This is a genomic window from Ideonella oryzae (genome assembly GCF_024055665.1).
Classification (GTDB): domain Bacteria; phylum Pseudomonadota; class Gammaproteobacteria; order Burkholderiales; family Burkholderiaceae_C; genus Ideonella; species Ideonella oryzae.
Genome location: NZ_JAMXMC010000015.1, coordinates 1 through 54,660, shown reverse-complemented (window position 1 = coordinate 54,660; position 54,660 = coordinate 1). Strand labels below are relative to the sequence as shown.

Sequence of the window (54,660 nt, the reverse complement as noted above, 5' to 3'; positions counted from 1 at the left end):
GGGCGGTCTCCGGAGCAGTCCATCTGTTCCTTTCAGGAGACCGCCATGAACGCGCCCGAGAAGCCCCCCTTCGCCTCCCTGCTGGCCCAGGCCTGCGCGCCCTTTCCCGCCTCGCGCAAGGTGCATGTGCCCGGCACGCTGCACCCCGGCGTGGCCGTGCCCATGCGGGAGATCGCGCTGAGCAACGGCGAGCGCGTCACCGTCTACGACACCTCCGGCCCCTACACCGCACCGGGCTTCACGGCCGATGTGCGCACCGGCCTGCCGGCGCTGCGCGCGCCCTGGCTGGACGCCCGCGGCGACACCGAGCCCTATGCCGGCCGCGCCCCGCAGGCGGTGGACGACGGCGACCGCCGTGACACGCCGGATGCCGAACGCCTGCAGGCCCTGCGCCAGCAGGCTGCCGGCCTGCAGCGCACCCCGCGCCGCGCGCGCGCCGGCCAGTGCGTGACCCAGATGCACTACGCCCGCCGCGGCATCGTCACGCCGGAGATGGAGTTCGTCGCGCTGCGCGAGATGGGCCGGCACGAATGGATGCAGGCCTACGGCGGAGACGCCGAGCGCGAGGCCCGGCTGCGCGGCGACGCGCGCGGCGCCCGCATCCCGGAGCTGATCACCCCCGAGTGGGTGCGCGACGAGGTGGCGGCCGGTCGAGCCGTGATCCCGGCCAACATCAACCACCCCGAGCTGGAGCCCATGGCCATCGGCCGCAACTTCCGGGTCAAGGCCAACGCCAACATCGGCAACTCGGCCGTCAGCTCCGGCATCGACGAGGAAGTGGAGAAGCTGGTCTGGTCCACCCGCTGGGGCGCCGACACGGTGATGGACCTCTCCACCGGCCGCCACATCCACACCACCCGCGACTGGATCCTGCGCAATTCGCCGGTGCCCATCGGCACGGTGCCCATCTACCAGGCGCTGGAGAAGGTGGGCGGCGTGGCCGAGGACCTGAGCTGGCCGATCTTCCGCGACACCCTGATCGAGCAGGCCGAGCAGGGCGTGGACTACTTCACCATCCACGCCGGCCTGCGCCTGCCCTTCATCCCGCTGACCGCCAGGCGCCGCACCGGCATCGTCTCGCGCGGGGGCTCCATCCTGGCCAAGTGGTGCATCACCCACCACCGCGAGAACTTCCTCTACACCCACTTCGCCGAGATCTGCGAGATCCTGCGGGCCTATGACGTGAGCTTCTCGCTGGGCGACGGGCTGCGCCCGGGCTCGCTGAGCGACGCCAACGACGAGGCCCAGTTCGCCGAACTGCGCACCCTGGGCGAGCTCACGCAGATGGCCTGGCAGCATGACGTGCAGACCATGATCGAGGGCCCGGGCCATGTGCCGATGCACCTGATCCAGGCCAACATGGACGAGCAGTTGAAGCACTGCCACGGCGCGCCCTTCTACACCCTGGGCCCGCTGACCATCGACATCGCGCCCGGCTACGACCACATCGCCAGCGCGGTGGGCGCGGCCATGATCGGCTGGATGGGCACGGCCATGCTCTGCTACGTCACGCCCAAGGAGCACCTGGGCCTGCCCGACCGCGAGGACGTCAAGCAGGGCCTGATCGCCTACAAGATCGCGGCCCATGCGGCCGACGTGGCCAAGGGTCACCCCGGCGCCCGCGCCCATGACGACGCGATGAGCCAGGCCCGCTTCGAGTTTCGCTGGGAGGACCAGTTCAACCTGGGCCTGGACCCGGACACCGCGCGCAGCTTCCACGACGAGACCCTGCCCAAGGATGCGGCCAAGCAGGCCCACTTCTGCTCCATGTGCGGGCCCAAGTTCTGCTCGATGAAGATCAGCCAGGACGTGCGCCAGTTCAGCGCCGAACAGGAGGCCGCCGCCGAAGAGGGCATGGCTGCCAAGTCGGCCGAGTTCAAGGCCGCGGGCGGCGCGCTCTACATCCCCATCCGGCCGGAGGCCTGAGATGGCGCGCACCTCACGACCCCATGCCGGCATTGCCGGCGCGGGCGTGCTGGGCCGGCTGCTGGCCTGGCGCCTGGCCCATGCGGGCTGGCGCGTCAGCGTGGTGGACCCGGCGCCCGACGCCCTGGCCCCGGCCCGCGGCAGCCTGTTTCACGCGCCCCATGCGGCCGGCTTCACCGCCGCCGGCATGCTCAGCCCGCTGGCCGAGCTGGACCAGGCCGAGCCCGCCGTGGCGGCGCTGGGCTGGCGCTCGCTGGACCTGTGGCAAGCCATCGCCCGTCGGCTGCCGGCCCGCGCCGATGCGCCGCAGGGCCTGGTGCGCCGCCAGGACAGCCTGCTGCTGGCCCACCCCAGCGACCTGGGCGCGGCCCAGCGGGTGCTGGCCCGGCTGGAAGCCGCCCGCGCGCAGGACCCGGCCTGGCCTGCCGCCCAGCCGCTGGACGCCGAAGCCCTGCAGGCCCTGGAGCCCGCCCTGGCCCCGCGGCTGTGGGGCTGGCGCCTGCCCGGCGAAGGCCAGGTGCTGGGCCCGGCCCTGCTGGAGGCCCTGGCCGCCGACGCGCCCGGCGCGGCCTGGCACTGGGGCCGGCGGGTGACCGATGTGTCCCCGCACCGTCTGACGCTGGACGACGGCCAGGGGCTGAATGTGGACCTGGCCATCGACGCCCGCGGCCTGGGCGCGCGGCCGGAGGCCGAAGCCCAGGCTCAGACCCTGAGCCCATCCGACCCGCACGCCACCGACCCGCGTCCCACCCTGCGCGGTGTGCGCGGCGAGGTGGTCTGGCTGCACGCCCCCGGCGTGCCGCTGCAGCGCCCGCTGCGCCTGCTGCACCCGCGCCACCGCGTCTACCTGGTGCCCCGGCCGGGCGACCTGGTGCTGCTGGGCGCCAGCGAGCTCGACAGCGAGGACCGCTCTCCCGTCAGCCTGCGCAGCGCGGTGGAGCTGATGGCCGCCGCGCACAGCGTCATCCCCGAGCTGGCCGAGGCCCGCATCGTCCACCTGGAGGCCAATCTGCGCCCGGCCCTGCCGGACCACCGGCCCTGGGTGCAGAGCGCGCCGGGCTGGCTGGCGATCAACGGCCTGTTCCGCCACGGCTGGCTGCTGGCCCCGGCGCTGGTGGAGCAGGCCCTGACCGGGCTCGGTCTGCCAGCCTTCACGCCCAATCAGGAGGCCGCCCATGCCTGAGCCCACGCCCACCGTGTCCCTCAACGGCGAGCCGCGCCCCTGGCGGCCCGGCCTGAACCTGGCCGACCTGCTGGCCACCGAGGGCCTGGCGCCCGAGGCCGTGGCCAGCGCGGTCAATGCCGACTTCGTGCCCCGCGGCCAACGCGCCGACACCCGGCTGCAGCCGGGCGACGCCATCACGCTCTTTCAAGCCATCGTCGGAGGCTGAGGCCCATGTCCCCCGAAACACTCGACTCCCCCTGGACCGTTTACGGCGTGCCCCTGCGCAGCCGCCTGCTGCTGGGCACCGCCGGCTACCCCTCGCCCGAGGTGCTGGCCCGCGCCCTGGCCGCCAGCGGCGCCCAGGTGCTCACCGTGGGCCTCAAACGCACCCTGGCCGGCGGCGACAACGGCTTCGTCGCCGGCCTGCGCGCCCACCTGCGCGAGCACGGCGGCCACCTGCTGCCCAACACCGCGGGCTGCCGCAGCGCGCGCGAGGCCATCGCCCTGGCCCGCATGGCGCGCGAGCTCTACGACACCGCCTGGATCAAGCTGGAGGTGGTGGGCGACGAGCACACCCTGCAGCCCGACCCCTGGGAGCTGGTGCAGGCGGCCGAGCTGCTGGTGCGCGAAGGCTTCCAGGTCTTCCCCTACTGCACCGACGACCTGGTGGGCTGCCAGCGCCTCTTGGACGTGGGCTGCCAGGTACTGATGCCCTGGGCCGCGCCCATCGGCTCGGGCCAGGGCCTGCTCAACCCCTTCGCGCTGCGCACCCTGCGCGCCCGCCTGCCCGGCGTGCCGCTGATCGTGGACGCCGGCCTGGGCGCGCCCTCGCACGCGGTGCAGGCGCTGGAGCTGGGCCTGGACGGCGTGCTGCTCAACTCCGCCGTGGCCCATGCGGGCGACCCGGTGCGCATGGCCGCGGCCTTCGGCGCCGCGGTGCGGGCCGGCCGCGCGGGCTTCGAGGCCGGCCTGATGGCGCCGCAGCCCATGGCCGTGGCCAGCACCCCGGTGGGCGGGCGGCCCTTCCTGATCGGCTGAGCGCGGAATGACGACCGACTTTCCCATTCGCCCGCGCATCGCCAGCGTGGCCGGCACCGACAGCGGCGGCGGCGCCGGCCTGTCGGCCGACCAGCGTGCCGCCCAGGCCTTCGACACGCACCTGTGCCCGGTGGTGGCCGCCGTCACCGCCCAGCACAGCCGCGCGGTGCGCCATGTCGAGGCCCTGTCCCCCACCCTGCTGCAGGCCCAGCTGGACGCCCTGGCCGAGGACCTGCCGCCCGCGGCCCTCAAGACCGGCCTGCTGGGCAGCGCGGCCAACGCCCGCGTGCTGGCCCGCTGGGTGGACGCCCAGCGCCGCCACCAGCCCGACCTGGCCCTGGTGGTGGACCCGGTGCTGCGCGCCTCCACCGGCGCGCCCTTCGCCGACGCCGAGCTGTTGGCCGCCTACCGAGAGGAGCTGCTGCCGCGCGCCACCTTGGTGACCCCCAACCGGCGCGAGGCCGCGGCCCTGCTGGGCCAGCCGGATGAGGCCGGACCCGAGGCCCTGCCCGCCCAGGCCGCCGCGCTGCGCGCGCTGGGCGCCCAGGCCGTGCTGCTGACCGGCGGCGATGCGCAGGACGAGACCCAGGCCCTGGACTGGCTGGACAGCCCGCAGGCCCGCGGCGGCCTGGCCCATCCGCGCATCATCACCCCGCACAACCACGGCACCGGCTGCACCCTGGCCACAGCCGCCGCCGCCGCACTGGCGCGGGGCTTTCCGGTGGCCGATGCCGCGGTGCTGGCCAAGCTGCTGACCACCCATGCGCTGTGCCAGGCCGGCCCGCAGGGCGCGGGCGCCGGGCCGGTCTGGGCCACGCCCGGCTGGGGCCAGCCCGGCGTCACCCTGCCCACGCTGGGCTGGGACGCGCTGCCCCCGGCAGCGAGCGAGGCCCCGGCCCCCCCGGCCTTCGCCCCCGGCCTCTACGGCATCGTCGACAGCGCCGAGGCCGCCCTGGCCCTGCTGCGCCAGCCCGGCCTGCCGCTGCGCCACCTGCAGCTGCGCTGCAAGGCCCCGCCCACCGGCGCCGATGCCGCCTGGCACGCCGCACTGGCCGAGACCATCCGCCGCTGCCTGCCGGTGGCCGAGGCGGCCGGCGTCACGCTGTGGGTCAACGACCACTGGGAGACCGCGCTGGCCGCCGGCGCCCGCGCCCTGCACCTGGGCCAGGAGGACTGGGCCGGCCTGGGCCCCGCGCAGCGCCGCCGCCTGCAGCAGGCCCGCGCACGCGAGGGCGTGGCACTGGGCCTGAGCAGCCACAGCGTCTGGGAACTGGCGCGCGCGGCCGGCCTGCGGCCCAGCTACATCGCCTGCGGCCCCGTGTGGCCCACCACCACCAAGACCATGCCCTGGCGCCCGCAGGGCCTGGACAACCTGGCCTGGTGGGCTGCCCTGTCACCGGCGCCGGTGGTGGCCATCGGCGGCGTGCTGCAGCCGGACCAGGCGCGCATGGCGGCCGCGGCCGGCACCCACGCGGTGTGCCTGGTGCGGGGCCTGGCCGGCGCCACGCCGCAGGCACTGCAAGCCTGGCAGCAGGCCTGGCAGGACGGCCGACAGCCCCGCCCCAACGGTGCCCCCGGCGCGGCCCCGGACTGGCCGCATCCCAGCCTGGCCCCGACGCCCTGAGCCGGGACGCGCGCGGGGCACGGCCATGGGTGTCGGCCCCGGTGCGATAAGCTGGCTTCAGCGCCTCGCGTCCGGGGCGAAAGGCAGATGCCGTGCCCCAAGCGACCGAGATCCCCACGCCACACCCGGTGCCCCCCTCCCCGGAGGCCGCCCGCGCAGGCCGTGCCATCGGCGCGATGTTTTTCAGCGTGTTTGGCGGCTTGTGGATCGTTCTCGGGCTGGCCATCGCCTTTGCACACCCGCCCGTCTGGGTCTGGCTGCTGCCCGCGCTGCCGGCGCTGGCCCTGCTGGGGCGCGCCCTGTCGGTCCACCGGCGCCACCGCGACGCCCTGGCCGCACTGGAGGCGCAACCCGAAGCGAAACAGCGCGCCAAGCGGTTCCACTGGATCAACGGCGGGCAGTGGATCGCGATCTTCGTGCTCGGCAACGCCCTGAAGTGGCTGGGGCTGGGCGCCTGGTTCATCCCCATGGTGATCGCGGTGGTGGGCCTGCACTTCCTGCCGTTGGCCCGGCTGTTCCGCTACCCGCCCCACCAGCTGACCGGCTGGGCACTGATCGCGCTGGCCATCCTGGCCCCGCTGGCCACCGGCCGGCCCGACAACGCCTGGGGGCCGCTGGGCACCGGCCTGATCCTGTGGGCCAGCGCCGCCTGGGCGCTGTCTCCACGGGCCGTGCCGGCGCCGACGCGCGCCCACGCGGGCGCCTGAGCGAACCGGCACCATGGATTTCGGCCCCCTGCCCCTGCTCACCCCCCGCCTGCGGCTGCGCCCGGTGCAAGCGGGGGATGCGGCCGACCTGTACGCCATCTTCTCGGACCCGCAGACCCTGCGCTACTGGAGCAGCCCGCCCTGGACCACACTGGACCAGGCCCACGAAATGATCGCCGGGGACGAGGCGGCGCTGGCCGCCGGCGAAGCCCTGCGCCTGGGGCTGGAACGCCGAGAGGATGACCGGGTGATCGGGGTGTGCTCGCTGTTCAGCTTCTCGCGGCAGAACCGTCGCGCCGAGATCGGCTATGCCCTGGCCCGCGATGCCTGGGGCCAGGGCTGGATGGACGAGGCCCTGCGCGCCCTGGTGACCCACGCCTTCGGCCCGCTGGGCCTGCACCGGCTGGAGGCCGACATCGACCCGCGCAACAGCGCCTCGGCCCGCTCGCTGCAGCGGCTGGGCTTCCAGGAAGAGGGCCGCCTGCGCGAACGCTGGATCGTGGCCGGCGAGGTCTCCGACAGCGGCCTGTGGGGCCTGCTGGCCCGCGACTGGGCGGCGCGTTCGTGAGCCCTCGGCGTCCGGCCGGCGCTGTCCCCTGATCTGGTTACACTTCGGACGCGCCATGACCGAGCCGTCTCCGCCCCCCGCCAGCCGCTACCGCCTGCAGGACCTGCTGGGACAGGGCGGTGCCGGTCAGGTGCGGGCGGCCTGGGACACCTGGCTGGACCGGCCGGTGGCCATCAAGACCGTGCCCCGCCAGAGCGGGATGGACGGCTGGCGCGAAGCGCGCCTGACGGCCCGCCTGCGACACCCCGCCTTCGTGGCGGTGCACGAGGCCTGGGACGAAGGCGAGCAGGTGCACATCGTGATGGAGCGGGTGCACGGACAGACGCTCAAGCAATGGCTGGCGGACCATGGCGCCGCGCCGGTGGCCGACGCCTGCGACTGGATGCAGCAGCTGGCCCAGGCCTTGGCAGAAGCCCATGCGCAAGGGCTGGTGCATGGCGACCTCAAACCCTCCAACCTGATGCTGGAGGAGCCTGCCACCGACAGCCCCACCCCGCCCGACGCCAGCCGCACCTCGGCCCGCACCCGGCTGCGCGTGCTGGACCTGGGCATCGCCCGGCGCATCGACCCGCTGGCCACCCAGAGCCAGGCCGCACCCGGCCCCTATGCGGGCACGCTGGCCTACATGGCCCCCGAGCAGCTGCGTGGCGAGGCGCCGACGCCCGCCAGCGACCTCTACAGCCTGGGCCTGGTGCTGCTGCAGTGCCTGCTGGGCCACCTGGGCGAGGACGGCCCGCCCAGCCTGGCCCAGGCCTGGCGGCGGCTGCAGGGCGACTGGCCGGACTGGGCCCTGCGCGACGCGCAAGATCGGGACCGCGCGCAGCAATGGCCCGCCGGGCTGCCTCCGCTGCTGAGCGCACTGCTGGCCGCCGATCCGGCCCGCCGGCCGGCCGGCATGGCGGAAGTGGCCCAGACCCTGGCGCAGGTGATGAGCCAGCCCGCAGCGGACCCGCGGCCCGGGGTGGCGACAGCACCGCCCGCCCGCCCACCCGGTCCCGCTCCGACCCGGCGCTGGGTCTGGGCCGCCGCCCTGGGCGGCCTGCTGGTGCTGACGGCGGGCGGTGCCCTCTGGTGGCTGCGCGGCCAGGGGGCCGCCCCCACGGCCGCCCAGCAGCTGGCCGACCTGCAGCAGGCCGAGGCCTGGATCAACGAGTTCGACGATGCCGACGCGCTCGACCGCGCGGTGTCCGCGCTGGCGCGGCTGACCGCGCAGGCCCCGCAGAGCGCCCCGGCCGCGGCGCTGCGCAGCCTGGCCCTGAGCCTGCGGCACTGGCAACGCACCGGGACCGACCCGGCCGATGACCTGCGCCAGGCCGGCCAGTGGGCTGACAAGGCCCTGGCGCTGGACAACCAGCTGGCACGCGCCCACCTGGCCAAGGCCTTGCTGCTGAACCAGCAGAAGCGGGGCGACGAGGCCCTGGCCCAGTTCGACCAGGCCCGGCTGCTGGACCCGCAAGACGTGCTGGTGGTGGCCTGGACCGCCACCCAGCTCAACAGCATGGGCCGCTTCGACCAGGCCCAGGCCCTGCTGGAGCCCGCACTGGCCGCCCACCCGCTGGCCGCGCCGCTGCTGGACGAGTGGGGCACGCTGAAATTCCGCCGCGGCGACTACGCCGGGGCCGAGGCCGCCTACCGCCAGAGCCTGGCCGCGCGCCCCACCGACAGCGTGGCGGCCTTCAGCCTCAGCGGCATGCTGATGATGCAGCAGCGTCTGGACGACGCGCAGAGCGTGCTGCAGCAGGCCCTGCGGGTGCGGCCGCACTACAAGCTCTACCAGAACCTGGGCAGCGTGCTGGCCCTGCGCGAGCGCTGGCCCGAGTCGGCCGAGGCCACCCGACAGGCCCTGGCCCGCTGGCCGCGCAGCTATCCCAATGCCGATGCCCAGGCCAATCTGGCCGAGGCCCTGATGCACCTGCCTGGCCAGGAGGCTGAGGCGCGGACCGCCTGGTCGCTGGCCCTGGACAGCGCCCGCAAGCAGACGGCCGACCACCCGGACAACCCCGGCTGGGCCATGCGCCGGGGCATCTATGCCGCCCGCGCCGGCCAGGGGGCGGAGGCGCTGGAAGCGTCGATGCGGGCGGTCACGCTGGCCCCCGGGGACCCGGAGGCGCTGTACTACGCGGCGCTCAGCCAGTCCCTGGTGGGCACGCCCGCGGCCGCCCGGCAGCTGCTGGGCCAGGCGCTGGCCAAGGGTTTTCCGGCCGAGATGGCGGCCCAGGAACCCACCCTGAAGCCGCTGCTGCCGGCGCCCAAGCCCGCCCCCCAGGCAGCCGCCAGGCCAGCCCGATCCTGACCCCTGCGGCGCGCCCGCCGCAGTCCGTGCTCAAGATTTCCGGTGGACGCTCCGATGTCCCGGGTTCGGCCGCCCTGGCCGCATGCCCTGGAGCACTGACACATGAGCGACAACACCCTCCCCTGCAGCTACGTGCTGCGGGTCAGCTTTGACGCCGACCAGCTGGGCAACCAGCTCGTCTGGGCCATCACCGACGCCGAGCCCGACGAGCCCAACGCCTACCAGCGCACCGGCTGGGCGGCCGGCGGCCTGCAGTTCGCGCAGGGAGACACCCTGGGTTTCGAGGTGGTGGGCTATGGCGACCCGACCACCTTCGCCGGCTTCACCATCACCGACGCCACGCTGATCACCCTGCCGGCGCCCTACCTGCGCCCGCTGTTCTCGCCCTCGCCCTTCGACTGCGATCAAGCCACCTTCGACCTGGACGACTTCAACCCGACCAGCTGCGTCGTGGCCCAGAACCTGAAGATCTGCTCGGCGCGCTCGCCCGAAATCCTGCCGGTGGTTGAACCCACCGGCATCTGGAAGTTTTCCTTCGTGGTGACGGTCGAGATCAGTCGCATGGACGGCGGTGTGGAAACACGGGTCTTCAGCTTCGACCCGATGATCGCCGTGGGCAAGGACTGGCCCTGAGCGTGCCACCCCGGCGGCGCCCGCGTTCAGCCCAATGCCAGTTCGTAGCGGCCCGGCCACTCGCCGGCCCGCACGCTGATCACCGCCTGGCGGTCGGACAGCACCAGCGTGCCGGTGGTGTGCCCGCCGATGACCGCCACCACCGTGTAGGAGGCTTCCGGCTCACCGGGCGAGGCCCCGTCGGACCAGGGCAGGCGCAGCGTGCCATGGGGCGGCAGACGGGCCAGCACCTGCTCCCCCTGGGTGACCAGGATATGCACGAGATGCGCGGTGGTGTTGCACAGGGTGAGGGCACACATGCGGAGTGACATGGCTGGAAGGCGGTGGGCGGATGTGCCCTTCCTCTTCAAATGCCGTGCCAGCCCGCTACCATCGGTTTGCCCCTTTTCCAGCCCTGTGGGCGGGGAAAATCGGCCCCATTGACACGTGATCTCCCGCTGTGACGTGTCACAACCCGCCATTGACACGTCCACAGGCCGCCGTGACGTCCCTGCTTTCCCCCGAACTGACCCAGACCTTCACCGAAACCGGTACCGGCCCGCAGGCCGCGCCGGCCTGGGTGTTGACCGTGATCTGGCACCCGGACCTGCAGCGGATGGGCGAGCAGGCGGTGCTGAGCCCGGACACGCCGCTGGCCCTGAACCGCTACCAGCCCCTGTTCTCGCCCCTGCAGGCCGCCGCCGGCTGGGCCCAGCCCCTGCTGCACGCCAGCATCTCTCGCGCCAGCCTGACCTTGAAACTGGGGGGGGACAGCCTGACGCTGAGCCCCGAGGACGAACGGGTGCGGGCCGAGTGGCAGGGCCAGGCCCTGACCGGCCCCCGCACCGTGCCGCTGCCCGCGGAGGGCGACAGCGCGGTGATCCAGCTGGGCAAGCGGGTGCTGCTGTGCCTGCACCGCGCCCACCAGCTGCCGGTCACCGACAACCCGCTGCTGCTGGGCGTCAGCTCGGCCATGGAGGGCCTGCGCCGCCAGGTGGCGCGGGTGGCCGCGGCCGCGCTGCCGGTGCTGGTGCGCGGCGAGTCCGGCACCGGCAAGGAGCGGGTGGCGCAGTCCCTGCACCGGCTCAGCCCCTGGGCTGCCGGGCCCTGGGTCACCGTCAACATGGCCACCCTCAGCGAGGGCCTGGCCCCGGCCGAGCTGTTCGGGGCCGCACGCGGGGCCTACACGGGCGCCCAGGTCGCCCGCACCGGCCTGTGGGCGCAGGCCGATGGCGGCAGCCTCTTCCTCGACGAGATCGGCGACTGCCCCGCCGCCGTGCAACCCATGCTGCTGCGGGTGATCGAGAGCGGCGAGTTTCGCCCGCTGGGCGCCACCCAGCCGCTGCGCAGCCGGGCCCGCCTGATCGCCGCCACCGACCGCCCGCTGGAGACCAGCGGCTTCAACCTGCCGCTGCTGCGGCGCCTGCAGACCTTCACCCTCTCCACCCCCAGCCTGCGCAGCCGGCGCGAGGACCTGGGCGTGCTGGCCCGCCAGGCCTGGCTGGACACCGGCGCCACGCCGGACGACCTGGCCGAGATGCCGACCGAGCTGGCCCGCGCGCTGTGCCTGCACGACTGGCCGGGCAATGTGCGCCAGCTCGAACAGGCCATGCGCCGCCTGGCCCTGGACCACGCCGCCGGGCTCTGGCCCTCGGTGGAGGCGCTGCTGGGCGAGCCGCTGCGCCTGCCCCCAGACCCGGCGCCCCCCCACCCGACCGCGATGACCCCACCGCCCGCGGCCCCGGTCCTGGCCGCGGCCGACGACACCGAACCCGGCCTCCCCCCCGCGGAGCCCCTGGCCGCGCCGCGCGCCCGCCAGAGCACCGCCGGCATCGACCGGACGATGCTGCTGCAGGCGCTGGACGCCCACGGCTGGCAGCTCAAGGAGGCGGCCGAGGCCCTGGGCGTCTCCCGCCCATCCATCTACAACCTGATGGCCCGCTGGCTGGACACGCCGCCGGCCGAGAGCCTGGCGGCCGAGCAACTCACCCCCTTGCTGGCCCGTCCGGACGCCACCCTGGCCGCGATGGCGCGCCAGCTGCAGGTCCCGCGCGAGGCCCTGCGTCGCCGCCTGCGGGCCCTGGGCCTGCCGCGCCCGCCGGACGATACGGACACCGACACCGACACGATGGAATAAACCGCAGGCCCGCCGTGTTCATGCAGGACCCGACACTCTTTTACGAGGCCCTGCCATGAAGCGTTCCCCTGCGACAGTCCTGCCCGTCCTGACCAGCCTGTGCGCCCTGGGCGCCAGCCTGCTGCTGCCCGCCGCAGCCCTGGCCGCCCCACCGGCCGCCCCCGCCGTGGCCATGGACGGCGTGCTGGTCGATGCCAGCCACATGACGCTCTACACCTTCGACCAGGACAGCGCCGGCAGCGGCAAGAGCAACTGCAGCGGCCCCTGCGCCACCAACTGGCCGCCCCTGCTGGCCCCGGCCGGCGCCAGCGCCCAGGGCGACTGGACGCTGGTGATGCGCGACGACGGCGCGACCCAATGGGCCTACATGGGCCGCCCGCTCTACCACTGGGCCAAGGACCAGAAGCCCGGCGACCGGACGGGCGATGGCGTCAAGGGCGTCTGGCACCTGGCCAAGCCCTGAGCCGTCCGATGGACGACCTGCGCCCCGAGGCCATGGTGCCGCTGCTGCCGCGGCTGCGGCGGCACGCCCGGCTGCTGACGGGCCAGGCCGCCCGCGCCGATGACCTGGTGCAGGACACCGTGGAGCGCGCCTGCCGCAAGTGGGCGCTGTTCAGCCCCCGCGGCGAGATGCCGGCGGCCCTGCTGGCCTGGCTGCTCACCCTGATGCACCACCTCTACCTGAACGGCCTGCGCGATGGCCGCGAGCACCTGATGGAACCCTGGGACGAGGACCAGGGCCCGGCGCTGCTGCAGTCCGACCCCACCCCGGCGCTGGGCCATGCGCTGGACCTGCAGCGGGCGCTGGCCCGGCTCACGCCGGCCGCACGCGAGGTGCTGCTGCTGGTGACGGTGCAGGAGTACAGCTACCGCGAGACCGCCGAGATCCTGGACCTGCCCATCGGCACCGTGATGTCGCGCCTGGCCCGCGCCCGCGAGCAGCTGCGCCAGCGGCTGGACCCGACCGCGCCCCGGCAGGCGCCCCACACCCCACCGCTGCGGGTGGTGAAGTGACACCCATGGACACCGAGCACCCCGACGATCTGACGCTGCAGGCCTTTGCCGATGGTGAGCTGCGCCCCGAGCAGGCGGCCGCCGTGGCCGACTGGCTGCAGCAGCACCCCGCCGAGGCGGCCCGCGTGATGGGCTGGCAGGCCCAGCGCGCCCAGCTCCAGGCCTTGGGCCGCGAGTGGCTGGACGAGCCGCTGCCCGCGCCCCTGCAGGATCGCCTGCGCGCCGCGCTGCGGCCGGTGGACACGCCACGGCCCGCCGCGCCTGCGCGCGGCTTCGGCCGCTCGCCCTGGCCGATGGCCCTGGCAGCAGGCCTGCTGCTGGTGCTGGGCGCGGGCAGCGGCTGGTGGGCGCGCAGCCAATGGCCGGGGGGGGCCGCAGCGCCCCAGCTGGCCGTCCTGCCCGCTTACGTGCAGGACGCGGCCATCGCCCACGCCGTCTTCACCCCCGAGCAGCGCCACCCGGTGGAGGTGGGCGTCGGCGAGCAGGCTCACCTACTGCAATGGCTCTCGCGCCGGCTGGGCATGCCGCTGCACACGCCGGATTTCAGCGCCCAGGGCTTTGCGCTGGTGGGCGGGCGCCTGCTGCCGGCCGGGGCGGGCGAGGCCACGCCCCCGGCCCGCGCCCAGTTCATGTACCAGGACGCCCAGGGCGCGCGGCTGACACTGTATGTGTCCGTGCTGCCGCCGGGCCCCCAGGCGCCGGCCGGCTTTGGCCAGACGCAGGCCGGCGACACCCGCAGCTTCTACTGGCGCGAGGGCCGCCTGGGCTATGCCCTGAGCGGCCCGGTCAGCCAGCCCCGGCTGGACGCCCTGGCCGAGCTGGCCTACCGTCAGCTGGCCCCGGCGCCTGGGGGATCCCACCCCTGACGGGAGCCTCATGCTGCAGCGACAATGCGGCTCTTTGCTGCGCAGTTCCCGAGGCCGCCCATGCGTCACCTGTTCGCCCTGATCGCCCTGCTGCTGGCCACCGTGGCCGGCGCCGCCACCCCCGCCCTGCCCTATGACGAGCAGGCCGATGCCCATGCCGCCGTGCAGCAGGCCCTGGCCCAGGCCCAGGCCGCCCATGTGCCGGTGCTGCTGATCCTGGGGGCCAACTGGTGCGGCGACTGCCGCGCCCTGGACCAGGCCATGCACAGCCCGGCCAATGCCCAGCTGCTGGCGGCCAAGTTCAAGGTCGTCAAGGTGGACGTGGGCAACTTCGACCGCAACCTGGACATCGCGGCCGCCTACGGCAACCCGATCAAGAAGGGCATCCCGGCCGCCGTGCTGCTCTCGCCGGACAACAAAGTGCTTTACGCCACCCAGGGCGGCGAGCTGGCCAATGCCCGGCGCATGAGCGAGACCGGCATCACCGAGTTCTTCGAACGCGTCAGCGGCGCCCACTGAGCCCGCCGGCCCCACCGCGATGAGCTCCCGTTCCCACTCGCTGTTCCTGCCGCTGGCCCTGATCGCCGTCGGCGCCTATTTCCTGCTGGCCCGCCTGGGCTGGCTGCCGTCCCTGAGCCACTGGTTCAACCACTGGTGGCCGGTGGCCCTGATCGTCCTGGGCGTCGTGCTGCTGCTGCGCCGGCTGAGCTGACCCGACCGGAGCCTGCCCATGCTGATGCAACTGCTGCGCCACGTGCACTACAAATCCGTCGGGATGGCGATGATGGTCACCCTGCTGCTCGATGGTCTGAGCGGCATCCTGCTGACCCTCTTCATGGGCCGCAAGGCGCTGGCCCCCGGCGCCGACCACGCCGACCTGCAGCAGGCCTTCGAGGCCGTGGTGCAGGAACCCGCCTACCTGGGTGCCTCGCTGCTGCTGGGCTCGGCCACCACGGTGCTGGGCGGCTACCTGGCCGCGCGCATGGCCGGCCGGCTGCCCTACCTGAATGCCGCGGCCTATGGCGCATTGGGTCTGATCCTGATGTTGCTGATGGGCTCATCCGACAGCCCCTGGTGGTTCACCCTGGTCGGGTGGCTGAGCACCGTGCCGCTGGCCCTGGTGGGTGGCCATGCGGCCAAGCGGCAAGGCGGCGCGGACGCCGGGTCGGCGCCCCGCGCCTGAGGCCGCCCGGTCGGTGGACCGGGGCGACCACCGGGCTCAGCGCAGGCTGCGCACGCCGCGGTAAATGCGCAGCACGCCCTGCTGGCTGAGGCTGTCGCCGTAGAGCCCGGAGCCCGTGATCAGGTCCATCACGCCGTCGCCGGTCACGTCACCGACCTCCAGGCTGATGCCGACCTCGTCACGGGAGTTGCGCTGCCCGTACACCTTGTAGATGTTGGTGGTGTCCAGGCCGGTGGCGCTGCCATGGTAGATCCAGATGCCGCCCGGGAAGGGCTCGGTGGGATCGTTCGGCCGGGCATTGTCGGCCGTGCCCACCACCAAGTCGGGGCGCCCATCGCCGTCGAAGTCACGCCCGCCCAGCATGTTCATGCCGAAGTAGGACATATTGCCGCTGTTGGGTTGGATGATCTGGGTGCGACCCGAGGCCGCAATGCCATTGGCCGAGCCATAGAACACCGTGATCAGACCGAAGTTCTTGGTGTCCTGGAAATAGCTGGGGGCGGCCACCGCCACATCGGGGTAGCCATCGCCATCCACGTCCCCCAGCACGGCCACGCTGTTGCCGAAGCCATCGCTGTCGGCCAGCGCGATGGGCGCAAACAGGGTCTCGGCCTTGGTGTTGGCGTAGCCACTCGCGCTGCCACGGTAGATCCAGGCCATGCCGGGAATGCCGCCCACAGGGCTGCTGGCCCCGACCAGGATGTCCGGGATGCCGTCGCCGTTGGTGTCGCCCACCTCGAAGACGCGGCCGAAATAGGTCCAGGGCCCCGCGCCAGTCAGCGTGGACACGGGCGTGGTGGCCAAGCCGCTGGCCGAGCCCTTGTAGATGGAGATGGCCCCCAGGTTGTTGTTGGCGCCGATGGCCGAGACGGCGATGTCGGCATAGCCATCGTGGTTGAAGTCACCCAGCGCGCGGATCTTCCAGCCGAAGAAGGAGTTGCTCGAGGGCCCCTCCAGCACCTGCGAAGGCGTGGCCGGCAGGCCCTTGGCCGAGCCCAGGAAGACCAGCACCGCGCCGTTGTTGGCCACGGCCCCGGACTGGTTGTAGGCGCCGACCACCAGATCGGGCCAGCCGTCGCCGTTCACGTCGGCCACCACCGGCGATGAGCCGACCTGGGCCCAGTCCATGGTGCCCTCGTAACGCCAGCCCGCCGTCTTGGCCGGGCCCTTGCGGCTACCGTAGAAGACCTCGACAGCGCCGCGCTGCGTGCCCTGGGCCGTGGTGGCCGAGCTCACGATCAGGTCCTTGAAGCCGTCCTTGTTCAGGTCGCCCTGCGCGTTGATCATCCCGCCGAACTGCGCGTTCTCGATCGGCCCTTCCACCACCCAGTCCGGCTGATGCGTCAGGGTCGTCGCCCCGGCCCAACCGCCCATCCCTGCCATGGCGGCCAGCGCCAGCGCCGCGCGCCCGGCCTTGTTCACATTCAACTGCATGTCCTCACTCCTCGTGTTGCCGCGACGGCCGGCCCTGCGGGACCTGTGCTCACCGTTCGCTGTGCGTTGATTGGAGTGCAGAAGCGCCGCCGCGAGGCTGGCGGATTCATGACATGACAGAAGCACGACAGCCCCGGGACCGCCGCGGGCCACGGCGCGCACCAGGGCCGCTCAGTCCGGCGCCGAAAAGTGGCGTGCGGCCAGCCAGCCGCACTGGAAGCGGGACCGCGCGTTGAGCTGGGTGGACAGGGCGTGGATGCGGCGCAGCAGGGTGCGCTCGGACATGCCCAGGATGCCGGCAATCTGCTTGTCGTTGGTGCCGGCGGCCAGCAGGGTCACCAGAGCATGCAGGTCCTTGTCGACCGGGTCGGTCTCGCCGGCCGCGCCCTCGCCCGGCTCGGCGGCCAAGGCCGGTACGGCCTGGGCCCACAGCGTCTCGAAGAGCATCCACAGCGCCTGCAGCGCCGCGGTCGGCCCCAGCCGCAGGGCCGGGCCGGTCGGGTCCTCGTGACGCAGCGGGATCAAGCCGGCATGCCGGTCGGCCAGCACCATCTTGAAGGGCAGGGCCGCGTGCACCCGCACCTCGTCGCCCACGGCATGGGCCTGGCGAACAGCGTCGGTCCAGCCCGACCACTGCAGCAACTCGGGCACGACCAGGGTGCGGTAGCGCACGCCGCGCTGGCGGGCCTGCTCGCGGGCCGCCTCCATCGCATCCGGTGCGGAGACGATGAAGGGCGGACACAGCATGCTCACCACCTCCTCGCGGGCCATCTGGTGCATCTGCAGATAAGTAGGCAGCTGCGACTCGGCGTCGGCCGGGATGATCTGCAGCGCATCGGCGTCGGTGATCGCGCCGCCGCGCATCAGGTCGCGCTGCAGCTCGGGCAGGACCTGGCGGGCCTGGTTGAGTTCGACCTGGCGCTCCATCAGCAGCAACTCCACCGCCACCTCGGGGACGGTGGCAAACCAGGCGCGGCCCTCGGGCCCCTCGCTACGCACCAGGCCGCGGGCCTTCATCTGGCCCAGCAGGGCCTGCACATCGGGCAGCGGCTGATCGCACAGCGCCGCCAGCGCCTCGGGCGCCGCCGCCGGGCCGCGCAACAGGGCCCGGTAGAGGGCTTCGGCCGGTGCGGCCAGGCCCAGCGCGGCCATGCTCATCGTGGCGGGGGGACGGCTCATGGGGCAGGTGACTCCGGTGGAACGGAGGCGGCCGGCAGGATCAGCCGGAAGGTCGTGCCCCCACCCTGCCCCTGGGCATCGGCCAGCGTGCTCTGCACCTCGATGCGCCCGCCCATGGCCTGCACCAGCAGCTGCGACAGCGCCAGGCCCAGGCCCACACCGGCCACCGGCCCGCGCTCGCGCCCCAGGCGGTTGAAGGGCTGGAACAGCTCGGTCATGCGCTCGGGCGCGATGCCCAGGCCGCTGTCCGCCACGGCGATGGACCAGTCACCGCCGTCGCGGGACACGCCCACGGTGACCTGGCCTTGCGGCCGGTTGTACTTGATGGCGTTGCCCAGCAGGTTCAGCAGCACCTGGCGCAGGCGGCGCGCGTCGGCCTGCAGCTGCGCGCCCTCGGGCACCGCCGGCCAATGCATGCGGATGCCGGCAGCCTCGGCCTGGGGCTGCACCAGGGCCTGCAGCCCAGCCAGCAGGGGCGCCAGGGCCAGCACCTCGCTGCGCACCTGCAGCCGGCCGGCCTCGACCAGGGACAGGTCCAGCAGATCGTCGATCAGGGCCTGCAGATGCTGGCCGGCCTGCTGCACATGGGCCAGGCGGCGCTGCTGGGCCGCGGGCAGCGGCTGCTCGGTGTCGGTGGCCATCAGCTCGGTGAAGCTGAGCACCGCATGCAGGGGCGTGCGCAGCTCGTGGCTCACACGGGAGAGAAACTCGGTCTTGGCGGCATTGGCCGCCTGGGCCAGGGCCCGCTCCTGGCGGGCCTCCTCCAGCGCCAGCAGCAGCGTGGCGTCGGTCTGGGTACCCAGCATGCGCACCGGCCGGCCCTGGGCATCGCGCTCCACCACGCGGCCGCGCTCCTCGATCCAGCGCCAGCTGCCATCGGCCGCGCGGGCCCGGTAACGGCATTGGTACAGCGGCACCTCACCGCGGGCGTGGGCCTGGTAGGCCGCCTCGGCGGGCTCGGCGTCGTCGGGGTGGATGAGCCGGTCCCAGTCGGCCTGGGTGTGGCCCAGCGCATCCGGGGCGTAGCCCAGCATCAGCGCGCCTTCGTCGATATCGCCCAGCACGTCGGTGCGCAGGTCCCATTCCCAGACATAGGTGCCGGCCTCGCGGATGGCTGCCTGCACCAGGGCCAGCGAAGCGGAGGAGCGCTGGGCATGCTGCGCCAGCTCGGCGGCCAGCAGTTCGGCCGCGGTTTCGATCAGGGGATGGAGCACCCTCAGCAGGGCCTGGCGGTCCACCGGCGCCGGCAGCGGGGCCAGCCAGAGCTCGCCCACGGCCTGGCCGCCGCAGCTCAGGGGCTTGCACCAGCCACCGGCCCGCAGGGCCTCGCACTGGGCGCCAGCGCCGCCCAGCCAGCAGGCCGCGGGCTGGGCGCCCACCGTCACCAGGGCGACCGGACGCCCCGCGGCCTGGGCCAGTGAGCGCGCCACCCGCCGCAGCGCATGGGACGGATCCTGCCGGCGCAGGTGGTCCAGCAGGGCCGCCTGCGCTTCACGCCAGACGAATTCCAGATCCGCCGGCGCTGTCGTCACGTCAGTGACCGTGCGCGATCTTCTCGCCCGCCTTCAGGCGGTAGACGGTGCCGCAGTAAGGGCACTTGCCCTCGCCGTCGTGGCTCAGGTCCACATAGACCTTGGGGTGGTTGCTCCACAGGGTCATCTTGGGGTTGGGGCAAAAGACCACGCCGGGACCCTGCAGATCCTTGGCGGTGACTTCGACGACGGCGGAAGCCTGGGTGGCGGTGTTGGCGCTCATGGGGTCAAACCTCGGGATGTGAGACGGGTGGGAGAACCTGCAACGCTCAGACCAGGGTCAGCCAGTGGGCGTACTTCGGGTTGCGGCCGTTGACGATGTCAAAGAAGGCGGTCTGGACCTTCTCGGTGATCGGGCCGCGGGCGCCGCTGCCGATCTGCACGCGGTCGAGTTCGCGGATCGGGGTCACTTCGGCGGCGGTGCCGGTGAAGAAGGCCTCGTCGGCGATGTAGACCTCGTCGCGGGTGATGCGCTTTTCCACCAGCTTGATGCCCAGGTCCTGGCAGATGTGGAAGATGGTGTTGCGGGTGATGCCGTTCAGCGCCCCGGCCGACAGGTCGGGGGTGTAGATCACGCCGTCCTTGACGATGAAGACGTTCTCGCCCGAGCCTTCGGAGACGAAGCCGGCGGCGTCCAGCAGCAGGGCCTCGTCGTAGCCGTCGTCGGTGGCTTCGGTGTTGGCCAGGATGGAGTTGGTGTAGTTGGACACCGTCTTGGCCTGCGTCATCGTGATGTTGACGTGGTGGCGTGTGTAGCTGCTGGTCTTGACGCGGATGCCCTTGGCCATGCCGTCTTCGCCCAGGTAGGCGCCCCAGGCCCAGGCCGCCACCATCAGGTGCACGGTGTTGCCCTTGGGCGAGACGCCCAGCTTCTCGGAACCCAGCCAGGTCAGCGGACGCAGGTAGCAGCTCTCCAGCGCATTGGCCTGGACCACCGCCTTCTGGGCTTCCTCGGCCTGCTCGATGCTGAAGGGCAGCTTCATGCGCAGGATCTTGGCGCTGTTGAACAGGCGCTGGGTGTGCTCGCGCAGACGGAAGATCGCGGTGCCCTTGTCGGTCTTGTAGGCCCGCACGCCCTCGAAGGCGCCGCAGCCGTAGTGCAGCGTGTGGGTCAGCACGTGGACCTTGGCGTCACGCCAGTCCACCAGCTCGCCGTCCATCCAGATCTTGCCGTCGCGGTCATCGAGGCCCATGGGGGTGTTCCTTGTCGTTGGGAGATGCAGTGAGATCGTCGATTTTACGGGGCAGGGCTCAGCGTGGCTGCGGGTCACCGGGGGCGTCCTGCACCGCATCCCAGCCATAGGCGCGCTCCACCTTGGCCACCCGCAGCTCGTAGTGGCTGTACCAGCGGGCCCGGCCTGTGTCGCGGGCGGCGGCGTGCTCGGTCTCGCGCCGCCAGGCGGCAATGGCCTCCAGGCTCTGCCAGTACGACACCGTGATGCCCAGGCCGTCCTCGCCGCGGGCGCTCTCGGCCCCCAGGTAACCCGGCTGCTGCTGCGCCAGTTCGACCATGCGCTCGGCCATGGCACCGTAGCCTTCGTCCACCTCGGTGCGCTGGCTGGTGAAGATGACCGCGTAGTACGGCGGCGTCGGGCGGGGCGCAAAACTCATGGGGCACGTCCTTGTCGGTGGGTCAGTCCAGCGTGCGCAGCAGGGCGATGGCCTCGTCGATGCGCTCCACCGGGTGGAGGGTCAGGCCCTCGATGGGCTTTTTGGGGGCATTGGCCTTGGGCACCACCGCCACGCTGAAGCCCAGCTTGGCGGCTTCCTTCAGGCGCTCCTGGCCGCGTGGGGCGGGCCGCACCTCGCCGGCCAGGCCCACCTCGCCAAAGGCGATGAAGCCGCGCGGCAGCGGCTTGCCGCGCAGGCTGCTCTGGATGGCCATCAGCACGGCCAGGTCGGCCGCTGGCTCGGAGATGCGCACCCCGCCCACCGCGTTGACGAACACATCCTGGTCGGCACAGGCCACGCCGGCATGGCGGTGCAGCACCGCCAGCAGCATGGCCAGGCGGTCTCGCTCCAGGCCCACCGACAGGCGCCGCGGGCTGGGCCCGCCGGCGTCGACCAGGGCCTGGATCTCCACCAGCAGCGGGCGGGTACCCTCTAGCGTCACCAGCACGCAGGAGCCGGGCACCGGCTCGCTGTGGGTGGACAGGAAGATGGCGCTGGGGTTGGACACGCCGCGCAGGCCGCGCTCGGTCATGGCGAAGACGCCGATCTCGTTGACCGCGCCGAAGCGGTTCTTGAAGGCCCGCACCAGGCGGAAGCTGCTGTGGGTGTCGCCCTCGAAGTACAGCACCGTGTCGACGATGTGCTCCAGCACCCGCGGGCCGGCCAGCGCGCCTTCCTTGGTCACATGGCCCACCAGCACCATGGCGCAGCCGCCGCCCTTGGCGGTGCGGGTGAGCTGGGCCGCGCATTCGCGCACCTGGGCCACCGAGCCCGGCGCGCTGCTGAGCTGCTCGGAATAGACGGTCTGGATCGAGTCGATCACGCAGAAGGCCGGCTGCTCGGCGGCGATGGTGGCGAGGATCTTCTCCAGGTTGATCTCGGCCAGCACCCGCACCGCGGCACCGGAAAGATCCAGCCGCTGGGCGCGCAGCGCCACCTGGGCGGTCGATTCCTCGCCGGTCACGTACAGCACCTTGACCTGGCGCGACAGCGCGTCGACCGCCTGCAGCAGCAGCGTGGACTTGCCGATGCCCGGGTCACCACCGATCAGCACCACCCCGCCTTCGACGATGCCGCCGCCCAGCACCCGGTCAAGCTCCTCGATGCCGGTGGGGGTGCGGGCCACGTCGCCGGCCTCGATCTCCGAGAGCGTGGCCACCGGCTGCGACTGGGCCAGGGCCTGGAAGCGGTTCTTGCCGGTGGCCGGGGCCTCGGCCACCGTCTCCTCCAGCGTGTTCCAGGCCTTGCAGTGCGGGCACTGGCCCATCCAGCGGGGGCTGGTGCCCCCGCATTCGCTGCAGGTGTAGACGGTCTTGGGCTTGGACATGGGGCGGATTGTGGCCCGGCGTGACGGATCTGACAGCACGGCCAGGCACGGCGCGTTCATTGACCGAAGTCAACCGGCGCCCCACTGACAAATGCCGGCCCGACAAGCAGAATCGAGATGGGATCAGGGGACCACAGCCGGTCAACGGCGGGCAATGGCATGGAAAAGGGCGGCAACAGGCCGCAGCATGGGCGTGCGCAGCAACATCACGACGTCGGCCAGCCGGGCCGGGCCGGACTTGGCGGGCACGCCCGACACGTCCAGCCCATTGATGACCCGGCGCATGACCCTGGCACCGCTGCTGGCCGGCCACCTGCTGGCCGCCGGTCTGGTGCTGGGCATGGCCGGCTATGCCCTGCGGGTGAGCCACGACACCTATGCCCGCCAGGCCGAGGTCCAGGTCTTCAGCCGTGCCGGTGACCTGCGCCAGACGGTGACGGCCGACCTGCAGCGCATCGACCTGGCCATGCGCCATGTGGCCCTGGCCAATCTGCGCGAGGCGGTCGATCCCGACATCCGCCGCCGCCTGATCGACGAATCCCTGCGCGAGCACATGACCTTGGTGCCCGAGGTGGCCGACCTGCGCCAGACCGACGCCGAGGGGGTGGTGCGCTACCAGGGGGCGGACCCGAGCGCGCTGGGCCAGAGCCTGGCTCACGAGGCGATCTTCCTGCAAGCCCGGGAGCATGCCGGCAGCGGCCTGCTGATCGGCGAACCGCGCCTGGAGCCCAGCAGCGGCCGCTGGACGCTGGCCCTGGCCCACCGGGTCGAGGACCACACCGGGCGCTTCCAGGGCATGGTGATCGGCGAGCTGGACCTGGCCTACTTCGACCAGCTCTGCAAGCGCTACGCCCTGGCGCCCTCGGACTCCCTGAGCCTGCGCTCCACGGCCATGACCCTGCTGAGCCGCCACACCGGCCGCAACGGCCAGGCCCAGCCCCTGGGCACACGCCGCATCGCGCCGCCTTTTGCCGAGGCGCTCAAGGCCGCGCCCGGCCAGGGGGTGTTCCGGGCCCACAACGTGGTCGACGGGGTGGACCGCATCAACGCCTACACCACCGCCGACCCCTTTCCGCTGATGGCGATTGCCGGTGTGAGCGCCGACGAGGCCATGCAGCCCTGGCGGCCCGTGGCCTGGCGCATCGGCGGGCTGGCGGTGCTGGCCACGCTGGCGGTGCTGGCCAGCGCCTGGTTCACGCTGCGCTCCTGGCGACTGCAGAACCACAGCATGCGCCGCATCGACGAGGCCGGCCGACTCACCCGGGTGCTGTTGGCCGCGGCGGCCGACGGCGTGCATGTGCTGGACCACGAAGGTCGGGTGGTGGAGATGAGCGACTCCTTCGCCCAGATGCTGGGCTGGTCGCGCGAGGCCCTGCTGGGCCGGCATGTCAGCACCTGGGACTGCGCCGACAGTGCCGAGGCCCTGACCGAGCGCATCCGGCAGTTCCGGCTGGGTGAGCGGCAGAGCTTCCACACCCGCCACCGCCGCGCCGATGGCGGCACGATCGATGTCGAGATCTCCTGCGTGGCCCTGACGCTCGACGACCGCTGGCTGCTGTACTGCGCCTCGCGTGACGTCACCCGCCGCCGTGAACTGGAAGCCGAGCAGACCGCCATGCTGGACAACGAGGTGGTGGGCATCCTGCGCCTGCGCGACCGCCAGGTGGTCTGGGCCAACCGGGCGACCTTCCGCATGTTCGGCCTGCCCGAAGGCGCCTCGCTGGACGAACTCCATCCCCGGTTGAGCCCGGAGCCGATGGACCTGCCCAACCGCCTGGAAGCCCGCCGCGCCGACCTGCTGGCCGGCCGGCCGGTGCGGGCCCAGCTGCACCTGCAGCGCCTGGACGGCAGCCCGATCTGGATCGACATCCAGGGCGCGCGGCTGTCACCCGACGCCCGCGACACCCTGTGGGTGCTGGCCGACATCAGCGCGCTCAAGCGCTACCAGGACGAGATCGAGCACCTGGCCATGCACGACGCGCTGACCGGCCTGCCCAACCGCCGCCTGCTGGAGGACCGGCTGAGCCAGGGTCTGGCCCTGAGCCGGCGCGATGGCCAGCCGTTGGCGGTGGCCTACATTGATCTGGACGGCTTCAAGGGCGTCAACGACCGCCTGGGCCATGCCGCGGGCGACCTGTTGCTGCAGGACGCAGCCCAGCGCATCCTGGAGGGCGTGCGAGAACACGACACCGTCTGCCGCATGGGCGGTGACGAGTTCGTGCTGCTGCTGCCGGTGCTCCGGCACGAGGAAGAGGCCGAGCACATCGTCCAGCGGGTGCTGCAGTCGCTGCGCCGGCCCTACGGCCTGGGCGCCGAAGGCCCGGTGCATGTCACGGCCAGTGCCGGCGTCGCCCTGTACCCGCACGACGCCCACGATGGCGAGGCCCTGCTGCGCCTGGCCGATGCCGCGCTCTACCAGGCCAAGGCGGCCGGGCGCAACCAGCTCAACCGCTGGGGCCTGCCCGAAGCCCGGCTGGACCAGCCCGCGCCCGGGCCGCAAGAGGACGCGGCCGACCGCGAAACGCCGGCCGGCGTCTGAGGTTTTCGCCGCCGGCCTACTGCAGGCGCCACACATACTCCACCGTCAACCAGTCGCCCACCGGTTGGCCATCCAGCAAGGCGGCCTTGGCAGGGCAAGCGGCGAGCGCCGTCATGGCGGCCAGGTCCAGCAGCTTGTGGCCGATGGTGTCGCCGCTGCTGCGGTTGACGCGAACCTTGGCCACCTTGCCGGCAGCATCCACATACAAGGCCACACGCGTGGTTCCGGTGGCATTGGTGGTGGCGGCGTATTTGGGATAGTTGGGCTGGCAGCGCTTCTCAGGCTGGATGGATGCGCGCTGATAAGCACCCTGCGCTTGAGACGCGGCAGCAGACGCCTCTGGCACATCCTTCGGCACCGGATCGGCCGCCTCACCAAAGTAGGGATTCAAGGCCGGGAGGCCCTTTCCGGGGGGCATCGCCCCGGTCAGCGTCATCGCCTCGACCGCTTGGCCATCGCAGATCAGGATCGCGCCCATCATGCGGGCGATCAAGGGGCCCTGCGCCGCGCGCGGCTGCAGCTCCCCTCGACTCATGCCATCCAGCGTAGGCTGCAAAGCAGGGTTGGTGGCCAGCCGATTCGTCACGCAGGTGCACAACTCGGTCTTCGGAATCCCTGGCACCGGAGGAACCATCTTGTCGGACACGCCTTCGACGCAAAGAGTCTGCAGCATGTCCCGCACTGCCTGGGGCGGGGACGGCAAGGAGGCTTCGGCTGGAACAGCCTGCGCGGCATTCACCATGACCCCAGCCATGATCAGCACAGTGCCGCCGATCCACTTCGGCGCGCGGCCAAGCCTCCAGTTCAGTCTCATCTCGGTCCTCCCTCCGTTTTCGTGGCGTCCATTTTGGTCACGGGAGGTGGACCTGGGCCGGGACACCGACCCATCCAGCCTAGGGGGGGGCGCCACGATTGCCGCAGACGAGGAAGGCTTTGCCTGGCCCTGCGGCGTTGCGCGCGGCATGGACCTACACTGGCGACCCCGCCTTGTGACCACCCCGCGTCATGGACTTCTCGACCTGGCTTCCCTTCTTCCTGGCCACCGTGGCCATCAGCCTTTCGCCCGGCCCGGGCGCCATCGCCGCGATGGGTGCCGGCCTGAACCATGGCTTCCGCCAGGGGCAGCGCATCGCCTTCGGCCTGGCGCTGGGGGTCATCACCCAGCTGCTGGTGGTGGGCGTGGGCCTGGGCGCCCTGCTGGCGACCTCGGAGCGGGCCTTCGCCCTGGTGAAGTGGGCCGGCGCGGCCTACCTGGTGTGGCTGGGCATCCAGGCCTGGCGCTCGCCGGCCAAGCCCATCGCCTCGGCCGATGCGCAGGCTACCGAAGGCCACGCCCGTTCGCTGCTGCTGCGCGGCTGGACGGTCAATGCCCTGAACCCCAAGGGCACCGTCTTCCTGCTGGCGGTGATGCCGCAGTTCCTGGACACCGCGCGCCCGCTGACCCTGCAGTACCTGGCCATCGGCGCCACCTTCGCGGTGGTGGAGTTCTGCGTGATGACCGGCTATGTGGGCCTGGCCAGCAAGGTGCTGGGCCTGTTGCGCAGCCCGCGCCAGATCCGCTGGATGAACCGCAGCTTCGGCAGCCTGTTCATCACGGCCGGCGTGGTGCTGGCCACCTTCAAGCGCGCAGCCTGAGGGCCGACCCGGGATGCTGTTCCGCCGCCGCCCGCGGGGTGAAGAGGCCGACGCCGGCCCCAACCCCTACCGCCCCACCACCCGGCGCCAGCGCCTGGTGATCCTCGCCATCACCACCGCGGTGGTGGTCACGCTGTGGATGCTGCTGATCGAGCGGCCGGGCTGGAAGGTCCAGCCCATCCCCGGCAGCCCGCTGGCGCCCTGCCGGGCCGGCCAGACCACCGACTGCGTGGGCGGCCAGGCCAATGTGCTGCTGATCCCGGCCGCCCCGGCGCCGGGCGCCAGCGTCGCCCGCTGACCCGCGCCACCGGGCGCCGCCCCCTCAGCGCGCCGCGCTGGCCACCGAGGCCGGCGCCTCCCAGCCCCCACCCAGCGCGCGGATCAGCGCCACCGTGGACTGGAACTGCGCGCCCTGCACCTGCACCGCCTGGCGCAGGCTGCGCAGCTCGCTGCGGCGGGCGTCCAGCAGGTCCAGCTGGCTGATCTGGCCGTTGCGGTAGCGGATGTCCGACAGCGCCGTGGCGCGGCGGGCCGAGGCCACGGCCTGGCCCAGCACGTCGGCCTGGGCCTGCAGCAGCCCCAGACCGCTGAGCTGGTCCTCCACCTCGCGCAGCGCGGTCAGCACCTGCTGGCGATAGCCGGCCAGGGCGATCTGGGCCTCGCCGCCGGCGCGCTCTTCCTGCGCCTGGCGCTGGCCGCCGTCGAAGATCGGCATGGACAGCAGGGCCCCGAGCGACCAGGCCCGGGCCGACCAGCGGAACACATCGCCCAGGTCGGTGGAGGCATAGCCACCGCTGGCCGTCAGGCTCAGGTCCGGCAGCCAGGCCGACTGCGCCACGCCCAGGCGGGCCTGGGCGGCCATCAGGCTGCGCTGGGCCGCCGCCACGTCGGGCCGGCGCGCCAGCACCGCGCTGGGCAGGCCGGCCGGCACCGCGGGCGGGCGGGCGGTCCAGTCCTGCGCCGGGTCCGCCAGGGCAAAGCCGCTGGCTGATTCGCCCAGCAGCACGGCCAGCGCGTTCTCCTGCGCGGCGCGCTGGCGGTCCAGGGCCAGGGCGTCGGCCTCGGTGCTGGCCACCTCGGTGCGCAGGCGCTGCACGTCCAGCTCGCCCAGGTCGCCCGCGGCCAGCCGGCGTTCGGACAAGCGCAGGGTGTCGCGGTAGGCGTCCAGGGTCTCGCGCACCAGCCGGCGTTCGGCGTCGCTCTCGCGCAGCGCGAAATAGGCCTGCGCCACCTGGGCCTGCACCATCAGCCGGGTGCTCTGCAGCAGGGCCTCGCTGGCCTGGGCGTCCAGCGCCGCGGCCTGGCTGCCCAGGCCCAGGCGGCCGAACAGGTCGGTCTCCCAGGCCAGGTTCAGGCTGGGCGTGGCCGTGTTGATGACGGGCGCCGGTGTCACGCCCGCGTTCTGGTTGGTGCCACGGGCCACGCCCAGGCTGGCGCCCAGCTGCGGCAGGCGCTGGGCGTCGGCCTCGCGCAGGCCGGCGCGGGCCTGCTGCAGCCGGGCCGCGGCCACCTGCAGGTCGGTGTTGCGGGCCTGGGCCCGTTGCATCAGATCGTCCAGCACCGGGTCGTGGAAGACGGCCCACCAGGCGCCGCGCTCGGCGCCGTCGGCCGGCGGCACCACCGCCCAGTGGCCTTCGGGGGCGGTGGCCGGCGTGCTCTTGAAGGCGGCCGGCGTGGCCGGCAGGGCGGACAGGTCCGGCGCCGGGGCGCTGGCGCAACCGGCCAGCACCAGGGCCGCCAGCAGGGGTGCCCAGGCCAGGCGCACAGGCACAGTCTTGGCAGAAGAAGACGTCATCGCGTGCTCCAGTTCAGGTTCAGTCATGCAGACCTCGGGGGGCGGCCGGGTGCGGCGGCAGGGCCGCGCCCCCCGGGGCCATGTCGGGCTCCAGCAGCGGCTCCACGTCGTGCGGCACCTCGCCGTGCTGCTTGAGCGGGCGGTTGCCCGCCAGGCGGCGCAGCAGCACGTAGAACACCGGGGTCAGGAAGATGCCGAAGGCGGTCACGCCAATCATCCCGGCGAACACGGCCACCCCCATGGCGTGGCGCATCTCAGCGCCGGCGCCACGGGCCAGCACCAGGGGCAGCACGCCCATGATGAAGGCCATGGAGGTCATCAGGATGGGGCGCAGCCGCAGCCGGCTGGCCTCGATGGCGGCCTGCACCGGCGAGCGGCCGGCGAACTCCAGCTCGCGGGCAAACTCGACGATCAGGATGGCGTTCTTGGCGCTCAGCCCCACCAGCACCATCAGGCCGATCTGGGTGAAGACGTTGTTGTCGCCCTTGGTGAGCCACACCCCCGTCATCGCCGCCAGCAGACTCATCGGCACGATCAGCAGGATGGCCAGCGGCAGGGTCAGGCTCTCGTACTGGGCGGCCAGCACCAGGAAGACCAGCAGGATGGCCAGCGGGAAGATCAGCGAGGCGGAGTTGCCGGCCAGGATCTCCTGGTAGGTCAGGTCGGTCCACTCGTAGGCGATGCCCGGGGGCAGCGTCTCGGCGGCGATGCGCTTGACCGCGTCCTGCGCCTGGCCGGACGAGTAGCCCGGCGCCGGGCCGCCGTTGATGTCGGCGGTCAGGAAGCCGTTGTAGCGCATGGCCCGCTCCGGCCCGAAGGTGGGCTGCACCTTCAGCAGGGCCGACAGCGGCACCATCTCGCCGGTGCTGGCGCGCACCTTCAGCGCGCCCACGTCCTCCGGCCGGGCGCGGTAGGCCGCGTCGGCCTGCACCCGCACCGAATAGGTCCGGCCGAAGCGGTTGAAGTCGTTGGCGTACAGGCTGCCCAGGTAGATCTGCAGGGTGTCGAAGATGTCGGTCACCGACACGCCCAGCTGGCGCGCCTTGGTGCGGTCGATGTCGGCGTAGAGCTGCGGCACGTTGACCTGCCAGCTCGAGAACAGGCCGGCCAGCTCGGGCGTCTGGTAGGCCTTGGCCATGAAGGCCTTCTGCGCCGCGTCCAGCGCGTCATAGCCCAGCGAGGCGCGGTCCTCCAGCTGCAGCTTGAAGCCGCCGGTGGTGCCCAGGCCCTGCACCGGCGGGGGCGGGAACATGGCGATGAAGGCGTCCTGGATGCCGCCGAACTTCTGGTTGAGCTGCTGGGCGATGGCGCCGGCGCTCAGCGACGGGTCCTTGCGCTGGTCGAAGTCCTTCAGCGCCACGAAGACGATGCCGGAGTTGGCGCTGTTGGTGAAGCCGTTGATCGACAGGCCGGGGAAGGTGATGGCGTGCTCCACGCCGGGCTGCTGCATCACGATCTGGTCCATGCGCCGGGTCACCGCCTCGGTGCGGTCCAGCGTGGCGCCGTCGGGCAGCTGGGCGAAGCCGATCAGGTACTGCTTGTCCTGCGCCGGCACGAAGCCCTTGGGCACGATCTGGAACAGGCCCACGGTCAGCAGCGCCAGCACGGCGTAGATCGTCAGCATCACCGCCTTGCGCGAGATGGCCCCGCGCACGCCACCGCTGTAGCGCTCGGCGCTGCGGTGGAACAGGCGGTTGAAGCCACGGAAGAAGGCGCCCAGCACGCGGTCCATGCCGCGGGTGAGCCAGTCCTGCGGCTCGCCATGGCCCTTGAGCAGCAGCGCGGCCAGGGCGGGCGAGAGGGTCAGTGAGTTGATGGCCGAGATCACCGTGGAGATGGCGATGGTCAGCGCGAACTGGCGGTAGAACTGGCCGGTCAGGCCGGTGATGAAGGCCAGCGGCACGAACACCGCCACCAGCACCAGGGCAATGGCGATGATGGGGCCGGACACTTCGCGCATGGCCCGGTAGGCCGCCTGGCGTGGCGTGAGCCCGCCCTCGATGTTGCGCTCCACGTTCTCGACCACCACGATGGCATCGTCCACCACGATGCCGATGGCCAGCACCAGGCCGAACAGCGACAGCGCGTTGATCGAGAAGCCGAACAGCGCCATCACGCCGAAGGTGCCCACCACCGCCACCGGCACGGCCAGCAGCGGGATGATGGAGGCGCGCCAGGTCTGCAGGAACAGGATGACCACCAGCACCACCAGGGCGATGGCCTCCAGCAGGGTGTGCACCACCGATTCGATGGAGGCGCGCACGAACTGCGTGGGGTCGTAGACGATCTCGTACTTCACGCCGTCGGGCATGCTCTTCTGGATGTCGGCCATGGTGGCGCGCACCCCGTCGGAGATGGCAATCGCGTTGGAGCCCGGGGCCGCGAAGATGGGCACGGCCACGGCGTCCTTGCCGTCCAGCATGGAGCGCAGCGCGTAGTCGGCCGCGCCCAGCTCGATGCGGGCGATGTCGCGCAGGCGGGTCACCGCGCCGTCGGCGCCGGTGCGCACGACGATGTCGCCGAACTCGTCCTCGGTCTGCAGCCGGCCCTGGGCGTTGAGCGGCAGCTGCACGTCGATGCCCTGCAGGCCCGGCGAGGCGCCGACGATGCCGGCGGCGGCCTGTACGTTCTGCTCGCGGATGGCGGCCACCACGTCGCTGGCCGACAGGCCGTGGGCGGCCACCTTCTGCGGGTCCAGCCAGATGCGCATGGCGTAGTCGCCCGAGCCGAAGAGCTGCACGTCGCCCACGCCGGGCACGCGCGCCAGCCGGTCCTTGACATTGAGCACCGCGTAGTTGCGCAGGTAGGTCATGTCGTAGCGGCCGGTGGGCGACAGCAGGTGCACCACCATGGTCAGGTCCACCGAGGACTTGACCGTGGTGATGCCCAGGCGGCGCACCTCCTCGGGCAGGCGGGGCTCGGCCCGGGCCACGCGGTTCTGCACCAGCTGCTGGGCCTTGTCGGGGTCGGTGCCCAGCTTGAAGGTGACGGTCAGGGTCATCAGGCCGTCGGTGGTGGCCTGGCTGCTCATGTAGAGCATGCCCTCGACGCCGTTGATCTGCTCCTCGATGGGCGTAGCCACCGTCTCGGCGATCACCTTGGGGTTGGCGCCGGGGTAGTTGGCCCGCACGACGATGGAGGGCGGCACCACCTCGGGGTATTCCGAGATGGGCAGCCCGCGCACCGCGATCAGGCCGCCGAGGAAGATCAGCAGCGAGAGCACGCCGGCGAAGATCGGCCGGTCGATGAAGAACTTGGACAGGTTCATGGGGTGTCCTGGAAGGGGTTCAGGGGCGCGGTGGCAGCGTGGGAGCCCGGGGCTCAGGAGCGCTCACCCGCCTTCTTCTGGTTCTGGGCCTGCAGCTCGGCCTTGGCGTCCATGGGCACCACTTGCGGCGCCACCTCGACGCCGGGGCGCACCCGCTGCAGGCCGTTGACGACGATCTGCTCGCCGGCCTTCAGGCCCGTGGCCACCACGCGCAGGCCGTTGACCGGCGCGCCCAGCGTCACCTCGCGGTAGGCGGTCTTGTGGTCGGCGCCCACCACCCAGACGTAGCGCTTGTTCTGGTCGGTGCCCACCGCGCGTTCGTTGATCAGCAGGGCCGGCACCTTCTGGGCCTGGCCCAGTTGCAGCTGGGCGAACTGGCCCGGCATCAGCGCGCCGTCGGCGTTGTCGAACACCGCGCGCAGGCGCACCGTGCCGCTCTGGGTGTTGACCTGGTTGTCCACCAGCTGCAGGAAGCCGGTGTGCGGCGTGGCGCCCCCCTCGGTGGTGTTCATCTGCACCGGGATCTGGTCGATGCGCGCGCGCTGCCCCGCCCCGCCCGGCAGGCCGGCCAGGGCCTTGGCCACGGTCGCCTCGTCGGCGTCGAAGCTGGCGTAGATGGGGCTGACCGAGACCAGGGTGGTCAGCACCGGGGCGCCGGGGCCGGCGGCCACCAGGTTGCCCACGGTGACCTCGCGCCGGCCCACGCGGCCGGACACCGGCGCGCGCACCACCGTGTAGCTGAGGTTGAGCCTGGCGGTCTGCAGCGCGGCCTGGGCGGCGCTGAGGTTGGCCTCGGCCTCGCGGGCGGCGTTGTCGCGCTCGTCCAGGTCGCGCTGGGCGATGGCATGGTCCTGCCACAGGCGCTGGGCGCGCTCGCGCTCGCCGCGGGTGTAGTTCACCCGGGCCTGGGCGGCCAGCACCTGGGCATGGGCGCGGTCCACCTCGGCCTGGTAGGGCGCGGGGTCGATGGTGAACAGCGGGTCGCCGGCCTTGACCAGCGCGCCCTCGCGGAAGTGGCTGGCCAGCACGGTGCCGGAGACGCGGGCGCGCAGCTCCACATGGTCGACGGCCTCCAGGCGGCCGGAGAAGGCGGTCCAGGGCGCCACGTCCTGCTGGACGACGGCGGCCACGGAGACCGGCATGGCGGGCGGGGCGGCCGGCGTGCCTTCGGCCCCGGCCTGGTGGGACACCAGCAGGGCGGCGGCCCCCAGCGCCAGCGCGGCGGTGATGGAGGTCAGCACGAAGGGATGGGGACGGCGGGAATAGGTGGTGAAGAAGGACATGGTGGGCTCCTCGAAACGACGAACAGATGCAGGGAATGCGACAACAGCAGGGCAAAGCAAGCCCCGGCCTCCCCGTGGGGTGGCCTCGGCCGGGCCGGGTGGGCCCGTCAGGAAGGGGTCACCTCAGGCGGCGCTCGGGCCAGCCTCCGGTGCGGGATGTCCGGCACCCCGCGCAGGGCGCCGGACGGGAGGACAGCAGGCCAGGCCTTCGGCCAGGAAGGCCTGCAGGACGGGCCGCAGCTCGGCCACCCAGGGCGCCTGCAGGCTGCTCAGCCGGCTCAGCGCCCACGGCCAGCCGGTGGGCCCGGCCAGGCGGCGGGTCTGCACCGCCACGCCCGCGGCCTGCAGGGCCTGGGCATAGGCCAGGCCCTCGTCACGCAGCGGGTCGTCCTCGCCCACCGCCACCAGCGCCGGGGCCACATGGGCCAGGCGCGCGGCGTGCAGCGGTGCGGCATAGGGGTGGTCGCCCTGGCGTCCCAGGTAGGCCACCCAGCCACGGGCGATGCTGCAGTCGCCACAGCCCTGCCCCGCCTCGCGCAGCGAGGCCGTGGCCATGCAGGGGTCCAGCAGCGGCGAGAGCAGCACCTGCCCGGCCAGCGGCAGGCCCTGGTCGCGCGCCCACAGGGCCAGGCCGGCCGCCAGGTTGGCGCCGGCCTCCTCGCCCGCCACCCACAGGGCCGTGCCGGCGCCGGCCAGCCGGGTGCGCGCCCGGCGCAGCCAGCGCAGCAGGGCCCCGGCGGCCTGCAGCGCCGCCGGGAAGGGCTGGGCCGGTGCCTTGGGGTAGTCCAGCGAGACCACCACCGCGCCGCTCTGGGCCAGCAGGCGGGCGGTGGGCAGGCCGCTGTCCAGGTCCCCGCCGGTGAAGCTGCCGCCGGGCAGGTGCAGCACCAGGGGGCGCCGGGTCTTCGCCCCGCAGGCCCCGTCCACGGCCCCATGGATGCGCACCGCCAGCGGCGCGTCCAGGCCGGCATCGACCAGGGTGTCGCGCCAGGCGGCGGTGGGCAGGGTGAGGGCGTTCATGGGGTGGAGGGCGGAGGAGGTTCAGCGTTGGGGTGAACGATAGGTGTTGCAGCCATCGAAATAAACCACCGTGAGACAGACACAGTTTTTCCGGTGGTGAAACAATGCAGCGCATCCCACCCACCCCGCCGCAGGAGTCCCCACGATGGACAAGCTCAGCGCCATGCAGGCCTTCACCCGCGTCGTCGAAGCCGGCACCTTCACCAAGGCCGCCGACTCGCTGGGCCTGCCCAAGGCCGCCGTCACCCGGCTGATCCAGTCACTGGAAGACCAGCTGCAGACGCGCCTGCTCAACCGCACCACGCGGCGCGTCACCGTCACGCCCGACGGCGCGGCCTACTACGAGCGGGTCAGCCGCCTGCTGGGCGACCTGGACGAGCTGGAAGGCTCGCTCAGCCACGCGCGGGTCACGCCCAAGGGGCGCATCCGGGTGGATGTGTCCTCCTCGGTGGCGCGGCTGCTGTTGATCCCGGCGCTGCCGCAGTTCCACGCCCAGTACCCCGAGATCCAGATCGACCTGGGCGTGAGCGACCGGCCGGTGGACCTGGTGAGCGACAACGTGGACTGCGTGCTGCGCGGCGGCGAGATCACCGACCCCTCGCTGGTGGCGCGCCGGGTGGGCTTCTGGCGCTTCGTCTGCGCGGCCTCGCCCGACTACATCCGCCGCCACGGCCTGCCGCGCCATCCGCGCGAGCTGGAAACGGGCGAGCACAAGGTGGTGAGCTACTTCTCGGCCCGCACGGGCCGGCATTTCGTCTTCGACTTCAACCGCGACGGCGAACGCATCGAGGTGCAGGGCCGCTACAAGCTGTCGGTCAACGACGGCAACGCCTACCTGACCGCCGCGCTGCACGGCCTGGGCATCGTGCAGATCCCCTACTTCACGCTGCGCCCGCACATGGACGCGGGCGAACTGGTGCCCCTGCTGTGCGACTGGGACGCCGACCCGGTGCCGATCTACGTGGTCTACCCGCCCAACCGGCACCTGAGCACCAAGCTGCGCGTCTTCGTGGACTGGGTGGCCGACCTGTTTGTGCGCCACACCGACGCCGAGGAACAGCTGCTGGCCGCCTGCAGCCTGGACGAGGACGGCAACCCGCCGACCAGCTGCGTGATGCTGGAGGCCTGGTACGAGCAGCTGGAGGCCGAGCACGCGGCCCACCGCGCGGCCGAGGCCGCCACCGCCCAGGCCCTGGCGCCGCTGCGCGTGGCCAGCCCGGCGCGCTGAGACGCCGGGGTTTTCTCAGACCTCCCCGCGCCGCCCGGCCTTGATGTCGCCCCGGCGCTTCTTGCCTTCCAGGCGGCGCTGCTGCGAACCCCAGGTGGGCCGGGTGGCGCGGCGGGCCTTGGGCTCGTGCGCGGCCGCCTCCACCAGCGCCTGCAGGCGCGTCAGCGCGTCGGCCTGGTTGCGCGGCAGGCTGCGGTGCTCCTGGGCCTTGATGGTGACCACACCGTCCTGGCCGATGCGCTGGTCCGGCCAGGCCATGAGCCGGGCCTTCAGGGCCTCGGGCAGGCTGCTGGCGCCGATGTCAAAGCGCAGCTGGGCCGCGTTGGACACCTTGTTCACGTTCTGCCCGCCCGCCCCCTGGGCCCGGATGGCGGTGAACACCACCTCCGCGGGGTCGATGCGGGGCGCGCGCATGGGCCTGGCTCAGCCTTCCAGCGGCTGGTCCGGTGGGGGCGGCGGGGCCTGGCGCACCTCGGCCTGACGCTGCTCCATCTCCGAGCGCAGCTGGCGCCGCACCTTGGCATTGGCCCAGCGCCGGCGTTCTTCCTGCGTGGCGGGCTTGCGGGGCGGCACCGCCACCGGCTTGCCGTCCTCGTCCACCGCCACCATCGTGAAGAAGCAGCTGTTGGCGTGGCGCACGACCTGGGTGCGGATGTTCTCGGCCACCACCTTGATGCCGATCTCCATCGAGGAGGTGCCGGTGTGGTTCACCGAGGCCAGGAAGGTGACCAGCTCGCCCACATGGATGGGCTGGCGGAACATCACCTGGTCGACGCTGAGCGTGACCACGTAGCGGCCCGCATAGCGGCTGGCACAGGCGTACGCCACCTGGTCGAGGAACTTGAGGATGGTGCCGCCGTGCACATTGCCACTGAAGTTGGCCATGTCGGGGGTCATCAGCACCGTCATCGAGAGCTGGTGCGAGGGCAGGTGTTCCATGAAAGCTTGGGGCGGCCGCACGGGCCGCGTCAGGAGAAAAGGGAATCAGCCCAGCGGCAGCGGCCGGGCCGGCGGCAGCCACACCGGCTGCCCTTGGGCGTTCAGTTGCAAGACGCGCACCCGTTCGCGGCCACGGTCGATGATGAGATCCACCGCACCGCGCTCGTGGCTGGCCGTCAGGCGCGCCCACACCGCGGAATCGGCGGGGCCGGGCAGCGCGGGCGGCTGGCCCAGGGGCCGCCAGTGGCCGGCCTTGCCCGCCGCAGCGACGCGCCCGGCCGGGTAATGCCACCAGCGGTGCTGCTCCACGTTGTGCCGGTCGCGCCAGCCCACGGTCATCGTCAGCCCGGCGGTGGACCACTCGCCCACGAACACCGACGGGGCGCCATCGTCCACCTCGTCCAGCGGCAGCACGCGCAGCGGCCGCAGCCGGCCCTCGGGCAGGTCCACCTGCCAGGTCTGCAGGCGGATGTCGGTGGTGGTGTGCTGCCCCCCCGAGAAGCCGCTCAGATCGGGCAGCCAGGGCTGGCGCACCGAAGCCTGGGCCACCACCACCCACAGCACATGCGGGTGCGGCGTGCCGATCTCGGCGCTGATGATCCAGCTGGGGCGATCGACCTCGCGGCCGCAGCCGGCCAGGCCCAGCGTGCCCGCCATGGCTCCGGCCAGCGGAGCCGAGACGATCAGCGCCCGGCGTCGCATGGCTCAGCCCAGCGTGCCGTCCACGTGCACCGGCACGCGCGGCGCCACGGCGCACATCAGCTCGTAGCCCAGGGTGCCGGCCGAGCGGGCCACCTCGTCGACGGACAGCAGGCTGTCGTGCGGGCCACGGCCCCACAGCGTCACCTCGCTGCCCAGGCCAGCCTGGGGCACCGGCGTCAAGTCCACGCTCAGCATGTCCATCGACACCCGGCCGATGGTGCGGGTGCGCACGCCATCCACCAGGATGGGCGTGCCGGTGGGCGCCACGCGCGGGTAGCCGTCGGCATAGCCGCAGGCCACGATGCCGATGCGCATCGGGTGCTCGGCCACGAAGTGGCTGCCGTAGCCCACGCTGTCGCCGGGCTGCAGGTTCTGGGTAGCGATGAGCTGGCTGCGCAAGGTCATGCCCGGCTGCAGGCCCCACTGCGCCGCCGAATGCTCGGGGAAGTCGGGCGAGCTGCCGTACAGCAGGATGCCGGCGCGGATCCAGTCGGCCCGCACGCCGGCCTCGGCCAGGTGGCGCAGCGTGGCCGCGCTGTTGGCCAGGCAGCGCTCGCCCGGCAGGTCCTGGGTGGCGGCGTTGAAGGACGCCATCTGGTGGGCGATGCCCTTCTTGCCGAAACGGTCGGCATCGGCGTCAGAAAAGTGGGTGATCAGCGTGATCTCGTCGACCTGCGGCAGCGCATTCAGGCGCGCCCAGGCGCCACGCACCGCCGGGCCGACAAAGCCCAGCCGGTTCATGCCGGAGTTGACCTTCAGGAAGACATGGTGCGGCTGGTGGGTCTTGTGCGAAGCCAGCCAGTCGATCTGCTGGTCGCAGTGCACCACGTGCGAGATGTTCAGGCGCGAGCACAGCTCCAGGTCGCGGGCCTCGAAGCAGCCTTCGAGCAGCAGGATGGGACCCCGCCAGCCCAGGGCGCGCACGCGCTCGGCCTCGGCCAGATCCAGCAGGGCGAAGCCGTCGGCCCCGCGCAGCGCATCGAACACGCGCTCGATGCCATGCCCGTAGGCATTGGCCTTGACCACGGCCCAGACGCGGGCGTCCGGGGCCTGGGCACGGGCCCGGTTCAGGTTGTGGTGAATGGCTTGGACATGAACCAGGGCTTCGATCGGACGGGGCATGATGACGAGTTTTCCTCTCCCGCGGGATTGTGCCAGCCGTGGCTGACAGCCGGTCGCACACCCCGCATGCTATAAACCCGCTCGCTTTGCCAAGGAGACCTTGCGCGCCACGGACGGGCAATGACCTTAGCGTCACCCGCCCCATCGCATCGCCTCGCCCCAGCATGAAAAAAGGCTTTTTCACCATCATGTCAGCGCAGTTTTTCAGCTCGCTGGCAGACAACGCATTGCTGGTCGGCGCGATCGAACTGCTGAAGACCTCCGGGGCCCCCGCCTGGCAGATCCCGGCGCTCACGCCGATGTTCGCGCTGTTCTACGTGATCCTCGCCCCGCTGGTCGGCGCCTTCGCCGACGCAGTGCCCAAGGGCAAGGTCATGCTCTATTCCAACGGCATCAAGGCCATCGGCTGCCTGATGATGCTGTTCGGCAGCCACCCGCTGCTGGCCTACGCCGTCGTCGGTCTGGGCGCGGCCTCCTACTCGCCGGCCAAGTACGGCATCCTCACCGAGCTGCTGCCGCCCTCCCAGCTGGTCAAGGCCAATGGCTGGATCGAGGGCCTGACCATCGCCTCCATCATCCTGGGCGTGCTGCTGGGCGGCCAGCTGGTGGGCCCGCGCCTGGCGCCCATCCTGCTGGGCTTCGACCTGCCGCTGATCGACACCGGCGTGGACACCCCCGCCGAGGCGGCCATCGCCACCATCATCTCGTTGTACCTGATCGCGGCGATGTTCAACCTGCGCATTCCGCGCACCGAGGCGCCGCTGCAGCCGCTGTCGGTCAACGCGCTGGAACTGATCCGCGACTTCGGCCACTGCAACACGCGGCTGTGGAAGGACAAGCTCGGCCAGATCTCGCTGGCCACCACCACGCTGTTCTGGGGGGTCTCGGGCAACCTGCGGGTCATCGTTTTCGCGTGGGCCGCCGTGGCCCTGGGCTACAGCACCACCCAAGCCTCCAGCCTGGTGGGCGTGGTGGCCGTGGGCACCGCCGCCGGCGCGGTGGTCGCCTCGGTCTTCATGCGCCTGGACCGTGCCATCCAGGTGCTGCCGCTGGGCATCGCCATGGGCCTGCTGGTGGTGGGCCTGAACCTGGTGCACCACGCCTGGTTGGCCGTGCCCTTCCTGATCGTGCTGGGCGCGCTGGGCGGCTACCTGGTGGTGCCGATGAACGCCCTGCTGCAGCACCGTGGCCACAACCTGATGGGCGCAGGCCGCTCGATCGCGGTGCAGAACTTCAACGAACAGACCTGCATCCTGGCCCTGGGCGCCATCTACACCGGCATGACCCGGGTGGGCCTGACCGCCTTCACCGCCATCGCCGTTTTCGGCCTGGGCGTGGCCGGCCTGATGTGGATGATCCGCCGCTGGCACCAGCGCAACTGCGTCGTCCACCGCACCGAGGTGGACCGCCTGCTGGCCCTCGCCCGCAGCGACTGCCACTGAACGGGCTGCGCCGATGACCGAGACCCGTTCCCACGCGGGGCGCGGCCCTGCGCTCGCGCTGCTGGCCAACGCGGCCATCTGGGGCCTGTCCTGGTGGCCGCTGCGCCAGTTGCAGGCCCTGGGCCTGCATCCCTTGTGGGCCACCGCCATCATCTTCGCCATCGCCGCCGCGCTGATCAGCCTGCGCTGGCGCGGCGCCTGGCCGGCCTTGCTGCGCCGGCCGCTGCTGTGGGTCATCGTGGTGGCCGCGGGCATCAACAACGCCTGCTTCAACTGGGGCATCACCGAAGGCGATGTGGTGCGGGTGGTGCTGCTGTTCTACCTGATGCCCCTGTGGACCGTGGTGCTGGCGCGCTGGGTGCTGCACGAGCGCATCAGCCCTGCGGGCCTGCTGAGGGTGGCGCTGTCGGTGGGCGGCGCAGCCCTGGTGCTGTGGCCGCGCGAAGGCCATGGCCTGCTGCAGGGCGCCCGCGCAGTGGACCTGCTGGGCGCACTGGCCGGCTTCTTCTTCGCGGTCAACAACATCCTGCTGCGCAAGGCCAACGACCGCGACAGCGGCGCCCCCGGCCTGGCCATGTTCCTGGGCGGCCTGGTGGTGGCCCTGCCGCTGGCCGCGCTGTTGCCCGGCGTGCCCACGCCGCCGGCCGCAGCGCCGGGCTGGCTGGCCGGCTGCGCCGCACTGGCTGTGGTCTACGTGGCCAGCAACCTGGCCCTGCAGTACGCCGCCACCCGGCTGCCGGCCAACGCCACCTCGGTGCTGATGATCACCGAGGTGCTGTGGGCCGCCGGCAGCGCCCTGCTGCTGGGCGCCGGCAGCCTCAGCCTGCCGCTGGCGCTGGGCGGCGCGCTCATCCTGGGCTCGGCCCTGCTGGCGGCGCTGCGGCCCTGAGCGGCGGCGGCCCCCCCTGGGCCTGGACACCTTCAAGGCGGCAGCCACAGCCCGCCGTAGGCACGGCGCAGGCGGCCCTGGCTGACCAGGGCCGCGAGCAGGCTGTTGACCGTCTGGCGGGACAGGCCCGCCAGGGCGGCCAGCTCGGCCTGGGTGGTGCGCAGGCGCAGCCAGCCCTGGACGTCGCGCTCGCGGCCGGGCTGTTCGCGCCGCATCTGGTCCAGCGCCAGCGTCAGGCGCTCCATGGCCCCGTGGTGACGGGCCGCGGCCAGCTGGCGCATCGTCGCGTCGTGGCGGCGGGCGAACTCGGCCATCAGCGCGCGGGCAAAGCCCGGCACGCCGTCCATCAACAGCTCGTAGGCCGCCGGCCCCAGCACCAGTAAGCGGCTGGGCCGGGTGGTGATGGCCTCGTAGGTGGCGGGCAGGCCGCTGGCGAAGGAGGCCAGACCGAAAAGCTGCATCGGCTGGGTGTGCTCCACCACCGACACCGCCCCGTCCACCGTGCCCAGGCGGATGGCCACCTCGCCGGCCATCACGCCGTACAGCGCCGGCGTGGCCGCGCCCTGGGCGAACACCACCGCCTGCGCCGGCAGGCGCCGCAGCTGCACCCGCGGCAGCAGGGCCTGCAGCGTGGCGGCAGGCCAGGGCAGCTGGGGGAACTGGTGGCCCAGCAGCAGCGACAGATCGGTCAGCGCATCGGCAGCCATGGCCGACATTGTCGGGCACCCGACATTTCCCGGGGCCGGCCCGCCGTACGCTGCGCGGCATGGACACGCCCACCCTTTGCAGCCCCCTGGCCGATCACCCGCATGCCGCCCGCTACGAGCGCGACGGCCTGCGCGAGTTCGTCGAAGAGCCGCTGTACCAGCGCCTGTGCCGGCTGACCGCGCGCCACCCGGCCGCCCTGGCCCTGCACGAGGCCCTGCCGCCCGGCCCGCTGCGCCCCACGCTGTGGCTGGCCGCCCTGCACGAACGGGTGCTGGCCGGCGGCCCGGCCCGGCCGGACGCGCTGGCCCACTGGTTCGCCAGCGTGGGCGCGCCCCGCGCGGTGGACGACCCGGCCCTGCCCGCCGCCTTCGATGCCTTCGTTGCCCGCCATGCCGAGGTGCTGCGCCAGCACCTGGCTCGGCGCGGCACCCAGACCAACGAGGTGGGCCGCGGCGCGGTGCTGCGCCCGGCCCTGGCCGAGATCGCCCGCCTGAGTGGCCGCCCTCGCCTGGCCCTGTTCGACTTCGGCGCCAGCGCCGGCCTGAACCTGAACGTGGCGCATTACCGCGCCCACTACCAGTTCGACGACGGAAGCGCCGACCTGGCGGTGGGCCCGGCGGGCGAGGCCACGCCCACCCTGCCCTGCCGCGTGCACGGCCCACTGCCCGCCGGCCTGCTGGCCCCCAACGCCTGGACCCTGGCTGCCACGCTGGGCTGCGACCTGCAGCCGGTGGACCTGCGCGACCCGCTGGCCCGGCGCTGGCTGTCGGCCTGCCTGTGGCCGCGCGACGCCGAACGGGCCGAGCGCCTGCGCCGCGCCATGGCGCTGGCCGAGGCCCATGCGCCCACCGTGCGGGCCCACACCGACGGCCTGAGCCTGCTGGCCGACTGGCTGGACCAGCTGCCGCCGGACGTGACCCCGGTGCTCTGGCACAGCTGGGTGCTGGCCTATTTCAGCCCCGGGCCGCTGGCCGACTTCCGCCGCCGGGCCGAGGCCCTGGTGCGCGAACGCGGGCTGTGGTGGCTGTCGGCCGAGGACGGGCCGCGCACCCAGGCGCTCAGCGGCCTGACGCCGCCCGCCGACCCCGTGCCCGGCGAGGAACGCGCCGACCCGGCCCAGCAGACCTTCTGGGTGCTCAGCGGGCCGGACGCGCGCAGCGCGGATGGCATCGGGCGCCGGCTGCTGGCCCGCACGCACCCGCACGGGCGCTGGCTGGCCTGGGCGGGTTGAGGGGCACTGGCAGGGCTCAGGGCCGGAGACAAGGACACTGGCGGCTCAGGGCCGCCAGGTCACCCGCGGCGCCGGGTCGGGCGCAGGCGCGGCCTGCTGCACAAAGGCCACCAGCGCGTCGGCGTCGTTGGGGCCGGTATGGCGGTCGCGGCCCTGGCGCAGCAGGGTGAAGCCGTCGCCCCCCTCGGCCAGGAAGCTGTTGACCGCCACACGGTAGTCGCGCCCGGGCTGCGCCGGCTGGCCGCCCACGGTCAGCGCGCTCACATGCTGGCCGGCCGGGGCGCTGGCCGTCCAGGTGTAGCGCAGGCTGGCCGAGGGCTGCAGCAGCTTGGCCTCGCCGTCGGGGCGGGCCTGCTGCTCCAGCAGGGCGCGCAGCTGGGCGCCGGTCAGCGTCAGCACCACCACGTCGTTGCCGAAGGGTTGCACGGTGAACAGCGCGCCATAGCCCACCGCGCAGGGCGGCCGCTGGCCCTCGCAGAGCAGGTCGCCGCGCAGGCCGCCGGGGTTGGTCAGCGCCAGCTGGGCACCGCCCTGGGCCGGCGCGCGGGTGGCCGCCCACTGGGCGTCGGCCACCAGGTGGCCCACGGTGCTCTCGCCATGCGGGCCACCGCGGGTGAAGGCGCCCAGCAGCCGACCCACCGGCCGCTCGGCAATCGGCCGCACCGCCGCCACGTCCTGCGCCACCAGGGCGGCCAGGGCCGGGTCGTCGCCCGCCTGGGCCAGGGCCTCGCCCCAGGGCGCGGGCGTGGCCTGCACGATGCGCGTGCGCAGCGCCGCCGGGGTCAGGCTGTTGAGCACCGGCAGGTTGATGCTGCGGGTGCGGGCCGGCAGCGGCGCGCCGGTCTTCGCGTCCAGCACCAGGTCCACCACCGACACGCCCCGGCCATAGGAGGTGGCCTGCACGATGACGCGCCCGTCGCGCTCGCAGCGGTAGCCCTGGTGGGTGTGGGCCGAGAACACCACCTGGATCTGCGGCAGCAGGCGCTGGGCGATGTCGAAGATCGGCCCATGCGCGCCGGGGCAGCTGGCGTCGTTCCAATCGGCCCGCTGGCCGGAGGCGCCCAGCTCGCCGCCCTCGTGCACCACCGCCACCAGCGTCTTCACCCCCTGCGCCTGCAGGGCGCGGGCCGCCGTGTTGATGGCCTCGGCCTCGTCGGTGAAGCGCAGGCCCCGGATGCCCGAAGGCACGACGATGCCCGGTGTGCTGCGCGTGACCGCGCCGATCACCCCCACCGGCACCCCATGCACCTGGAACACCGCCGAAGGCGCCAGCACCGGCCGGCCACCCGCGTCCACCACATTGGCCCCCAGCAGCGGAAAGCGCATGCCCGTGAAGGGCTGGCCGTCGGCGCAGGAGCGCACCGCCTCGTCGGCCGCATCGGCCCGGCAGCCACCGTGCATCAGGCGCTGCAGCTCGGTCAGGCCGGCGTCGAACTCATGGTTGCCCACTGCGCCCACGTCCACCCCCAGGCGGTTGGCCACGGCCACCGTGCTTTCGTGGCGGAACAGGGTGGACACCAGCGGCGCCGCGCCCACCAGGTCGCCGCTGGAAATGAGCAGGCTGTCGGGCGCGCCGGCCCGCAGGCGCTGCACCAGCCCGCCCAGGGCCGCCGCGCCACCCACCGGCACGCTCACCGGGCGGCCGGCCTGGGCCGGGTCCGGCCAGGGCAGGCTCTGGCCCGCGGCCTCCAGGTGGCCGTGGAAGTCGTTGAAGGCGATCAGGCGCAGCGGCAGGGCCGGCCCCGCGGGCGAAGAAGCCGAAGCGGCGGTGGCGGGTGCGGCAGGTTCCGGTGCGGTCGCGCAGGCGGACAGGGCCCCCAGCAGCAGAACGGCACCGGCCCAGGCCCGCATCCCGTGGAAGGGGGGTGGGGTCGACATGGCCCGGCCATCATGCCAGGGCGCCCATGCCGCCGAGCCTTTGGTGGACAATCCCCGGTCCTTCTTCTTGCAGAGCAGAGCGTCCATGTTTCAGCACATCGAGCCCTACGGCGGCGACCCCATCCTCACGCTCAACGAGAACTTCCAGAAGGACCCGCGTCCGAACAAGATCAACCTGTCCATCGGCATCTACTTCGACGATGCCGGGCAGATCCCGGTGATGGCCGCGGTGCGCGAGGCCGAAGCCCGCATCGCCACCCAGACCGGCCCCAAGCCCTACCTGCCGATGGAAGGCCTGCCCGCCTTCCGCACCGAGGTGCAGAAGCTGCTCTTCGGTGCCGGCCACCCGGTGCTGACCGACGGCCGCATCGCCACCATCCAGGCCGTGGGCTCCAGCGGCGGCCTGAAGGTGGGCGCTGACTTTTTGCACCGCTGGTTCCCGCAGAGCCAGATCTGGGTCAGCGACCCCACCTGGGACAACCACCGGGCCGTCTTCGAAGGCGCGGGCCTCACCGTCAACACCTACCCCTACTACGACGCCGCCACCGGCGGCCTGCGCTTTGACGACATGCTGCACGCCCTGCGCCAGCTGCCGGCCCAAAGCGTGGTGCTGCTGCACGCCTGCTGCCACAACCCCACCGGCGTGGACCTCAGCCCCGCCCAGTGGGACGCGCTGATCCCGGTGCTGCGCGAGCGCCAGCTGCTGGCCTTCCTGGACCTGGCCTACCAGGGCTTCGGCGACAGCGTGGACGCCGACGCCTACGCCGTGCGCGCCCTGGCCGCGGCCGGCCTGTCCTTCTTCGTGGCCAACAGCTTCTCCAAAAGCCTGAGCGTCTACGGCGAGCGCTGCGGCGCGCTCAGCGTGGTCTGCCCCGATGCGAAGCAGGCCGACGTGGTGCTGGGTCAGCTCAAGGCCACCGTGCGCCGCAACTACTCCAGCCCGCCGCTGCACGCCGGCCAGCTGGTGGCCACCGTGCTGGGCACGCCCGAGCTGCACGCCCTGTGGCTGAAGGAGCTCGACGCCATGCGCGAGCGCATCCAGGCCATGCGCGCCAAGCTGCACGCCATCATCAGCGCCAAGATGCCGGGTCGCAACTTCGACTACTTCATCACCCAGCGCGGCATGTTCAGCTACACCGGCCTCTCGCCCGCCCAGGTGGACCGCCTGCGCGAAGAGTTCGGCGTGTACCTGGTGCGCTCGGGCCGCATGTGCGTGGCCGGCCTGAACAGCGCCAACGTGGAGCGCACCGCCGAGGCCATGGCCGCCGTGCTGGCCGGCTGAGGGGCCGCCCCGTCCCCCCGGGACAATCCTGGGGACCGGCTCCGTCACGCCCGGTAACAGCTCTGCCAGAATGGTCTCCGGGGGGACCATGCATTTCTCGCGGCGGATCGAACATCTGGAACGTCGCGGCGACTTCCAGGCCCCGGCGGAGCGACAGCTCTTCCGCCAGGTGACCGTGCGAGACACCCGGTCCCTGGCCACCGCCATCCAGGGCTTCGGCTGGACGGTGTGGCTGGTGTCGGTGCTGCTGCGGCACCCGCCCTCCCTGGACATGGTCGCCGTGCTGATCGCCGGCCTGGGCATGCCCGCGGCCATGGCGCTGACCTGGTCCACCCGCGGGCCGGTGGCCAACGGCCTGGCCCGCTGCCTCTACATCGTCTTCCTCACCCTGGGCCTCAAGGCCGACATGCTGATCACCAGCGCGCCCATCTTCTGGGTGCTGCCGCTGGGGGCCGCCATCACGGTGGGCATGTCGCCCATCTACACCGGGCTGGTGTCCTACGCGCTCAGCGCGGCGGCCGTCTGGGGCATCCTGCTGCTGGGCCAGTTCGAGGCCCTGCTGCGCACCGACGACGCCGACTGGGTGATGCTCTTCCTGCTCTCGGTGATGGCGCTGGGGGTCACGCTCAACCTGCTGTTCCGCCACGAGCGCCAGCGCATCTTCCTGAGCCAGCGCGAGCTGGCCCGACTGGCCTTCCGCGACGGGCTGACCGACCTCCACAACCGCCGCAGCTTCATGCTGGCGGTGGACGAGCACCTGCAACACAACCCCGGCCGCGGCCACCTGGTGCTGGTGGACGTGGACGACTTCAAGCAGGTCAACGACCGCCACGGCCACGACACCGGCGACCAGGTGCTCACCGCGGTGGCCCAGGCCATCGCCCGCTGCGCCGAGCCCCAAGTGTGCGGCCGGCTGGGTGGCGAGGAATTCGGCGTGCTGCTGACCGCCGACGCCGACCCAGCGGCCTTTGGCCGCCGCCTGTGCGAAACGGTGGCCGGCCTGAGCGCCGCCGGCCTGCCCATCACCATCAGCGTGGGCATCGCCCCCTTCCAGGCCGAAGAGCCGATCAGCGTCACCTTCCGCACCGCCGACGACGCGCTCTACCGCGCCAAGCGCCAGGGCAAGAACCGCAGCCTGCTGGCCGAGCCCGCCTCGTGCTGCCCCCGCGGCAGCCCTTCAGACACCCCTTAAGGCAGGCTTCATCCCCCCTGGCGACCATGCCGACCATTGTTCATTCCGAGGTCCGACATGGTTTCCCTGATCCGACGACATGGTGCGGCCGCCGTCATGGCCGCGCTGCTGGGCGGCCTGAGCACCGCCGCCCTGGCTGCCACCCCGGCTGAGCTGCTGGCCGGCTACAGCGCCGAAGCCGGCGTGCGCGCCGAGCCCGCCCGCGGCCAGGCCTTCTTCACCCAGCGCCACGGCCAGGAATGGGCCTGCGCCAGCTGCCACACCGCCCAGCCCACCCAGGCCGGCAAGCACGCCGTCACCGGCAAGACGATTGCCCCCATGGCTCCGGCGATCAACGCCGAGCGCTTCACCGACCTGGCCAAGACGGAAAAGTGGTTCCGCCGCAACTGCAAGGACGTGGTCGGCCGCGAATGCCAGGCCAACGAGAAGGCCGACGTGCTGGCCTGGCTCATGACGCTGAAGTGAGGCCGCGATGAAGACCCCCCTTCTGCCCATCCTGCCCCTGATGGCCGCCCTGGCCCTGCTGGCCAGCCCCCTGCACGCCGAGGAAGATGAGCACGGCGAACACGGCCGCAGCGCCCGTGTGCCTGCCCTGCCCCAGTACCAGGCCGAATGCAGCGCCTGCCACGTGGCCTTCCCGGCCGGCGGCCTGCCCGCGGCCTCCTGGGCGCGGCTGATGCAGAACCTGCCCAAGCACTTCGGCACCGACGCCTCGCTGGACCCGGCCACCACCCGGCAGATCAGCCAGTGGCTGCAGGCCAACGCCGCCACCGGCCGCCGCGCCCAGGACACCCCGCCCGAGGACCGCATCACCCGCAGCGCCTGGTTCGTGCGCGAGCACCACGAGATCAGCTCGGCCACCTGGCAGCGCGCGGCCATCGGCAAGCCCTCCAACTGCGCGGCCTGCCACACCGGCGCGCCGCAGGGCCGCTTCAGCGAACACGACGTGCGCATCCCGCGCTGAGGACCGAGCATGACCACGATGAACCCCGGCGCCACCGGCGGCGCCGCCCCGGCCGAGGCTTCGGCCCCCGAGACCCACGACACTGTGCTCGCCACCGTGAAGGTGTGGGACTGGCCGGTGCGCGTCTTCCACTGGCTGGCCGTGGCCTGCTTTGCCGGCGCCTGGCTCACCGCCGAAAGTGAGCGCCTGCACCTGGTGCACATCACCTGTGGCTACACCCTGGGCGGCCTGGTGGCCTTCCGCGTGCTGTGGGGCCTGCTGGACACCGGCCACGCCCGCTTCGCCAACTTCGTACGCAGCCCGGCCGCCGCCTGGCGCTACATCACCTCGCTGCTGGGGGACCGGCCGCTGCACTACACCGGCCACAACCCGGCCGGCGCGCTGGCCATCGTCGCGCTGCTGGGACTCATCGCCCTGACGGTAGGCCTGGGCTGGGCCAGCGAGACCGACCGCCTGCCTGGCTGGCTGGACGAAGGCCATGAGCTGGCCGCCAACGCCCTGATGGCCCTGGTGGTGGTGCACCTGGTGGGCGTGGCCGTGGGCAGCCTGCGCCACCGCGAGAACCTGCCCCGAGCCATGCTGACCGGCCTCAAGCGCGGCCTGCCGGGCGAGGGCATCCGCCGCCAGCACGGCTGGCTGGGCGCCCTGGTCTTGATCTGCGCCCTGGGCTTCTGGGCCTGGCAGTGGCAAAGTGCGCCGGTGTCCCCTGGCCTGGGTGGCGCCGAAGCCCATGGCCTCGGCGGTCAGAACCCGACTGGCGGGGACGATGACGACGATGACTGAGTCACATCCCTGATCGACGAAGGAGCGACGAGCACGCATGCGCATCCTGCTGGCTGAAGACGACCCCCTGCTGGGCGACGGGCTGCGCGCCGGCCTGCGTCAGCAGGGCTTTCTGGTGGACTGGGTGCGCGATGGCCAGGCTGCCGAGCGCGAACTGCGCAGCGGCGTGTACAGCGCCGCCGTGCTCGACCTGGGCCTGCCCCTGTGTGACGGCATGGACGTGCTGGCCCAGGCGCGCCGCGCCGGCACCACCACCCCGGTGCTGGTGCTGACCGCCCGCGACGCCGTGACCGACCGCGTGCGCGGCCTGGACGCCGGGGCCGACGACTACGTGGTCAAGCCGGTGGACCTGCTGGAGCTGGGCGCCCGCCTGAGGGCCCTGGTGCGCCGCGCTCACGGCCAACCGCAGGAACAGCTGACCGCCGGCGACGTGGCCCTGGACCCGGCCGGCCGCAGCGTCACCCTGGCGGGCGAGCCCGTCACTCTGTCGGCCCGCGAATTCGACCTGCTGCAGGCCCTGATGCTCAACGCCGGGCGCGTGCTCAGCCGCGAACAGCTGGAACAGCACCTCTACAGCTGGGGCCAGGAAGTGGAAAGCAACGCGGTGGAGGTCTATGTGCACCACCTGCGGCGCAAGCTGCGACCCGAGCTCATCGTCACCGTGCGCGGCGTGGGCTACATGGTGCCTCGCCCCACATGAGCCGGCCAACCCGTCCCGTCTCGCTGCAGCGCCGGCTGATGCTCAGCGTCACCGGCGCGGTGGCGCTGCTGTGGCTGCTGACCGCCTGGGTGACCTACCGCGAAACCCACCACGAGCTCGAAGAGCTGCTGGACGCCCACCTCGCCCAAGTGGCCGGGTTGCTGGTGAGCCAGGCCGGCCATGGCGAGGCCGACGCCCACGACCTGGACGCCGCCGAGGCGGACGCCCGTGACGACGACGGCGACACCGACGACAAGGGCAGCGACCACGAGCGCCAGGACACCCCCTCCCTGCACCGCCACGCCCAGCGCGTGGCCTTCCAGGTCTGGCAGAACGGGCAGTTGCGCATGCGTTCGCCCACCGCCCCGCTCACCCCGCTGTCCGGCCTGCACCATGGCTTTGAAACCCAAGAACTGGACGGTGAGCCCTGGCGCCTGTTTGCCACCCAGGGGCGGGGTCGGGGCGTGCAGGTCTATGTGGCCGAGCGCATGAGCTCGCGCGCCGACATCTTGCAGGGCCTGCTCATCGGCCTGATGAGCCCGCTGGCCCTGGCCCTGCCGCTCATTGCGCTGGCCGTGTGGTGGGCCGTGCGCCGCGGGCTGCGCCCGCTGGGCCTGCTGGGCCAGACCCTGGGCCAACGACAGCCGGGCGATCTCTCGCCTGTGGCGCTGCCCGGCGCCACGCCGCCGGCCGAGCTGCTGCCCGTGCTGCAAAACCTCAACGACCTGCTGGCCCGCATTGGCGCCCTGCTGGACAGCGAGCGTCGCTTCACCGCCGATGCCGCGCACGAGCTGCGCACCCCCATTGCCGCCATCCGGGCCCAGGCCCAGGTGGCCCTGGCCGCCAGCGAGGACGCCGAGCGCCGCCACGCCCTGCAAGCCACCCTGCAAGGCTGCGACCGCGCCAGCCACCTGGTGCAGCAGCTGCTCACCCTGTCGCGGCTGGAAGCGGCCGACGCCGCCGCCCCCACCCCCGGCACCCCGCCGGTGGACCTGGCCGCCCTGGCCCGCGCCGTGGTGGGCGAACTGGCGCCCGAGGCCGTGGCCCGGCAGCAGGCCCTGTCGCTGGACGCCCCGGCGCAGCTGCTGCTGGCCCTGCCCCAGCCCGGCCACGACACCCTGCTGCGGGTGCTGCTGCGCAACCTGGTGGACAACGCCCTGCGCTACAGCCCCGAAGGCGCCCAGGTGCAGGTGCACCTGAGCCAGAACGCCCAGGGTACCCAGCTGGCCGTGGACGACAACGGCCCCGGTCTGGAGGAAACCGAACTCGCCCGACTGGGCGAACGCTTCTTCCGCAAGCTGGGTACCGGGCGCAGCGGCAGCGGCCTGGGCTGGTCCATCGTGCGACGCATCGCCGCCGCGCAGCATGCCCAGGTGCGGGTGGGCCGCTCGGTCCCGCTGGGCGGGCTGGGCGTGCAGGTGACTTGGCCTGTCGAGCGCTGAAACTGGATACTGCGGCCCTGCACACCCCATGAAAAACGGCCCCTGAGGGCCGTCTTGATGGGGCGCCTGAACCGCTCAGCCCTTGAGGCGACGGCGGCGAGCCACCAGGGCCAGCGCCCCCAGCCCGGCCATGAACAAGGCCATGCTGGCAGGTTCCGGCACGGCCGCCGCCACGGAAATGTTGTTCAGGTACAGCCGGGAACCGGCCGACGCGGACACAAAGCCGATGGTGGTCTGATCGCTCAGCGCGGTGAAGGTGTAGGTGGCCTTGTCCCAGTTGGTGAGGCCGGAACTCTTGCCCAGGACTTCGTAGTCGATCCAGGAGTTGCTGTTCGCCGTGCCATTGAGCAGGCCGAACTGGGTGCCACCCTTGGTGGAGATGTAGTCAAAAGCCACCGTGTAAAGAGTGCCCGCGACCGTCGCGAAGGTCTGGGTCATGTAGGAGTCAATGCCCCCCACAGCCCTGAGCGCAACGTAGTAATCGCTCGGGTCGCTCACCAGGAACTGGCTGTTGTTCCAACGGTAGCCCCCACTCAGATCCCAGCCGCTGGACGCAGGCATGGAATCCAGATTCCCGTCCGACAGCACGCTTCCGGTATTGGCCAGGGCCGATACGGACAGCAAGGACGCGGCAACCAGTGCCAGCAGGGACTTCTTGACGTTGGACATGCTACTTCTCTCGAAGAGGTCCGCCGGGACAGGGATCAGACCCCGCCCGAGCGCACCGGATAAGACGTTCGGAAAGTTTAGGAGTCCGCTCACCCCTTGGGGGGACTACCCCCCTAGTATGGAGGGGGCGTCGGATGCGTACTTTCACACATGTTGCGGATCTCAACGCCAGTCAAATCGCCCGAAGCAGGCGTAAACATTGGCTTGGTAGGGATAGCTCAGACCCGCGGCGGCATCACCGGACACGCTTCTGACTTCGCGCGCGACGCTGCAGCCCAGCGCCAGAGCCTGGATCGGCTGGTAGTTGAGTTGCAAAGCCACCGTGCGGGCCAGGTCACGCCCATCCAGACCACTCTGGCCCGACACGGTTTCCTGGAGGCGGCGCCTGTTCTGCTGGTAGGACAGCCCGAGCCGGATCTTGTCCGTGGCCGTCCATTGCCCCCCCACCTCCAGGTGGGTCGTCACCCTGCTCTGCGAGTTGATCTGGCCATCGCCAAGCGCCTGACCACTGGTGTCGCTGTCTCGCACCAGACGGGTGGTGAAGGACAGCTTGCCGGTGGGTTGCCACTGCCATCCCAGGGAACCCGTCCATTTCGGGCCGTCGGCCGCCGTGGGCTGGCTGTGGATTTCATTGGTGTGGGCCAAACGCGCATCCACCAAGCTCGCGGCGGACAGGCGGACGGACAGCATCGTTTCCACATCCCATCGGGTGAAGTCATCCGCCCCGAACGTGGCGCTGTAGTCCGGATACCGTCCGGTCGACCGCCGCAGATTGAGGCGCGCATTCAGATCGGGCTGGGGCTGGTAGCGCATGCCCAGATTCAGCGCGTTCAGGTTCATGTTCTCCGCGACGTACTGATCGGCGGAGAAATCGCGCCGGTACCCCTCCCAGCCGGCTTCAACGGTCCATGCCGTCACCACCCCCAGGCGGGCGCGGAAAAACTGTCGATTCTCTGTCTGGATGTTGCGCTCTTGCACCACCGAGGCGCCGCTCAGGTTGTAGCGGTAGAGCGACTTCACATGACTGGCGCCCGCCTCACCTTCCCAATGGTCACCCGCCTGCCAGTCCCATTCCGCCTTGAGCGTGGGGGAATCGTTGTCCAGGCTGCTGTCATTGCGGAACCGGTTGGCCTGGATGTCCGCCTCGGCCTTGATCCGCTGCCGCCCGATGGGCTGGTCCACCGCCAGCCCCAAGGTGGTGCTGCTGATCGTGTCGGCCTGCTCCTGCCCGCTGGGCGTGCGCAACACGTTGCTGTCCCGTGTGAGGGATTGGGCAATGGACAGCGTGTACGGACTCTGCTGGGCGCGCACGGAAGTGCAGGTCAGCAAGGCCAGAGCCAGCAGGGTGAGCCCTTGGGTGGATTTCATGGCGTCAGTAGGCATTTCGGTCAAAAAACATCAGCTTCGCGGTACGGGCGATGATCAGGAGATCCATGCCCAGCGACCAGTTGCGCAGATATTCCAGGTCATATTCAACCCGGCGCGCCATCTTCTCGACGGTATCGGTTTCGCCGCGCAGGCCATTGACCTGCGCCCAGCCCGTGATGCCGGGCTTGACCTTGTGGCGAGCCATGTAGGCACGCACGATTTTGCGGTATTGCTCGTTGTGTGCCACAGCATGAGGGCGGGGCCCGACGATGCTCATCCGCCCCTGCAGCACGTTGATGAACTGAGGCAGTTCATCCAGGGATGTGCGCCGGATGAAGGCCCCGAAGGGGGTGATGCGCTGATCCCCCCGAATGGCTTGCTTCACGTCGTCACCATTGTCCTGCACAGTCATAGAGCGGAATTTGAAGACTTCGATGACCTCGCCATCCAGGCCCGTGCGGCGCTGCTTGAAGAGCACCGGCCCGGGTGAGCTGCGCTTGACCCCGATGGCCACGGCCAGCAACACCGGCGAGATCAGTATCAGGATGAGGCTGGCCAGCACCAGGTCGCTGATGCGCTTGAGCAGCCCGTTGACCCCGGTGAACGGTGTCACCCGCAGACTCACCACCGGCACGCCATCGATATCGGCCAGACGCCCCTGGATGATGCTCACACCGAACACATCTGGCACGTAGTGCAACTCCGCAGTGGAGTTCTCCAAGGCTTCAAGCAGCTTCAGAATGCGCGGCTGGGAGGTCAGCGACAGCGTGATGTAGACATCCTTCACGCTGTTGGCGTCGATGAAGGCTGGCAGACTTTCAAGCTTGCCCACAAGCGCCATGTTGTCCGGCAGCTCCAGCCGGTCTCTGGATCGGTCGTCAAAGAAGCCGAGCAATTCACGGCCCCGGCCATGTCGCGTCTGCAGCATGTGAGCCACCCGGACGCCCATCCGGTTGGCGCCCACCACCACGGCCGTGCGCTGGTTGTTCGGCAAGGTGGCGTGGTGCTGCACCAGGGTCGATCCCGTCCACACCAGGGCCCACTGGACCAGGGGCACACCGATGCCCCAGGCCATCAGCATGGTGCGGTCGAATTCCTGCAGCGCGTCCGTGGCGTAGCCCAGCAACAGCAGCACGATCAGCGTGCCGGCCCAGGACAGGCCGATGTCGATGATCAGACCGATCCCGCTGCGGCCGAACCGGTCCACGCCAGGGAACATCAGCACCAGCAACAGCACCAGAAGCGCCTTGGACGGCCCGCCGAACGGCTGGTGAAACACACCGTGCGCGACCAGCAGCCCCAGCGCAGCGACGGCAGGCTCGAGCACCGAGGCGACCATGGCCGGCACCGTGGCAGGCCGGGCGGCGAAGGCCGGCTGGGCGCCCTCGCCCTGATCGGGCCGCCGATCCTGTCCCGCCAGCGTGGATGTCGTTTTCACCTGTCCGCACCTCGACACTTCAAGGCCGCCCCCCGGAGGGAAGAACCGCACCCACCAGAACCCGTTCCGGCTGGGAGGAATTCCACCATGACACCGCCACCCCGCTCTTCATATAACTCCACATAACAGACGATGCGAAACGGATATGAGAACGCCGTCCCGAAGCCTGCCTCCAGTCTTCAAGTGGAAGGCCTGAAGGCTTCAGAAACCTGAATGGCCCCGTGTTTTTGTGCAACATGTCGCCACTTTCCGCGTCAGCCCGGCCCTCGCGTTGCAGGGGCCCTCGGCGCACGACGCCGGTTGCGGGCGTTGGCAAGCAAGACCAACGCCATTTGGCGCGCTCAGAAACCCCGTGTCACGAAAAAGTCGACCCCTGGCCGAAAAACGGGGCTGCTCAAGGCCACCCGCGGCACAAGCACTCAAAGATCGCGCAAGAAGCCGGCAGCGGCATCCTTGGCCGAGAGCTGTGGGGTCATGCCGATGTCGGGCCAGGCAATGGCCAGGTCCGGGTCCTCCCAGCGCAGCGCGCCTTCGGCCTGCGGGGCGTAGTAGTCGGTGGTCTTGTAGAGGAAGTCCGCGCTGTCGCTGAGCACCAGAAAGCCGTGTGCCAGCCCCGGCGGGATCCAGAACTGGCGGTGGTTGTCCGCGCTCAGCTCCACCCCCACCCAGCGGCCGAAGCTGGGGCTGTCCTTTCGGATGTCCACCGCCACGTCGAACACCGCGCCGGCCGTCACCCGCACCAGCTTGCCCTGGGCATGCGGGGCCTTCTGGAAGTGCAGCCCGCGCAGCACGCCCTTGGCCGAGCGCGAGTGGTTGTCCTGCACGAAGCTCACGGCGTGGCCCACCAGCGCGTTGAAGGCCTGGGCG

The 54,660-nt window shown here is 72.0% G+C and carries 54 protein-coding genes; 30 read left to right on the top strand and 24 right to left on the bottom strand.

Annotated features, from left to right (window positions below):
* Positions 1–45: 45 nt before the first annotated feature.
* From thiC to M0L44_RS20100, 9 genes are all read left to right on the top strand, one after another.
* Complete coding sequence (gene thiC, locus M0L44_RS20140; RefSeq protein ID WP_252771980.1) at positions 46–1,926, top strand: phosphomethylpyrimidine synthase ThiC; 1,881 nt, start codon at positions 46–48, stop codon at positions 1,924–1,926.
* A 1-nt stretch (position 1,927) separates the two neighbouring features.
* Entirely contained in the window at positions 1,928–3,109 is a 1,182-nt protein-coding gene (locus M0L44_RS20135) for an FAD-dependent oxidoreductase (RefSeq protein WP_252771979.1), read from the top strand.
* A complete protein-coding gene (gene thiS / locus M0L44_RS20130) occupies positions 3,102–3,317 on the top strand; it encodes a sulfur carrier protein ThiS (protein WP_252771978.1) in 216 nt (71 codons plus the stop codon). Before M0L44_RS20135 ends, thiS begins: the two co-directional genes overlap by 8 nt.
* A 5-nt stretch (positions 3,318–3,322) precedes the next feature.
* Positions 3,323–4,129 (top strand): thiazole synthase, encoded by an 807-nt coding sequence (locus M0L44_RS20125; protein ID WP_252771977.1) that lies wholly within the window; start codon positions 3,323–3,325, stop codon positions 4,127–4,129.
* Between the two features lie 7 nt (positions 4,130–4,136).
* Positions 4,137–5,753 (top strand): PfkB family carbohydrate kinase, encoded by a 1,617-nt coding sequence (locus tag M0L44_RS20120; RefSeq protein ID WP_252771976.1) that lies wholly within the window; start codon positions 4,137–4,139, stop codon positions 5,751–5,753.
* Between the two features lie 128 nt (positions 5,754–5,881).
* Entirely contained in the window at positions 5,882–6,460 is a 579-nt protein-coding gene (locus M0L44_RS20115) for a hypothetical protein (protein WP_252771975.1), read from the top strand.
* A gap of 13 nt (positions 6,461–6,473) precedes the next feature.
* Positions 6,474–7,028 (top strand): GNAT family N-acetyltransferase, encoded by a 555-nt coding sequence (locus M0L44_RS20110; protein WP_252771974.1) that lies wholly within the window; start codon positions 6,474–6,476, stop codon positions 7,026–7,028.
* A 55-nt stretch (positions 7,029–7,083) separates the two neighbouring features.
* The gene (locus M0L44_RS20105; RefSeq protein WP_252771973.1) at positions 7,084–9,321 is read left to right on the top strand and encodes a serine/threonine-protein kinase; all 2,238 of its coding nucleotides are present in this window, start codon (positions 7,084–7,086) and stop codon (positions 9,319–9,321) included.
* Positions 9,322–9,423: 102 nt separating this feature from the next.
* Complete coding sequence (locus M0L44_RS20100; protein ID WP_252771972.1) at positions 9,424–9,954, top strand: hypothetical protein; 531 nt, start codon at positions 9,424–9,426, stop codon at positions 9,952–9,954.
* A gap of 26 nt (positions 9,955–9,980) precedes the next feature.
* Here M0L44_RS20100 and M0L44_RS20095 read toward each other — a convergent pair whose 3' ends face one another.
* Positions 9,981–10,265 (bottom strand): hypothetical protein, encoded by a 285-nt coding sequence (locus M0L44_RS20095; protein WP_252771971.1) that lies wholly within the window; start codon positions 10,263–10,265, stop codon positions 9,981–9,983.
* A gap of 170 nt (positions 10,266–10,435) precedes the next feature.
* On the opposite strand from M0L44_RS20095, the gene M0L44_RS20090 reads away from it, so the two are divergent.
* The 7 genes from M0L44_RS20090 to M0L44_RS20060 are packed head-to-tail and all read left to right on the top strand — an operon-like array spanning position 10,436 to position 15,133.
* Positions 10,436–12,070 carry a sigma-54-dependent transcriptional regulator gene (locus M0L44_RS20090; protein ID WP_252771970.1) on the top strand — a complete coding sequence of 545 codons (1,635 nt, stop codon included), beginning with the start codon at positions 10,436–10,438 and terminating at the stop codon, positions 12,068–12,070.
* Between the two features lie 55 nt (positions 12,071–12,125).
* Entirely contained in the window at positions 12,126–12,533 is a 408-nt protein-coding gene (locus M0L44_RS20085) for a COG4315 family predicted lipoprotein (protein WP_252771969.1), read from the top strand.
* An 8-nt stretch (positions 12,534–12,541) separates the two neighbouring features.
* Entirely contained in the window at positions 12,542–13,084 is a 543-nt protein-coding gene (locus M0L44_RS20080) for an RNA polymerase sigma factor (protein WP_252771968.1), read from the top strand.
* A gap of 5 nt (positions 13,085–13,089) precedes the next feature.
* Positions 13,090–13,950, top strand: coding sequence for an anti-sigma factor family protein (locus M0L44_RS20075; RefSeq protein WP_252771967.1), 861 nt, complete (start codon positions 13,090–13,092; stop codon positions 13,948–13,950).
* Positions 13,951–14,010: 60 nt separating this feature from the next.
* Positions 14,011–14,469, top strand: a complete 459-nt coding sequence (locus M0L44_RS20070; protein WP_252771966.1) for a thioredoxin family protein — start codon at positions 14,011–14,013, stop codon at positions 14,467–14,469.
* Positions 14,470–14,488: 19 nt separating this feature from the next.
* Entirely contained in the window at positions 14,489–14,662 is a 174-nt protein-coding gene (locus tag M0L44_RS20065; RefSeq protein ID WP_252771965.1) for a LiaI-LiaF-like domain-containing protein, read from the top strand.
* Between the two features lie 18 nt (positions 14,663–14,680).
* A complete protein-coding gene (locus M0L44_RS20060; RefSeq protein WP_252771964.1) occupies positions 14,681–15,133 on the top strand; it encodes a hypothetical protein in 453 nt (150 codons plus the stop codon).
* Positions 15,134–15,169: 36 nt separating this feature from the next.
* On the opposite strand, the gene M0L44_RS20055 is transcribed toward M0L44_RS20060, so the two are convergent.
* The 8 genes from M0L44_RS20055 to M0L44_RS20020 form a co-directional block, all read right to left on the bottom strand.
* Positions 15,170–16,567 (bottom strand): FG-GAP-like repeat-containing protein, encoded by a 1,398-nt coding sequence (locus tag M0L44_RS20055; RefSeq protein ID WP_252771963.1) that lies wholly within the window; start codon positions 16,565–16,567, stop codon positions 15,170–15,172.
* Positions 16,568–16,738: 171 nt separating this feature from the next.
* The gene (locus M0L44_RS20050; protein ID WP_252771962.1) at positions 16,739–17,746 is read right to left on the bottom strand and encodes a helix-turn-helix domain-containing protein; all 1,008 of its coding nucleotides are present in this window, start codon (positions 17,744–17,746) and stop codon (positions 16,739–16,741) included.
* Complete coding sequence (locus tag M0L44_RS20045; RefSeq protein WP_252771961.1) at positions 17,743–19,278, bottom strand: PAS domain-containing sensor histidine kinase; 1,536 nt, start codon at positions 19,276–19,278, stop codon at positions 17,743–17,745. Before M0L44_RS20045 ends, M0L44_RS20050 begins: the two co-directional genes overlap by 4 nt.
* Position 19,279: 1 nt before the next feature.
* Positions 19,280–19,501 carry a zinc-finger domain-containing protein gene (locus M0L44_RS20040; protein WP_252771960.1) on the bottom strand — a complete coding sequence of 74 codons (222 nt, stop codon included), beginning with the start codon at positions 19,499–19,501 and terminating at the stop codon, positions 19,280–19,282.
* A 46-nt stretch (positions 19,502–19,547) separates the two neighbouring features.
* Positions 19,548–20,471 carry a branched-chain amino acid transaminase gene (locus tag M0L44_RS20035; protein WP_252771959.1) on the bottom strand — a complete coding sequence of 308 codons (924 nt, stop codon included), beginning with the start codon at positions 20,469–20,471 and terminating at the stop codon, positions 19,548–19,550.
* Between the two features lie 58 nt (positions 20,472–20,529).
* Positions 20,530–20,889: an antibiotic biosynthesis monooxygenase family protein gene (locus M0L44_RS20030; RefSeq protein ID WP_252771958.1), complete on the bottom strand. Its 360-nt coding sequence runs from the start codon at positions 20,887–20,889 to the stop codon at positions 20,530–20,532.
* 22 nt (positions 20,890–20,911) lie between these two features.
* Entirely contained in the window at positions 20,912–22,276 is a 1,365-nt protein-coding gene (gene radA / locus M0L44_RS20025; RefSeq protein ID WP_252771957.1) for a DNA repair protein RadA, read from the bottom strand.
* A 141-nt stretch (positions 22,277–22,417) separates the two neighbouring features.
* Positions 22,418–22,561, bottom strand: a complete 144-nt coding sequence (locus tag M0L44_RS20020; RefSeq protein WP_252771956.1) for a hypothetical protein — start codon at positions 22,559–22,561, stop codon at positions 22,418–22,420.
* Between M0L44_RS20020 and M0L44_RS20015 the strand changes: the two genes are divergently transcribed.
* On the top strand, positions 22,560–24,815 hold the full coding sequence (locus M0L44_RS20015; protein ID WP_252771955.1) for a bifunctional diguanylate cyclase/phosphodiesterase: 2,256 nt from the start codon (positions 22,560–22,562) through the stop codon (positions 24,813–24,815). The genes M0L44_RS20020 and M0L44_RS20015 overlap by 2 nt on opposite strands.
* 16 nt (positions 24,816–24,831) lie before the next feature.
* On the opposite strand, the gene M0L44_RS20010 is transcribed toward M0L44_RS20015, so the two are convergent.
* Positions 24,832–25,629 (bottom strand): TonB family protein, encoded by a 798-nt coding sequence (locus M0L44_RS20010; RefSeq protein WP_252771954.1) that lies wholly within the window; start codon positions 25,627–25,629, stop codon positions 24,832–24,834.
* 191 nt (positions 25,630–25,820) lie between these two features.
* Between M0L44_RS20010 and M0L44_RS20005 the strand changes: the two genes are divergently transcribed.
* Both M0L44_RS20005 and M0L44_RS20000 read left to right on the top strand, forming a co-directional pair.
* Entirely contained in the window at positions 25,821–26,450 is a 630-nt protein-coding gene (locus M0L44_RS20005; protein WP_252771953.1) for a LysE family transporter, read from the top strand.
* Positions 26,451–26,463: 13 nt separating this feature from the next.
* Positions 26,464–26,748, top strand: a complete 285-nt coding sequence (locus M0L44_RS20000) for a hypothetical protein (protein ID WP_252771952.1) — start codon at positions 26,464–26,466, stop codon at positions 26,746–26,748.
* A 24-nt stretch (positions 26,749–26,772) separates the two neighbouring features.
* Here M0L44_RS20000 and M0L44_RS19995 read toward each other — a convergent pair whose 3' ends face one another.
* The 4 genes from M0L44_RS19995 to M0L44_RS19980 form a co-directional block, all read right to left on the bottom strand.
* Positions 26,773–28,245 carry an efflux transporter outer membrane subunit gene (locus M0L44_RS19995; RefSeq protein WP_252771951.1) on the bottom strand — a complete coding sequence of 491 codons (1,473 nt, stop codon included), beginning with the start codon at positions 28,243–28,245 and terminating at the stop codon, positions 26,773–26,775.
* A 19-nt stretch (positions 28,246–28,264) separates the two neighbouring features.
* A complete protein-coding gene (locus M0L44_RS19990) occupies positions 28,265–31,513 on the bottom strand; it encodes an efflux RND transporter permease subunit (RefSeq protein ID WP_252771950.1) in 3,249 nt (1,082 codons plus the stop codon).
* 53 nt (positions 31,514–31,566) lie between these two features.
* The gene (locus tag M0L44_RS19985) at positions 31,567–32,796 is read right to left on the bottom strand and encodes an efflux RND transporter periplasmic adaptor subunit (RefSeq protein ID WP_252771949.1); all 1,230 of its coding nucleotides are present in this window, start codon (positions 32,794–32,796) and stop codon (positions 31,567–31,569) included.
* A gap of 123 nt (positions 32,797–32,919) precedes the next feature.
* On the bottom strand, positions 32,920–33,816 hold the full coding sequence (locus tag M0L44_RS19980; RefSeq protein WP_252771948.1) for an alpha/beta hydrolase fold domain-containing protein: 897 nt from the start codon (positions 33,814–33,816) through the stop codon (positions 32,920–32,922).
* A gap of 145 nt (positions 33,817–33,961) precedes the next feature.
* On the opposite strand from M0L44_RS19980, the gene M0L44_RS19975 reads away from it, so the two are divergent.
* A complete protein-coding gene (locus M0L44_RS19975; protein WP_252771947.1) occupies positions 33,962–35,044 on the top strand; it encodes a LysR family transcriptional regulator in 1,083 nt (360 codons plus the stop codon).
* A gap of 15 nt (positions 35,045–35,059) precedes the next feature.
* On the opposite strand, the gene arfB is transcribed toward M0L44_RS19975, so the two are convergent.
* Genes arfB through alr form a run of 4 tightly spaced genes read right to left on the bottom strand, consistent with a single transcriptional unit; the run spans position 35,060 to position 37,807 of the window.
* On the bottom strand, positions 35,060–35,458 hold the full coding sequence (arfB, locus tag M0L44_RS19970; protein WP_252771946.1) for an alternative ribosome rescue aminoacyl-tRNA hydrolase ArfB: 399 nt from the start codon (positions 35,456–35,458) through the stop codon (positions 35,060–35,062).
* 9 nt (positions 35,459–35,467) lie between these two features.
* Positions 35,468–35,983: an acyl-CoA thioesterase gene (locus M0L44_RS19965; RefSeq protein WP_252771945.1), complete on the bottom strand. Its 516-nt coding sequence runs from the start codon at positions 35,981–35,983 to the stop codon at positions 35,468–35,470.
* A gap of 45 nt (positions 35,984–36,028) precedes the next feature.
* Positions 36,029–36,685, bottom strand: a complete 657-nt coding sequence (locus M0L44_RS19960) for a hypothetical protein (RefSeq protein WP_252771944.1) — start codon at positions 36,683–36,685, stop codon at positions 36,029–36,031.
* A gap of 3 nt (positions 36,686–36,688) precedes the next feature.
* On the bottom strand, positions 36,689–37,807 hold the full coding sequence (alr, locus tag M0L44_RS19955; RefSeq protein WP_252771943.1) for an alanine racemase: 1,119 nt from the start codon (positions 37,805–37,807) through the stop codon (positions 36,689–36,691).
* A 164-nt stretch (positions 37,808–37,971) separates the two neighbouring features.
* On the opposite strand from alr, the gene lplT reads away from it, so the two are divergent.
* Both lplT and M0L44_RS19945 read left to right on the top strand, forming a co-directional pair.
* A complete protein-coding gene (gene lplT / locus M0L44_RS19950; RefSeq protein WP_252771942.1) occupies positions 37,972–39,249 on the top strand; it encodes a lysophospholipid transporter LplT in 1,278 nt (425 codons plus the stop codon).
* A gap of 13 nt (positions 39,250–39,262) precedes the next feature.
* Positions 39,263–40,138 carry a DMT family transporter gene (locus M0L44_RS19945; RefSeq protein WP_252771941.1) on the top strand — a complete coding sequence of 292 codons (876 nt, stop codon included), beginning with the start codon at positions 39,263–39,265 and terminating at the stop codon, positions 40,136–40,138.
* Positions 40,139–40,170: 32 nt separating this feature from the next.
* Here the strand turns inward: M0L44_RS19945 and M0L44_RS19940 are convergent, their stop codons facing one another.
* Positions 40,171–40,845, bottom strand: a complete 675-nt coding sequence (locus tag M0L44_RS19940) for a Crp/Fnr family transcriptional regulator (RefSeq protein WP_252771940.1) — start codon at positions 40,843–40,845, stop codon at positions 40,171–40,173.
* A 59-nt stretch (positions 40,846–40,904) separates the two neighbouring features.
* Between M0L44_RS19940 and M0L44_RS19935 the strand changes: the two genes are divergently transcribed.
* Positions 40,905–42,077: a DUF2332 domain-containing protein gene (locus tag M0L44_RS19935; protein WP_252771939.1), complete on the top strand. Its 1,173-nt coding sequence runs from the start codon at positions 40,905–40,907 to the stop codon at positions 42,075–42,077.
* A 45-nt stretch (positions 42,078–42,122) separates the two neighbouring features.
* Here the strand turns inward: M0L44_RS19935 and M0L44_RS19930 are convergent, their stop codons facing one another.
* Positions 42,123–43,955 (bottom strand): bifunctional metallophosphatase/5'-nucleotidase, encoded by a 1,833-nt coding sequence (locus tag M0L44_RS19930; RefSeq protein WP_252771938.1) that lies wholly within the window; start codon positions 43,953–43,955, stop codon positions 42,123–42,125.
* 85 nt (positions 43,956–44,040) lie between these two features.
* Between M0L44_RS19930 and M0L44_RS19925 the strand changes: the two genes are divergently transcribed.
* From M0L44_RS19925 to M0L44_RS19895, 7 genes are all read left to right on the top strand, one after another.
* On the top strand, positions 44,041–45,237 hold the full coding sequence (locus tag M0L44_RS19925) for an amino acid aminotransferase (protein WP_252771937.1): 1,197 nt from the start codon (positions 44,041–44,043) through the stop codon (positions 45,235–45,237).
* A gap of 88 nt (positions 45,238–45,325) precedes the next feature.
* Positions 45,326–46,429, top strand: a complete 1,104-nt coding sequence (locus M0L44_RS19920; protein ID WP_252771936.1) for a GGDEF domain-containing protein — start codon at positions 45,326–45,328, stop codon at positions 46,427–46,429.
* A gap of 96 nt (positions 46,430–46,525) precedes the next feature.
* A complete protein-coding gene (locus tag M0L44_RS19915; protein WP_252772012.1) occupies positions 46,526–46,894 on the top strand; it encodes a DUF1924 domain-containing protein in 369 nt (122 codons plus the stop codon).
* A 7-nt stretch (positions 46,895–46,901) separates the two neighbouring features.
* The gene (locus M0L44_RS19910) at positions 46,902–47,393 is read left to right on the top strand and encodes a diheme cytochrome c (protein ID WP_252771935.1); all 492 of its coding nucleotides are present in this window, start codon (positions 46,902–46,904) and stop codon (positions 47,391–47,393) included.
* 9 nt (positions 47,394–47,402) lie between these two features.
* Positions 47,403–48,176 carry a cytochrome b/b6 domain-containing protein gene (locus M0L44_RS19905; protein WP_252771934.1) on the top strand — a complete coding sequence of 258 codons (774 nt, stop codon included), beginning with the start codon at positions 47,403–47,405 and terminating at the stop codon, positions 48,174–48,176.
* 37 nt (positions 48,177–48,213) lie between these two features.
* Positions 48,214–48,876: a winged helix-turn-helix domain-containing protein gene (locus M0L44_RS19900; RefSeq protein WP_252771933.1), complete on the top strand. Its 663-nt coding sequence runs from the start codon at positions 48,214–48,216 to the stop codon at positions 48,874–48,876.
* A complete protein-coding gene (locus M0L44_RS19895) occupies positions 48,873–50,318 on the top strand; it encodes an ATP-binding protein (RefSeq protein WP_252771932.1) in 1,446 nt (481 codons plus the stop codon). The genes M0L44_RS19900 and M0L44_RS19895 overlap by 4 nt, the downstream gene beginning before the upstream one ends.
* A 75-nt stretch (positions 50,319–50,393) precedes the next feature.
* Here M0L44_RS19895 and M0L44_RS19890 read toward each other — a convergent pair whose 3' ends face one another.
* The 4 genes from M0L44_RS19890 to rfbC form a co-directional block, all read right to left on the bottom strand.
* Complete coding sequence (locus tag M0L44_RS19890) at positions 50,394–50,987, bottom strand: PEP-CTERM sorting domain-containing protein (protein ID WP_252771931.1); 594 nt, start codon at positions 50,985–50,987, stop codon at positions 50,394–50,396.
* Between the two features lie 162 nt (positions 50,988–51,149).
* Positions 51,150–52,355, bottom strand: a complete 1,206-nt coding sequence (locus M0L44_RS19885; protein ID WP_252771930.1) for a porin family protein — start codon at positions 52,353–52,355, stop codon at positions 51,150–51,152.
* A gap of 4 nt (positions 52,356–52,359) precedes the next feature.
* Positions 52,360–53,793: an undecaprenyl-phosphate glucose phosphotransferase gene (locus M0L44_RS19880; protein WP_252771929.1), complete on the bottom strand. Its 1,434-nt coding sequence runs from the start codon at positions 53,791–53,793 to the stop codon at positions 52,360–52,362.
* Between the two features lie 419 nt (positions 53,794–54,212).
* The coding region (rfbC, locus tag M0L44_RS19875; protein ID WP_252771928.1) for a dTDP-4-dehydrorhamnose 3,5-epimerase at positions 54,213–54,660 on the bottom strand (448 nt) is incomplete at its 5' end.

Excerpts from the sequence above, each read along its gene's own strand:
- thiC (WP_252771980.1), top strand. The coding sequence starts at position 46 with ATGAACGCGCCCGAGAAGCCCCCCTTCGCCTCCCTGCTGGCCCAGGCC.
- M0L44_RS20135 (WP_252771979.1), top strand. The coding sequence starts at position 1,928 with ATGGCGCGCACCTCACGACCCCATGCCGGCATTGCCGGCGCGGGCGTG.
- thiS (WP_252771978.1), top strand. The coding sequence starts at position 3,102 with ATGCCTGAGCCCACGCCCACCGTGTCCCTCAACGGCGAGCCGCGCCCC.
- M0L44_RS20125 (WP_252771977.1), top strand. The coding sequence starts at position 3,323 with ATGTCCCCCGAAACACTCGACTCCCCCTGGACCGTTTACGGCGTGCCC.
- M0L44_RS20120 (WP_252771976.1), top strand. The coding sequence starts at position 4,137 with ATGACGACCGACTTTCCCATTCGCCCGCGCATCGCCAGCGTGGCCGGC.
- M0L44_RS20110 (WP_252771974.1), top strand. The coding sequence starts at position 6,474 with ATGGATTTCGGCCCCCTGCCCCTGCTCACCCCCCGCCTGCGGCTGCGC.
- M0L44_RS20105 (WP_252771973.1), top strand. The coding sequence starts at position 7,084 with ATGACCGAGCCGTCTCCGCCCCCCGCCAGCCGCTACCGCCTGCAGGAC.
- M0L44_RS20100 (WP_252771972.1), top strand. The coding sequence starts at position 9,424 with ATGAGCGACAACACCCTCCCCTGCAGCTACGTGCTGCGGGTCAGCTTT.
- M0L44_RS20095 (WP_252771971.1), bottom strand. The coding sequence starts at position 10,265 with ATGTCACTCCGCATGTGTGCCCTCACCCTGTGCAACACCACCGCGCAT.
- M0L44_RS20085 (WP_252771969.1), top strand. The coding sequence starts at position 12,126 with ATGAAGCGTTCCCCTGCGACAGTCCTGCCCGTCCTGACCAGCCTGTGC.
- M0L44_RS20080 (WP_252771968.1), top strand. The coding sequence starts at position 12,542 with ATGGACGACCTGCGCCCCGAGGCCATGGTGCCGCTGCTGCCGCGGCTG.
- M0L44_RS20075 (WP_252771967.1), top strand. The coding sequence starts at position 13,090 with ATGGACACCGAGCACCCCGACGATCTGACGCTGCAGGCCTTTGCCGAT.
- M0L44_RS20070 (WP_252771966.1), top strand. The coding sequence starts at position 14,011 with ATGCGTCACCTGTTCGCCCTGATCGCCCTGCTGCTGGCCACCGTGGCC.
- M0L44_RS20065 (WP_252771965.1), top strand. The coding sequence starts at position 14,489 with ATGAGCTCCCGTTCCCACTCGCTGTTCCTGCCGCTGGCCCTGATCGCC.
- M0L44_RS20060 (WP_252771964.1), top strand. The coding sequence starts at position 14,681 with ATGCTGATGCAACTGCTGCGCCACGTGCACTACAAATCCGTCGGGATG.
- M0L44_RS20055 (WP_252771963.1), bottom strand. The coding sequence starts at position 16,567 with ATGCAGTTGAATGTGAACAAGGCCGGGCGCGCGGCGCTGGCGCTGGCC.
- M0L44_RS20050 (WP_252771962.1), bottom strand. The coding sequence starts at position 17,746 with ATGAGCCGTCCCCCCGCCACGATGAGCATGGCCGCGCTGGGCCTGGCC.
- M0L44_RS20040 (WP_252771960.1), bottom strand. The coding sequence starts at position 19,501 with ATGAGCGCCAACACCGCCACCCAGGCTTCCGCCGTCGTCGAAGTCACC.
- M0L44_RS20035 (WP_252771959.1), bottom strand. The coding sequence starts at position 20,471 with ATGGGCCTCGATGACCGCGACGGCAAGATCTGGATGGACGGCGAGCTG.
- M0L44_RS20030 (WP_252771958.1), bottom strand. The coding sequence starts at position 20,889 with ATGAGTTTTGCGCCCCGCCCGACGCCGCCGTACTACGCGGTCATCTTC.
- radA (WP_252771957.1), bottom strand. The coding sequence starts at position 22,276 with ATGTCCAAGCCCAAGACCGTCTACACCTGCAGCGAATGCGGGGGCACC.
- M0L44_RS20015 (WP_252771955.1), top strand. The coding sequence starts at position 22,560 with ATGACCCTGGCACCGCTGCTGGCCGGCCACCTGCTGGCCGCCGGTCTG.
- M0L44_RS20020 (WP_252771956.1), bottom strand. The coding sequence starts at position 22,561 with ATGCGCCGGGTCATCAATGGGCTGGACGTGTCGGGCGTGCCCGCCAAG.
- M0L44_RS20010 (WP_252771954.1), bottom strand. The coding sequence starts at position 25,629 with ATGAGACTGAACTGGAGGCTTGGCCGCGCGCCGAAGTGGATCGGCGGC.
- M0L44_RS20005 (WP_252771953.1), top strand. The coding sequence starts at position 25,821 with ATGGACTTCTCGACCTGGCTTCCCTTCTTCCTGGCCACCGTGGCCATC.
- M0L44_RS20000 (WP_252771952.1), top strand. The coding sequence starts at position 26,464 with ATGCTGTTCCGCCGCCGCCCGCGGGGTGAAGAGGCCGACGCCGGCCCC.
- M0L44_RS19995 (WP_252771951.1), bottom strand. The coding sequence starts at position 28,245 with ATGACGTCTTCTTCTGCCAAGACTGTGCCTGTGCGCCTGGCCTGGGCA.
- M0L44_RS19990 (WP_252771950.1), bottom strand. The coding sequence starts at position 31,513 with ATGAACCTGTCCAAGTTCTTCATCGACCGGCCGATCTTCGCCGGCGTG.
- M0L44_RS19985 (WP_252771949.1), bottom strand. The coding sequence starts at position 32,796 with ATGTCCTTCTTCACCACCTATTCCCGCCGTCCCCATCCCTTCGTGCTG.
- M0L44_RS19980 (WP_252771948.1), bottom strand. The coding sequence starts at position 33,816 with ATGAACGCCCTCACCCTGCCCACCGCCGCCTGGCGCGACACCCTGGTC.
- M0L44_RS19975 (WP_252771947.1), top strand. The coding sequence starts at position 33,962 with ATGGACAAGCTCAGCGCCATGCAGGCCTTCACCCGCGTCGTCGAAGCC.
- arfB (WP_252771946.1), bottom strand. The coding sequence starts at position 35,458 with ATGCGCGCGCCCCGCATCGACCCCGCGGAGGTGGTGTTCACCGCCATC.
- M0L44_RS19965 (WP_252771945.1), bottom strand. The coding sequence starts at position 35,983 with ATGGAACACCTGCCCTCGCACCAGCTCTCGATGACGGTGCTGATGACC.
- M0L44_RS19960 (WP_252771944.1), bottom strand. The coding sequence starts at position 36,685 with ATGCGACGCCGGGCGCTGATCGTCTCGGCTCCGCTGGCCGGAGCCATG.
- alr (WP_252771943.1), bottom strand. The coding sequence starts at position 37,807 with ATGCCCCGTCCGATCGAAGCCCTGGTTCATGTCCAAGCCATTCACCAC.
- lplT (WP_252771942.1), top strand. The coding sequence starts at position 37,972 with ATGAAAAAAGGCTTTTTCACCATCATGTCAGCGCAGTTTTTCAGCTCG.
- M0L44_RS19945 (WP_252771941.1), top strand. The coding sequence starts at position 39,263 with ATGACCGAGACCCGTTCCCACGCGGGGCGCGGCCCTGCGCTCGCGCTG.
- M0L44_RS19940 (WP_252771940.1), bottom strand. The coding sequence starts at position 40,845 with ATGGCTGCCGATGCGCTGACCGATCTGTCGCTGCTGCTGGGCCACCAG.
- M0L44_RS19935 (WP_252771939.1), top strand. The coding sequence starts at position 40,905 with ATGGACACGCCCACCCTTTGCAGCCCCCTGGCCGATCACCCGCATGCC.
- M0L44_RS19930 (WP_252771938.1), bottom strand. The coding sequence starts at position 43,955 with ATGTCGACCCCACCCCCCTTCCACGGGATGCGGGCCTGGGCCGGTGCC.
- M0L44_RS19925 (WP_252771937.1), top strand. The coding sequence starts at position 44,041 with ATGTTTCAGCACATCGAGCCCTACGGCGGCGACCCCATCCTCACGCTC.
- M0L44_RS19920 (WP_252771936.1), top strand. The coding sequence starts at position 45,326 with ATGCATTTCTCGCGGCGGATCGAACATCTGGAACGTCGCGGCGACTTC.
- M0L44_RS19915 (WP_252772012.1), top strand. The coding sequence starts at position 46,526 with ATGGCCGCGCTGCTGGGCGGCCTGAGCACCGCCGCCCTGGCTGCCACC.
- M0L44_RS19910 (WP_252771935.1), top strand. The coding sequence starts at position 46,902 with ATGAAGACCCCCCTTCTGCCCATCCTGCCCCTGATGGCCGCCCTGGCC.
- M0L44_RS19905 (WP_252771934.1), top strand. The coding sequence starts at position 47,403 with ATGACCACGATGAACCCCGGCGCCACCGGCGGCGCCGCCCCGGCCGAG.
- M0L44_RS19900 (WP_252771933.1), top strand. The coding sequence starts at position 48,214 with ATGCGCATCCTGCTGGCTGAAGACGACCCCCTGCTGGGCGACGGGCTG.
- M0L44_RS19895 (WP_252771932.1), top strand. The coding sequence starts at position 48,873 with ATGAGCCGGCCAACCCGTCCCGTCTCGCTGCAGCGCCGGCTGATGCTC.
- M0L44_RS19890 (WP_252771931.1), bottom strand. The coding sequence starts at position 50,987 with ATGTCCAACGTCAAGAAGTCCCTGCTGGCACTGGTTGCCGCGTCCTTG.
- M0L44_RS19885 (WP_252771930.1), bottom strand. The coding sequence starts at position 52,355 with ATGAAATCCACCCAAGGGCTCACCCTGCTGGCTCTGGCCTTGCTGACC.